We start from the raw sequence: 57,671 nt of genomic DNA on the forward strand, positions 1-57,671 counted from the left end.
CATCAAATAAAGCAGAAGGCCATCCTGACGGATGGCCTTTTTGCGTTGGTGCAAAAAAAATGCCGGATGCGACGCTGGCGCGTCTTATCCAGCCTACGCAGGCACGGTAGGGGGGCAGCTTATTCCCCCACATACGCCAGATTCAGCAACGGATACGGTTTCCCCAAATCCGTCCACCTCAGAACGCCCGGTAACCTTAAAGCCCATCTTCTTATAGAACCCTACCGCCTGTGCATTTTGTTCATTAACGTTGGTTGTCAGTTCCGGTGCCATTGAGAGCGCATGTTTCACCAGCATCCTACCCACGCCGCAGCCGCGCACATCAGGATCGATAAACAGCGCATCCATATGCTGCCCACTTAACAACATAAACTCAACCGGCTGATCCCGCTCATTAACCGCGACCCACAACGGTGCTTCCGGCAGAAAGGAACGCACCAGCTCTTCCAGCTCGGCCCGATACTCTACTGATAAAAAATCGTGGGTGGCATCGACAGAACGACACCAAATCGCAACGAGTTCCTCCCCTTCCTCATGCCGTGAGCGGCGAATACTAATAACCATTTTCTCTCCTTTTAGTCATTCTTATATTCTAACGTAGCCTTTTCCTTGAAACTTTCTCACCTTCAACATGCAGGCTCGACATTGGCAAATTTTCTGGTTATCTTCAGCTATCTGGATGTCTAAACGTATAAGCGTATGTAGTGAGGTAATCAGGTTATGCCGATTCGTGTGCCGGACGAGCTACCCGCCGTCAATTTCTTGCGTGAAGAAAACGTCTTTGTGATGACAACTTCTCGCGCGTCTGGTCAGGAAATTCGTCCGCTAAAGGTGCTTATCCTTAACCTGATGCCGAAGAAGATCGAAACTGAAAATCAGTTCTTACGCCTGCTTTCAAACTCGCCTTTACAGGTCGATATTCAGCTGTTGCGCATCGATTCCCGTGAATCGCGCAACACGCCCGCAGAGCATCTAAACAACTTCTACTGCAACTTTGAAGATATTCAGGAACAGAACTTTGACGGCCTGATAGTCACCGGTGCGCCGCTGGGTCTGGTGGAGTTTAATGATGTCGCTTACTGGCCGCAGATCAAACAGGTGCTGGAGTGGTCGAAAGATCACGTCACCTCGACGCTGTTTGTCTGCTGGGCGGTACAGGCCGCGCTCAATATCCTCTACGGCATTCCTAAGCAAACCCGCACCGACAAACTCTCTGGCGTTTATGAGCACCACATTCTCCACCCTCATGCGCTTCTGACGCGTGGCTTTGATGATTCATTCCTGGCACCGCATTCGCGCTACGCTGATTTTCCGGCAGCGTTGATTCGTGATTATACCGATCTGGAAATTCTGGCAGAGACGGAAGAAGGGGATGCATATCTGTTTGCCAGCAAAGATAAGCGCATTGCCTTTGTGACGGGCCATCCCGAATATGATGCGCAAACGCTGGCGCAGGAATATTTCCGCGATGTGGAAGCCGGACTAAACCCGGACGTACCGTATAATTATTTTCCGCACAACGATCCGCAAAACAAACCGCGTGCGAGCTGGCGCAGTCATGGCAATTTGCTGTTTACCAACTGGCTCAACTATTACGTCTACCAGATCACGCCATACGATCTACGCCGTATGAATCCTACGCTGGATTAATCTTCTGTGATAGTCGATCGTTAAGCGATTCAGCACCTTACCTCAGGCACCTTCGGGTGCCTTTTTTATTTCCGAAACGCACCTCAGCAGGTGAATAAATTTTATTTATATTGTTATCAATAAGTTATCAAGTATTTTTAATTAAAATGGAAATTGTTTTTGATTTTGATTTTTAAATGAGTAGTCTTAGTTGTGCTGAACGAAAAGCGCACAACGATCCTTCGTTCACAGTGGGGAAGTTTTCGGATCCATGACGAGGAGCTGCACGATGACTGAACAGGCAACAACAACCGATGAACTGGCTTTCACAAGGCCGTATGGCGAGCAGGAGAAGCAAATTCTTACTGCCGAAGCGGTAGAATTTCTGACTGAGCTGGTGACGCATTTTACGCCACAACGCAATAAACTTCTGGCAGCGCGCATTCAGCAGCAGCAAGATATTGATAACGGAACGTTGCCTGATTTTATTTCGGAAACAGCTTCCATTCGTGATGCTGACTGGAAAATTCGTGGGATTCCTGCGGACTTAGAAGATCGTCGCGTAGAGATTACCGGACCCGTAGAGTGCAAGATGGTGATCAACGCGCTCAACGCCAATGTGAAAGTCTTTATGGCCGATTTCGAAGATTCACTGGCACCAGACTGGAACAAAGTGATCGACGGGCAAATTAACCTGCGCGATGCGGTTAACGGCACCATCAGCTATAGCAATGAAGCAGGCAAAATTTATCAGCTCAAGCCCAATCCAGCGGTTTTGATTTGTCGGGTACGCGGTCTGCACTTGCCGGAAAAACACGTCACCTGGCGCGGCGAAGCAATTCCTGGCAGCCTGTTTGATTTTGCGCTCTATTTCTTCCACAACTATCAGGCACTGTTGGCAAAGGGCAGCGGTCCCTATTTCTATCTGCCGAAAACCCAGTCCTGGCAGGAAGCGGCCTGGTGGAGCGAAGTCTTCAGCTATGCAGAAGATCGCTTTAATCTGCCGCGCGGCACTATCAAGGCGACGTTGCTGATTGAAACGCTGCCTGCCGTGTTCCAGATGGATGAAATCCTTCACGCGCTGCGTGACCATATTGTTGGTCTGAACTGCGGTCGCTGGGATTACATCTTCAGTTATATCAAAACGTTGAAAAACTATCCCGATCGCGTCCTGCCAGACAGACAGGCAGTGACGATGGATAAACCCTTCCTGAATGCTTACTCACGCCTGTTGATTAAAACCTGCCATAAACGCGGTGCTTTTGCGATGGGCGGCATGGCGGCGTTTATTCCGAGCAAAGATGAAGAGCGCAATAACCAGGTGCTCGACAAAGTAAAAGCGGATAAATCTCTGGAAGCCAATAACGGTCATGATGGCACATGGATCGCTCACCCGGGCCTTGCTGATACGGCAATGGCAGTATTCAACGGCATTCTCGGCTCCCGCAAAAACCAGCTTGAGGTGATGCGCGAACAAGACGCGCCGATTACTGCCGATCAGCTGCTGGCACCTTGTGATGGGGAACGCACCGAAGACGGTATGCGCGCCAACATTCGCGTGGCTGTGCAGTACATCGAAGCGTGGATCTCCGGCAACGGCTGCGTGCCGATTTATGGCCTGATGGAAGATGCGGCGACGGCTGAAATTTCCCGTACCTCGATCTGGCAGTGGATCCATCATCAAAAAACGTTGAGCAATGGCAAACCGGTGACCAAAGCCTTGTTCCGCCAGATGCTGGGCGAAGAGATGAAAGTCATTGCCAACGAACTGGGCGAAGAACGTTTCTCCCAGGGGCGTTTTGACGATGCCGCACGCCTGATGGAACAGATCACCACTTCCGATGAGTTAATTGATTTCCTGACCCTGCCAGGCTACCGCCTGTTAGCGTAAACCACCACATAACTATGGAGCATCTGCACATGAAAACCCGTACACAACAAATTGAAGAATTACAGAAAGAGTGGACTCAACCGCGTTGGGAAGGCATTACTCGCCCGTACAGCGCGGAAGATGTGGTGAAATTACGCGGTTCAGTCAATCCTGAATGCACGCTGGCGCAGCTGGGTGCGGCGAAAATGTGGCGTCTGCTGCACGGTGAGTCGAAAAAAGGCTACATCAACAGCCTCGGTGCACTGACTGGCGGTCAGGCGCTGCAACAGGCGAAAGCGGGCATTGAAGCGGTCTACCTGTCTGGCTGGCAGGTTGCGGCGGACGCTAACCTGGCGGCCAGCATGTATCCGGATCAGTCGCTCTATCCGGCAAACTCGGTGCCAGCTGTGGTGGAGCGGATCAACAACACCTTCCGTCGTGCCGATCAGATCCAGTGGTCTGCAGGCATTGAGCCGGGCGATCCGCGCTATGTCGATTACTTCCTGCCGATTGTTGCTGATGCGGAAGCCGGTTTTGGCGGTGTCCTGAATGCCTTTGAACTGATGAAAGCGATGATTGAAGCCGGTGCAGCGGCAGTTCACTTCGAAGATCAGCTGGCGTCCGTGAAAAAATGCGGTCATATGGGCGGCAAAGTGCTGGTACCAACTCAGGAAGCGATCCAGAAACTGGTCGCTGCGCGTCTGGCTGCTGACGTGACGGGCGTTCCAACCCTGCTGGTTGCTCGTACCGATGCCGATGCGGCGGATCTGATCACCTCCGATTGCGACCCGTATGATAGCGAATTTATTACCGGCGAGCGCACCAACGAAGGTTTCTTCCGTACTCATGCAGGTATTGAACAAGCGATCAGCCGCGGCCTGGCGTATGCGCCGTATGCTGACCTGGTATGGTGTGAAACCTCCACGCCAGACCTGGAACTGGCGCGTCGCTTTGCACAAGCCATCCACGCGAAATATCCGGGCAAACTGCTGGCTTATAACTGCTCGCCGTCGTTCAACTGGCAGAAAAACCTCGACGACAAAACTATTGCCAGCTTCCAGCAGCAGCTGTCGGATATGGGTTACAAGTTCCAGTTCATCACCCTGGCAGGCATCCACAGCATGTGGTTCAACATGTTCGACCTGGCAAACGCCTATGCGCAGGGTGAGGGCATGAAGCATTACGTTGAGAAAGTGCAGCAGCCGGAATTCGCTGCCGCGAAAGATGGCTATACCTTCGTTTCTCACCAGCAGGAAGTGGGTACAGGTTATTTCGATAAAGTGACGACCATTATTCAGGGCGGCACGTCTTCAGTCACCGCGCTGACCGGCTCCACTGAAGAATCGCAGTTCTAAGCAACCTACAAATGTTGCTGACTGTAGGCCGGATAAGGCGTTCACGTCGCATCCGGCAATCAACGCCTGATGCGACGCTTGCGCGTCTTATCATGCCTACAAATGTTGCTGACTGTAGGCCGGATAAGGCGTTCACGCCGCATCCGGCAATGAGCGCCTGGTGCGACGCTTGCGCGTCTTATCATGCCTACAAATGTTGCAGACACGTAGGCCGGGTAAGGCGTTTACGCCGCATCCGGCAATGAGCGCCTGATGCGACGCTTGCGCGTCTTATCAGGCCTACAAATGTTGCAGACGCGTAGACCGGATAAGGCGTTCACGCCGCATCCGGCAATCAATGCCTGATGCGACGCTTGCGCGTCTTATCCGGCAATTCTCTGCTCCTGATGAGGGCGCTAAATGCCGCGTGGCCTGGAATTATTGATTGCACAAACCATTTTGCAAGGTTTCGACGCTCAGTATGGTCGATTCCTCGAAGTGACTTCCGGGGCGCAGCAGCGTTTCGAGCAAGCCGACTGGCACGCTGTCCAGCAGGCGATGAAAAACCGTATCCATCTTTATGATCATCACGTGGGTCTGGTGGTGGAACAGCTGCGCTGTATCACTAACGGCCAAAGCACGGACGCGGAATTTTTACTGCGCGTCAAAGAGCATTACACCCGGCTGTTGCCGGATTATCCGCGCTTCGAGATTGCGGAGAGCTTTTTTAACTCCGTGTACTGTCGGTTATTTGACCACCGCTCGCTTACTCCCGAGCGGCTTTTTATCTTTAGCTCCCAGCCGGAGCGCCGTTTTCGTACCATTCCACGCCCGCTGGCGAAAGACTTTTATCCCGATCACGGCTGGGAATCGCTACTAATGCGTGTTATCAGCGATCTGCCGCTGCGCCTGCGCTGGCAGAATAAAAGCCGTGATATCAACTATATCATTCGCCATCTGACCGAAACGGTGGGGACTGATAACCTCGCCGAAAGCCATTTACAGGTGGCGAACGAACTGTTTTACCGCAATAAAGCCGCCTGGCTGGTAGGCAAACTAATAACGCCTTCCGGCACATTGCCCTTTTTGCTGCCGATCCACCAGACGGACGATGGCGAGTTATTTATTGATACCTGCCTGACGACGACCGCCGAAGCGAGCATCGTCTTTGGCTTCGCGCGTTCCTATTTTATGGTTTACGCGCCGCTACCTGCCGCACTGGTCGAGTGGCTACGGGAAATTCTACCGGGCAAAACGACCGCAGAACTGTATATGGCTATCGGCTGCCAAAAGCACGCCAAAACCGAAAGCTATCGCGAATATCTCGTTTATCTACAGGGCTGTAATGAGCAATTTATTGAAGCGCCGGGCATTCGTGGAATGGTGATGCTGGTGTTCACGCTGCCGGGCTTTGATCGGGTATTCAAAGTGATTAAAGACAAGTTCGCGCCGCAGAAAGAGATGTCTGCGGCTCACGTCCGCGCCTGCTATCAGTTGGTTAAAGAGCACGATCGCGTGGGCCGAATGGCGGACACCCAGGAGTTTGAAAACTTTGTGCTGGCGAAGCGGCATATTTCCCCGGCATTAATGGAATTACTGCTCCAGGAGGCGCCGGAAAAAATCACCGATCTCGGCGAACAGATTGTGATTCGCCATCTCTACATCGAACGGCGAATGGTGCCGCTCAATATCTGGCTGGAACAAGTGGAAGGTCAGCAGCTGCGCGACGCCATTGAAGAGTACGGTAATGCCATTCGCCAGCTTGCCGCCGCCAATATTTTCCCTGGCGACATGCTGTTTAAAAACTTCGGTGTCACCCGTCACGGGCGCGTGGTGTTTTATGATTACGATGAAATTTGCTACATGACGGAAGTGAATTTCCGCGATATCCCACCGCCGCGCTACCCGGAAGACGAACTTGCTAGTGAGCCGTGGTACAGCGTTTCGCCGGGCGATGTTTTCCCAGAAGAATTCCGCCACTGGCTATGTGCCGACCCGCACATTGGGCCACTGTTTGAAGAAATGCACGCCGATCTGTTCCGCGCCGATTACTGGCGCGCGCTACAAAACCGCATACGAGAAGGGCATGTGGAAGATGTTTATGCGTATCGGCGCAGGCAGCGGTTTAGCGTTCGGTTTGTATAAATCAGAGGCGAAAATGTCAGCGCATTCCACCGTACGCCAGCGTCACTTCCTTCGCCGCTTTAATCACCATCGCGCCAAACTCGGTCACGCGGTCATCGGTAATACGTGAAATCGGCCCGGAAATCGAAATCGCGGCAAACGGTTCGCGGTGCTCGTCGAAAATACACGCCGCCAGGCAACGCAGCCCCAGCGCATGTTCTTCATCATCAAATGAATAACCCCGTTTGCGCGTCTGCGCGAGGTCTTCTTTTAAATGCACAGGAGAAACCAGCGTCGCGTGGGTATAGGCATGTAACCCTTTGCGATGCAGCAGTTTCGTCACCTGTTCTTCGCTCAATTGGGCTAAAAAGGCTTTACCCGCACCGGAAGCGTGCATCGGTAACTTACCGCCGATAGGGGCTGACATACGCATCAGATGCGTACACTGTACCTGGTCGATAATAATCGCTTCGTGATCGCTATGATCCAGCACCGCCATATTTACTGTTTCGCCAGACTCTTCCATCAGATTGCGCAGAATAGGATGGACAATGGCTAACAAATTACGGCTCTGGAGAAAGCTGCTGCCGACCATAAAAGCATGTGCGCCGATCGCCCAGTGACCCAGTTCGCCAACCTGACGGACAAAGCCCTGCTGTTGCATCGTGGTTAGCAGGCGGTGAGTAGTGGAGTTGGGTAATCCGGCTTGCTGAGCCAGTTCCGTTAGCGCCACACTGCCATTGGATTCGGCAATCCACTCCAGTAATTTCAGCCCACGCGTTAAAGACTGAACCTGTCCAGTCGCGGGTGCGGTGGCAACGGCGGGTTTTCTGCCGCGTTTTGCGGGAATGGGTGCGACCATGACAGTCTCCTTTTTCTGTATCGTGGAAATCATTTTCATTTTTATTGCGGTGTAATGCAATAGTTGCCACACTGATCCGATGAGTTAATGTTGAACAAATCTCATGTTGCGTGGTGGTCGCTTTTACCACTGATGCGTTTATGCCAGTATGGTCTGTTGAATTTTTTTACAGTCTGGGTTGAGCGTGTCGGGAGCGAGTGTGAGCAGCAAAGTTGAACAACTGCGTGCGCAGTTAAATGAACGTATTCTGGTGCTGGACGGCGGTATGGGCACCATGATCCAGAGTTATCGACTGAACGAGGCAGATTTTCGCGGTGAACGTTTTGCCGACTGGCCTTGCGATCTTAAAGGTAACAACGACCTGCTGGTTCTCAGCAAACCGGAAGTGATCTCCGCCATCCACAACGCTTACTTTGAAGCGGGCGCAGATATCATCGAAACCAACACCTTCAACTCCACGACGATTGCGATGGCGGATTACCAGATGGAATCCCTGTCGGCAGAAATCAACTTTGCGGCGGCGAAACTGGCGCGTGCCTGTGCTGATGAGTGGACCGCGCGCACGCCGGAGAAACCGCGCTACGTTGCTGGTGTTCTCGGCCCAACCAACCGCACGGCGTCTATATCTCCGGACGTAAACGATCCAGCATTCCGCAACATCACTTTTGACCAGCTGGTGGCGGCTTATCGCGAATCCACCAAAGCATTAGTCGAAGGTGGTGCGGATCTGATTCTGATTGAAACCGTTTTCGACACCCTCAACGCCAAAGCGGCGATTTTTGCGGTGAAAACGGAGTTCGAAGCGCTGGGCGTTGAACTGCCGATTATGATCTCCGGCACCATCACTGACGCCTCCGGGCGCACACTCTCCGGGCAGACCACCGAAGCATTTTACAACTCATTGCGCCACGCCGAAGCGCTGACTTTTGGCCTGAACTGTGCGCTGGGGCCAGATGAACTGCGCCAGTACGTGCAAGAGCTGTCACGGATTGCGGAATGCTACGTCACCGCTCACCCGAACGCTGGGCTGCCCAACGCCTTTGGTGAATACGATCTCGACGCCGACACGATGGCGAAGCACATCCGCGAATGGGCGGAAGCGGGATTCCTCAATATCGTCGGCGGTTGCTGCGGTACCACGCCACGGCATATTGCGGCGATGAGTCGCGCAGTAGAAGGATTAGCGCCGCGCAAACTGCCGGAGATTCCCGTAGCCTGCCGTTTGTCCGGTCTGGAGCCGCTGAACATTGGCGATGACAGCCTGTTTGTTAACGTCGGTGAGCGGACTAACGTCACCGGTTCTGCCAAATTCAAACGCCTGATTAAAGAAGATAAATACAGCGAGGCGCTGGATGTGGCGCGCCAGCAGGTGGAAAACGGCGCGCAGATTATCGATATCAACATGGATGAAGGGATGCTCGACGCCGAAGCGGCGATGGTGCGTTTCCTCAGCCTGATTGCGGGGGAACCGGATATCGCCCGCGTGCCGATTATGATCGACTCCTCAAAATGGGAGGTCATCGAAAAGGGGCTGAAGTGTATTCAGGGCAAAGGCATTGTTAACTCTATCTCAATGAAAGAGGGCGTCGACGCCTTTATCCATCATGCGAAACTGTTGCGTCGTTACGGTGCAGCGGTGGTGGTAATGGCCTTTGACGAACAGGGTCAGGCCGATACCCGCGCACGGAAAATCGAGATTTGCCGTCGGGCGTACAAAATCCTCACCGAGGAAGTCGGCTTCCCGCCGGAAGATATCATCTTTGACCCGAACATTTTCGCGGTCGCAACTGGCATTGAAGAGCACAACAACTACGCGCAGGACTTTATCGGCGCGTGTGAAGACATCAAACGCGAACTGCCGCACGCGCTGATTTCCGGCGGCGTATCTAACGTGTCGTTCTCGTTCCGTGGTAACGATCCGGTGCGCGAAGCCATTCACGCTGTGTTCCTCTACTACGCTATCCGCAACGGTATGGATATGGGGATCGTCAACGCCGGGCAACTGGCGATTTACGACGACCTGCCCGCCGAACTGCGCGACGCGGTGGAAGATGTGATCCTCAATCGTCGCGACGATGGCACCGAGCGTTTACTGGAACTTGCCGAGAAATATCGCGGCAGCAAAACCGACGATACCGCTAATGCCCAGCAGGCAGAGTGGCGCTCGTGGGAAGTGAATAAACGTCTGGAATACTCGCTGGTCAAAGGTATTACCGAATTTATTGAACAGGACACCGAAGAAGCCCGCCAGCAGGCGGAGCGCCCCATTCAGGTGATTGAAGGCCCGTTGATGGACGGCATGAACGTGGTCGGCGATCTGTTTGGCGAAGGGAAAATGTTCCTGCCACAGGTGGTTAAATCGGCGCGCGTCATGAAACAGGCGGTGGCGTATCTCGAACCGTTTATCGAAGCCAGCAAAGAGCAGGGCAAAACCAACGGCAAGATGGTGATCGCCACCGTGAAGGGCGACGTCCACGATATCGGTAAAAATATCGTTGGCGTGGTGCTGCAATGTAACAACTACGAAATCGTCGATCTCGGCGTGATGGTGCCTGCGGAAAAAATCCTCCGCACCGCCAAAGAAGTGAATGCCGATCTGATTGGCCTTTCAGGATTGATCACGCCGTCGCTTGACGAAATGGTCAACGTGGCGAAAGAGATGGAGCGTCAGGGCTTCACCATTCCGCTATTGATTGGTGGTGCGACCACCTCAAAAGCGCACACGGCGGTGAAAATCGAGCAAAACTACAGCGGCCCGACGGTGTATGTTCAGAACGCCTCGCGCACCGTTGGTGTGGTGGCGGCGCTGCTTTCTGACACTCAGCGTGATGATTTCGTTGCTCGTACCCGCAAGGAGTACGAAACCGTGCGTATTCAACACGGGCGCAAGAAACCGCGCACACCACCGGTCACGCTGGAAGCGGCGCGCGATAACGATTTCGCTTTTGACTGGCAGACTTACACGCCGCCGGTGGCGCACCGTCTCGGTGTGCAGGAAGTTGAAGCCAGCATCGAAACGCTGCGTAATTACATCGACTGGACGCCGTTCTTTATGACCTGGTCGCTGGCCGGGAAGTATCCGCGCATTCTGGAAGATGAAGTGGTAGGCGAAGAGGCGCAGCGGCTGTTTAAAGACGCCAACGACATGCTGGATAAATTAAGCGCCGAGAAAACGCTGAATCCGCGTGGCGTGGTGGGCCTGTTCCCGGCAAACCGTGTGGGCGATGACATTGAAATCTACCGTGACGAAACGCGTACACATGTGATCAACGTCAGCCACCATCTGCGTCAACAGACCGAAAAAACGGGCTTCGCTAACTACTGTCTCGCTGACTTCGTTGCGCCGAAGCTTTCTGGTAAAGCAGATTACATCGGCGCATTTGCCGTGACTGGTGGGTTGGAAGAAGACGCGCTGGCTGATGCGTTCGAAGTGCAGCACGATGATTACAACAAAATCATGGTGAAAGCGCTTGCTGACCGTTTAGCCGAAGCCTTTGCGGAGTATCTCCATGAACGTGTGCGTAAAGTCTACTGGGGCTATGCGCCGAACGAGAACCTCAGTAACGAAGAGCTGATCCGCGAAAACTACCAGGGCATCCGTCCGGCACCGGGCTATCCGGCCTGCCCGGAACATACGGAAAAAGCCACAATCTGGGAGCTGCTGGAAGTGGAAAAACATACCGGTATGAAACTCACGGAATCCTTCGCCATGTGGCCCGGTGCATCGGTTTCGGGTTGGTACTTCAGTCATCCAGACAGCAAGTATTACGCAGTGGCGCAAATTCAGCGCGATCAGGTTGAAGACTATGCCCGCCGTAAAGGAATGAGCGTTACCGAAGTTGAGCGCTGGCTGGCGCCGAATCTGGGGTATGATGCCGAGTAAGTGATAACACCGGGGTATTTGCCCCGGTTTTTAATGTCATAAATAATGGATTATTGAACATGATAAAAATTGATGAAATAGATTTTTTTGCTTTCGAAGGATGTTCAGAGTCCGAAGTTACTGAACTATTAGGAAAAAAACCAACAGGTTATAATGATTGGATAATTAATATAAAAACAGGTGTGGAGTGGGTATTTTATGATGGTCGTTATTGGTTAGATTTTCGTAAATCCAAAGAGGGGGTAAGGTGTATCTCATGCAGTATCTTGTATCAAGATAAAAGTAAAGGGCGTATCGATGTCTTATTTAGTGAAGGTATGGCTGACAGAGGTTTAAAAAATACGGGTGGAGTGTTAATCCAAAAACGCCCGCAATTATAATAATTCCTGGTAATATTTGTTTTCGTGAAAAGGATTTACTTTATGCAACGTCAATATAAAAAATACATTCTTCTCTTTTGGGGTGTCATGGATGTTATCGCGATAGCCACCTATCTGTTCTACTCGGTTGGTAATGGTCGTATCCCTTTTTATTCCGATATCGTTCATTCAATTTCCTTACTTAAAGCTATCGGTGTTGAAGGCGGTTTTTACGCTTATGCAGTCGCCACTGTTACGCTACAAATAGTATTATTGTTCTCTTTATTCTTTTCTGCGCAATCTTTTTTAAAACAAAAATTGTTTAGTTTCTCTTTTTTGGCAATTCAGGAATTTATGCGTTTTGCTACCGTAAGCTGTTCAATCTCCGTAATACCGTTGTTACTTAATTATTTTCATTCACAGGTTCTGGTCTTAAATATTTCGTTGTTTATCTTCTCAGAGGTCACAAAAGTGACAACGATTATCTGGTGTAAACGACAGGGGAAAGTGTGACAGAAATAGCAACAGATACAGGTGGATTTTTATATAAATGCCTTTTTAAATGCTTTCTTGTATAAATCTCTTATACTGAAAGTACATACAAGAGAAATGCCTGGATAAAAACAACGTGATTAGAAAAATCTTAACAGGAAAATGCATAACAAAAAGGAGAACCTGATTCCGTGCTAACTTTGCTTCACCTGCTTTCTGCCGTCGCCCTGCTGGTCTGGGGGACGCATATTGTTCGAACAGGCGTAATGCGCGTCTTCGGCGCGCGTCTGCGTACTGTCCTTAGCCGGAGCGTCGAAAAAAAGCCGCTCGCCTTTTGCGCGGGGATCGGCGTTACCGCACTGGTGCAGAGCAGTAATGCCACCACCATGCTGGTGACCTCGTTTGTCGCCCAGGATCTGGTTGCTCTCGCGCCCGCGCTGGTGATTGTGCTGGGGGCTGATGTCGGGACGGCGCTAATGGCGCGGGTCCTCACCTTCGATTTATCCTGGTTGTCACCGCTGCTCATTTTTATTGGCGTGATTTTTTTCCTCGGACGCAAACAGTCACGCGCCGGGCAACTGGGCCGCGTCGGTATTGGTCTTGGGCTGATTTTGCTGGCGCTGGAGTTGATTGTGCAGGCCGTAACGCCGATCACCCAGGCAAACGGCGTTCAGGTGATCTTTGCTTCGTTGACTGGCGATATTCTGCTGGATGCGCTGATTGGCGCGATGTTCGCCATTATCAGTTACTCCAGCCTTGCAGCTGTACTGCTGACCGCGACTCTGACCGCCGCAGGCATTATCTCCTTCCCGGTGGCGCTCTGTCTGGTAATCGGAGCCAACCTCGGTTCCGGCCTGCTGGCGATGCTCAACAACAGTGCCGCCAATGCCGCCGCTCGCCGTGTTGCGATGGGTAGTTTGTTGTTTAAGCTGGTGGGGAGCTTGATTATCCTGCCATTTGTCCATGTTCTGGCTGAATCAATGGATAAACTGCCTTTGCCAAAAGCGGAACTGGTTATCTATTTCCACGTCTTCTACAACCTCGTTCGTTGCCTGGTCATGCTGCCGTTTGTCGATCCAATGGCGCGATTTTGCAAAACGATTATTCGCGATGAACCTGAGTTGGATGCCCATCTGAAACCAAAACATCTGGACGTTAGTGCGCTGGATACTCCGACTCTTGCTCTGGCGAATGCCGCCCGTGAAACACTGCGCATCGGTGACGCGATGGAACAGATGATGGAAGGGCTGAATAAAGTGATGCACGGTGAACCGCGTGAAGAGAAGGAGTTGCGCAAGCTGGCGGATGATATCAACGTCCTCTACACCGCGATTAAACTTTATTTGGCGCGGATGCCAAAAGAAGAGCTGGCAGAAGAAGAGTCGCGCCGCTGGGCGGAGATTATCGAAATGGCTCTCAACCTGGAGCAGGCTTCCGATATCGTCGAGCGCATGGGCAGCGAAATCGCTGACAAATCACTGGCAGCACGGCGGGCATTTTCGCTTGATGGGTTGAAGGAACTGGATGCGCTCTATGAGCAATTGCTCAGTAATTTAAAGCTGGCAATGTCGGTGTTCTTCTCTGGCGATGTCACCAGCGCTCGTCGTTTGCGCCGTAGTAAGCATCGCTTTCGCATTCTTAATCGCCGTTATTCCCATGCTCACGTCGATCGCCTGCATCAGCAAAACGTGCAAAGCATTGAAACCAGTTCGCTGCATTTAGGCTTACTGGGCGATATGCAGCGTCTGAACTCGCTGTTTTGTTCGGTGGCTTACAGTGTGCTGGAACAGCCTGATGAAGATGAGGGACGGGACGAGTATTAATATTGTGAATCCTGTAGGCCTGATAAGACGCGTCAAGCGTCGCATCAGGCACTATGTACAAGATGCCGGATCATGCATCCGGCAATTCACTTAAAAACGGTGACCCGCTTCCAGCGGCACCGCTTCCTCACCAGCTTTAAATACATAAGTGGTATTCGGGCCGCCCAGCGTAGCGTGACCTTTACTTACTGTGATCCAGTTACCTTCCGGCAGGCCAATAATGGTCAGTTCTGGCGCGACGACCAGCAGTTCGCGAATACGCTGCTCGCGCGTTTCCCCTTTATGGCCTTCCGGCAGCGCGTTGGTGAAGTGTGGGTTGATTTGCAGCGGGAACAGATTCAGCGCATCGAAACCTTGCGGATCGACAATCGGCATATCGTTGGTGGTGCGGATAGTTGGGCAAGCAAGGTTAGCGCCTGCACTCCAGCCGATATACAGCGCGCCACGTTTTACTACGTCGGTAATGGGTGCCAAAAGCCCGCGTACGCGGCATTCTTTCAGCAACTGGAAAGTATTGCTGCCGCCGACAATTACGATCTCAGCATTTTCAATCGCGGCAACAGGATCGGCCACGCTATGAATACCGGTGACAGAAACGCCAAGTGGGGCAAGGACCGCAGCCGTTTTGGCCGTATAATCATCCCAGGTTTGCGTTACGCCAGCGAAAGGAATAAACACCGCTGAACGGCGACCTTGCAACTGTTCAGCAATCAACGGCAGTGCATGTTCCAGCCAGGCTTTACCCGGCAGCGTCGAGTTACTCAATAAAAGCAGTTCCATTACTTCTCCGGTTAGTAAGAAAACACGGAAGGAATGCTACCACTGCAAATTTAACCACTTACTGACGTGGCTCACGATGTCACACATTGTACCAGGCGTTCTGAAGACGGTTAGCAAACAAGGCGCTGAGGCTGATGACAAACGTAAGATTGCCTGATGCGCTACGCTTATCAGGCCTACAAGCTAATCGCAATATCTTGAATTTTCGCGATTTTGTAGGCCGAATAAGGTGTTTGCGCTGCATCCGGCATGAACAACGTGCACTTTGCCACCAATCAGAGCGCCCCTTAATGCGCTGATGTTTCTTATCCTTCTCGTGCAAATTGTGCCGCTTCAGTAATCAGCCGCGCATCAGGTCGCACACCGGTATACATCGCGAACTGCTCGACGGCCTGTAAAGCAATCACCTCTGCGCCGCTGATCGTCTGCTTATCAAGCCGTTGCGCCAGGCAAATGAGCGGCGTTTCCGGCGGTAATGCCACGACGTCAAAAACGACGCTTGCCGTAGAGATCATCGCTTCGCTGAAGGCCAGCTCATGGCTCTCTTTACCACCGCTCATGCCGACAGGGGTAACGTTAACCAGAATGTCGCAGTCGATTCCTTCTGGCTGCGGTTGCCACTGGAAGCCATACTGCTTCGCCAGCGCCGGGCCGCTCTCGTGGTTGCGGGCGGCGGTGATGACATCGGTAAACCCCGCGTCGCGAAAGGCGGCAATGACCGCTTTACCCATGCCGCCACTGCCGCGAATCATCACGCGTGCGGCGCTATTGAGCTGGTGGTGAATAATCAGGTTTTTCACCGCGATGTAGTCGGTGTTAAACCCGGTCAGCCTGCCGTCGTCATTCACGATGGTATTCACTGAATCAATGACTTTCGCTGACGGATCGATCGCATCGAGAAAGGGCATACAGCTTTCTTTAAACGGCATCGACACGGCACAGCCGCGAATACCTAATGCGCGAACGCCTTTCACCGCCGCCTCAATATCCTGGGTGGTGAACGCTTTGTAGATGAAATTCAGCCCCAGCTTTTCATACAGATAATTGTGAAAACGCGTGCCGAAGTTGCCGCGGCGACCGGCCAGCGACATGCACAGTTGAGTATCGCGATTAATCATGGCTAATTGCCTCTGCATGAGTGAGCAGATATTGCTCCGCCTCACCGGACCAGATCCCCTGATGACGCGCCAGAATCGCCGCCAGTGCTTGATCCTGAATCTGCGTGAGTGACGTCAGCGGCAGGTCTTTCCCGGTATACACCAGCTTTTTGCCGCCGCCGACGGCAGGCAATTCAAGCGTGGTTTCGCCCGCAGCATTCAGTCCAAGAATATGTGTTACCACTTTTGCGGCCTGCACTTTTTTCTCTTCGATCAGTTTGACCGCCGCACGCATGTCATCGGTATTGCCGCCCGACGTGCCAACGTAATGAGTAAAGGCATAATGCACATCGTAGAAATTAATTGGCGCGCTGAAGTGCTTATCCTGCGGTCCGGCGAAGAAATTCAGACAACCATCTGTCGCCAGCAAGGAAGAGGCGAGAGTCACCAGTCCTTCATTAGGCACAAAGACGAAAATATCATCGAAGCCGTGACCGCCACTCAGTGCCATTAACGTATCAAATGCTGCATCGGCGGCATTGAGATAATGAATCAGTGTTTGCGGTTCTGATGGATAGTGCTTGCGCGCATAACTCAATTTGTCGTTGTCGGTATCGGTAATGACGAGCAGCGACGGGTTAACTGGCCCATGCAGCGCATAATCAATCGCTAACAGTCCCATTGGTCCGGTGCCGCCGAGGATCAGTGTGCGTCCTTGCGGGCGAATCCCCATCGTGTGGTTATAACTACCTTCCTGAAGATGATAGTTGGCGTTGAACGCGCCAATCACGCAGGAAAGCGGTTCAACCAGCGAACCTTCAAAGTAGGTTTCGCCGTCGTATGCCAGCAGGCAATCCTGTTCCATAACCTCATTTGGGATAACCACATGTGTGGCTTCACCGCCCACCCACGGGAAAGAGTAACCGGGGCAGTCCGGGCGATCCGGCAATTGCAGGTTGGCCTGAATCACATAGCGCTGGCCCGGCTGAAATTTGTGCTGCCACTTTTTACCCACGGCCAGAATATCGCCGCAAAATTCATGGCCGATGATGATGGGATTGGTCGCCACATCGTCGGGTACTTTTTTATGGTTTTCACCCAGATTGGCCTCTTTCCAGGAAGAGAGGCACAGGCTGTCGGTGACCACCGTCGCGAGGATTTCATCCTCCTGCATTTCAGGAAGATCAAAGGTTTCCAGGCGTAAATCACGTTTACCATAAAGACGCAGAGCTGTTGTTTTCATAAACCACCTCGTGTTGAACGATGGCCCCGACGGTTGCGCCGGGGCGAAGAATCAGGACAGGAAGCCCAGCGCATTGCCGATAATCCCTAAACCAAACAGGGCGAAAATCAGCCATACCGGGTTAATTTTTTTGTTGAGCAGACGCACCATCAGTAGCGTCAGACCGAGCGCCAGCAAACCAGGACAAAGTTGGTCGAGAATGTTCTGCACGGTCATGGTGACGGTGGCGCCATCGGCGGCAGGCGTTTGTGAAACCACCAACGGCACGTTGATCGACGTCCATTTGGTGACCAGCACGCCCATCACAAACAGTCCGAGAATCGACGCGCCTTCGGTGAGTTTTTGCAGCACATTCCCGCCCATATCGCTGACGATATTCACCCCTTTGCGAAAGCCGAGTTGTAGGCCATACCACTTCATCGCCAGACGTACCGCGTTGAAAATAAAGAAGAACAGCAGCGGGCCGAGAATGTTGCCCGAAAGTGCCAGAGATGCGCCGAGCGCGGCGGTAATCGGGCGCAGCGTTCCCCAGACCAGTGGATCGCCAACCCCTGCCAATGGTCCCATCAGGCCAACTTTGATGCCGTTAATGGTGCCGTCATCAATTTCTGCACCGTTGGCCCGCGCTTCTTCCATGGCGGCGGTCACGCCGATGACCGGACCACATACGGCTGGCGTGGTATTGAAGAACACCAGGTGTCGCCTGAGCGCCGCAACCTGATCCTCTTTTAATGGGTAGAGTCGCTTGATGGCGGGGATCATGTCGTAACAAAAGCCCAGCCCATGAATGCGTTCAAAGTTGAAGGACGCCTGTTGCAGGTTGGAGCGCAGAAACATGCTCACCAGATCGCTGCGTGTAATTTTTCTCTGTTCCATGATGGCTCCGTTAATCATCAAGTTGGTCAAGGGCGGTGATAGTGGTGGTCTGGGGATGTGGTTCAGCTTTACGCCACTGTGGATTTAACTGGATGTAGAGCAGGGCCATGATTACGCCGACGCCACCGAAAGCCAGCAGACTGAGATCGAGGTAGCCACCTGCGAGGAAACCGAGGAAAAAGAAAGGCATCAAATATTTCACGCCCATCATGCGAAGCACCATGGCGTAACCGACCACCACGATAAAACCGCCAGCAATCTGCAGTCCACGGGTCACAAATTCGGGAATGGCGCTCAGCATATTGCTCACTATATCGGCGCTGACGAACAGCGAGACAATCAGTGCCGGAATCGCAACGCGCAGTGCCTGCACGCCAAGCGCGGAGACATGCAGAATATCGAGAGTGCGAAACCGCGCCTCTTCCGCTGCTTTATCCGCCGCGTGCTGGAACACAACGGTGATGGTGCGGGCAAACACCGTCAGCACCTGGCCTGCCGCAGCCACAGGCAACGCGATGGCGATACCGGTGGCGATGCTTTGCTGACCAACGATAACCAGAATGGCGGAGATTATGCTGGCGAGTGCAGAATCCGGAGATTGCGCCGCGCCGACGTTCATCCAGCCGAGAGCTATCAATTCCAGCGTACCACCGAGCATAATTCCGGTTTTTAAATCACCGAGAATTAAACCAATCACCGTACAGGCAATTAACGGGCGATGAGTCTGAAATTCATCCAGCACGCTGCCCATTCCGGCAATACAGGAAAAAAGAAATATGGCAATGATTTGTAGGGTACTTATTTCCATGATTTGTCACCTTTTAAGTGTCGTCATCCCTGCCTGTTAAAGCATATGTACACAGGCGCTATTATTTAATTTGCGACTAACTGTTCTTTTATTTTGTCGATAATATTGATTGAAGGATCTGACGCTACAACGCGTAAATCCAGCGTGACGCCAAGATTATTTAACTCATGAAATGCGTTAATATCATCGTCATCTAATGAAACTGCTTTGGTTAACTGTTTTTTACCGGGTCGCCAGGCCATGCCGCCAATATTCAGGGTGCCGATTTTTACTCCCTGGCGAACCATCGCTAAGGCATCCTGAGGTCGGGTAAAAAGATAAAATACGGTTTCGTCCTGATATTGTGGGTTGTGATACACCGCGACAGCTTTTTCAATATTGACCACGTTAACTTTCATTCCCGGCGGGGCGGCCTGACGCAATAATGTCCGGCGAACTTCATCGTTATACACCTCGTCATTGCAGATAATAATGCGCTGGGCGTTAGCCACTTTCGACCAGACGGTAGTGACCTGGCCGTGGATCAGGCGGTCATCAATGCGGGCGAGCGTAATGTTCATCAGAAATCCTCCTCTGCCGTTGCCAGTTGTTTCCAGACAACGCAGGTTTGCTTTGCGATTTGCGTCAGGTGTTCACACAGTTCATCAACGTTCATGCTGTCCTGGTTATCGACCAGTTCGAGCGCCAGTGGCAGGGAAAGGCCGCTTATCACCCGCAGGTGCGGATTGCGCATCGCAAGCGTCGCTGCTGCATTCCACGGGCTACCGCACTGTAAATCCACGGCGATTAGCCACTCGTCATGATTGTGAATGCTCACTAACTTTTCCAGCTTTGCCACAATGTCTCCGGCGTTCTCGCCGGGCACAAATTCAACTGCCTCGACCCTGGCGTCGCCGTACACCATCTGAACCGATTCCAGCATGGCGCAGGCTAATTTGCCGTGGGCGCAAAAAATGGCATTGACCATAAAGCCTCCTTAGCCGCGCGTTTTTCCGCCCGCAATGTTAGTGGTTACTCCGGTGATATAGCTGGCGCGTTCAGACAGCAGATAACTAACAAAATCAGCGACTTCTGCTAATTTTCCGGCGCGCCCAATAGGAATGGCGTTTTTGGTATAGCCTTCACGCAGCTGTTCGACGGTGATATTGCGCGTCCACGCCAGCGCCTCTTCATATTCCGGCGTGCGCAGCCCGGTTTTTTCCAGAATCCCCGGCGCGATACCGACCACACGGATACCGTGTTTACCCAATTCTTTCGACCAGCAGACGCGGGAAATTGACCCCGGCGTTATTGACCAGACCGTCGATGCGACCAAAACGCTGGATAATTTCCGCTACCGTATGATTTACCTCTTTGGCGCTGGAAATATCGGTCGGCCAGAACTGATAACCTTTATGACTTTCATATTGACCATCGCCACCGTGAATATCGACCATCTGAACATTCGCGCCTTGTGCTAATAATTCATCCACAATCGCCAGACCAATACCGGATGCGCCACCGGTGACAATAATGATTTTATCCTGCAAATTTAACCACGTTTGCATAACAGACTCCTGATTTTAGGTAATAGAGGCCCGCCGTAATTTTTTATTACGGTAAACATCGGGAAGATTTTTATTTCAGTAATAGTTCAGCTGTGCTGCTATTCGTTACCAGACAATTAATATATTTTCCACGCAGTGCACCAATAATTCCGCTGTATTTTTCTTCACTCATGGCAATGCCAATGGAATAACGTGCCTGCTTTAGTTTATTCATTTCGATAGAGAGTGTTTTCTCGCTCATATTCGTTTCGACCATTGCGCCGTGAATATCAAAAAAGCGTGAGCAAATATCACCGGCAACCTGACGGGCATTCAGGTCGTCACTCTCTTCGCCGCCATAAAATGCATGCCAGTTGGCGCCATCGCGAATAGCCGGTGAGCCAATCCCCACGAGGGCGACATCCAGATTATCCCAGTAGGCTGAGATGGTTTTAAAGTGCTGAGATTGCATGATCCCATTACGAATTAAGGGGTTATCCAGCAGAGCTGGAAAATCCGCGAGCTGCGATTCCCCTTTCAGCTTTGCCGCCGCGCTGTAGGTTAATGTGTTTACGTGATAGCGGCTTTCGAGTTTACCGGACGGGCCGCCAATAATCGGCACGCAAATTAACTGCCGCGATTGCCCCGCCTGCGGCAAGTTTTCAACCAGTGCGCTCACCGCGCGGCCCCAGGAAAAACCAACAATATCACCAGGTTCCAGCAAACGATCTAACAATTGCGCGCCGTGTAACCCCATTACCGCCAACTGAGTGTCTTCCTCTTCATCGCGCCCTGATACCACCACAGCTTCTTTCAGACCAAACTTTTGCTTCAGTTGCTGCTCCAGCCAGAGGTTTTCGTTGTAGTCATAGTTGATGGCGATGGTGACAATTCCCTGTTCGCGGCCCCGTTTAAGTAAGCGGCTGATGGTGGTCCGATAAATACCCAGTTCGCGGGCGATTTGCGCCTGCGTCATGTCCTGTTCGTAATAGAGTTGGGCAATCTTCACAATCAAACGGATATCGTCACTGTTTTCCATCGCCGCCTCCTGATTTTGCACATTTGTGCAAATATGCTTTTTAACCGCTTGATCTGATATAACTCCATCATGGTGACCTTTAAAAGCGATTTTTCACTCTTTGTTTGGGCTGAAATGGCGCTTTATCTTGCACATTTGTTTCTCTGCGTAGCAGTCATCAGCACAGGTGTGCAGAGATTCGTAATAGGTTGATTATCCTGGTTTTCGCCAGGCAAATTTGCATCAGGCTTCTGGTGACACTTTTGTGATAAAAGGCGCGGCAGATCACATTTAATTTCGACGTTGCCGCATAACCCTGTTTTTCCCCGCTAAGAGGTACGGTATATTCCGCGTTTTACAGGAGAATTTATGCTGCCCGACTCATCAGTCCGTTTAAATAAATACATCAGCGAAAGCGGAATTTGCTCACGCCGCGAAGCGGATCGCTATATCGAGCAAGGCAATGTGTTCCTTAATGGCAAGCGTGCCACCATTGGCGATCAGGTGAAACCCGGCGACGTTGTGAAAGTAAACGGTCAGTTGATTGAGCCTCGGGAAGCCGAAGATTTGGTACTTATCGCCCTGAACAAGCCCGTCGGTATTGTCAGCACCACCGAAGATGGCGAGCGCGATAACATTGTCGATTTCGTTAACCACAGCAAACGCGTGTTCCCGATTGGTCGCCTGGATAAAGACTCCCAGGGGCTGATTTTCCTCACCAATCACGGCGATCTGGTGAATAAGATCCTCCGTGCGGGTAACGACCATGAGAAAGAGTATCTGGTAACGGTGGATAAACCGATTACCGAGGAGTTTATTCGCGGCATGAGTGCGGGGGTGCCAATCCTCGGGACAGTGACCAAAAAGTGCAAAGTTAAAAAAGAAGCGCCGTTTGTCTTTCGCATTACGTTGGTGCAGGGGCTGAACCGTCAGATCCGTCGCATGTGCGAGCACTTTGGTTACGAAGTGAAAAAGCTGGAACGTACGCGCATTATGAACGTCAGCTTAAGCGGCATTCCGCTGGGAGAATGGCGCGATTTAACCGACGACGAGCTTATCGATCTCTTTAAGCTCATTGAAAATTCCTCTTCCGAGGCGAAGCCCAAAGCGAAGGCCAAACCGAAAACGGCAGGCATCAAACGCCCGGTGGTGAAGGTAGAAAAAACGGCGGAGAAAGGTGGCCGCCCGGCATCAAACGGCAAGCGTTTCGCCTCGCCGGGGCGGAAGAAAAAAGGTCGTTAATCAGCGTTTGCCGCGCGTCGACGTATTTGCCGACCAACTGAATGACGCTTCAGGATCCGGTTTATAAGCCTGCTTTTTCTTCAACTGGCGGGCTTTTTTCGCTTCAGCCTCACGCTCAACCATTAATTTATCGATGTACTCTTTCTTAATGCTGTTGGTTTCGGCGTTGGTCAGCACGCGACCATGTGCAATACGCGCGCGATCCAGCAGCGTCTTCAGTTCGCGCTGTTCACGCTCAGTCATCTCTTTTTGAGTAATACGGGGGAGTGCCATGATGGTGCCCTTTGTTAATCGGATAGTTCAGTGTACGGGAATTTATTTGCAAGCAGAACTGATAATATTCATTTGCCTTCTCTTTATTTTTATCTGCTTAGATAATTGGCGATAAATACAGATAAAAATTTAACGAAAATAAATGACCGCTAACTTATAAAATTTAATTAATTCTTTGTTATTCAATGCGTTAAAGTTGTGATTTTACTTCTGGCCTGTTTCTCGCAATAACGCTATCTCATTGATAACATCTCTGTTTTCAGTGGTCTTGTTCGGGGTAGTTAATATCAAAGGATGAGTCAAATGCCATTAAATGGAGTCAGTGCTGCGATGCGTGAACGGGTATCGCAGCAGTTAAAGGAAATTGAACGTCGCTATGGCGTGAAAGTGCTGTACGCCTGCGAATCGGGGAGTCGCGGCTGGGGATTTGCTTCGCCCGACAGCGATTACGATGTGCGGTTTTTGTATGTCCATCCGCTGGAATGGTATCTGCGGGTAGAGTCACCGCGCGATGTTATCGAACTGCCTATCGACGACGAGTTAGATGTTTCCGGTTGGGAATGGCGCAAAGCGCTGGGATTGCTGAAAGGTGCGAACCCGACGCTAATTGAATGGCTGGATTCACCGGTGGTCTATCAGCAAGATGAAGAGACGATAACGGCGCTTAAGGCAATGGTCCCAACGTGGTTTTCTCCGTTGCGTGCGCGCTGGCATTATTATTCGATGGCGCGGAAAAATTTTCGCGGTTATTTACAAGGCGACGAAGTGCGGCTGAAAAAATACTTTTATGTGCTGCGTCCGCTGCTGGCCGTGCGTTGGGTTGAAGCGGGAAAAGGCGTACCGCCAATGCGTTTTTCCGAATTGCTGGCGGGAAGTGAGTTGGATGCGGCCTTACGCGCAGAAATAGATGAATTACTGGAACGTAAACAGCGTGCGGGTGAAGCGGAATATGGCCCACGCCGTCCATTGCTACATGCGTTTATCCATGCGGAACTGGCGCGTGGGGAAATTCCGCCTGTGTTACCGGATAGTAGGGATGGTGATGCCAGGGAGCTGGATAGGTTGTTGATGGCGACAGTGATGGGAGAATAAATTCGGCCCGGCAAGTATCATCCGGGCCGCACTGTTTTTACTCAAACAAATTACTATGCAGTTTCTGCACCACCTGTTCCGCATCTTCGCCAGGCACCAGGAAGCACAGGTTATGACTGGAAGCGCCGTAGCAAATCATGCGAATGTTGAACGGTTCAAGTACGCCAAACACCTCTTTGCCAACACCACAGGCTTTTGACAGGTCGTTACCAATCAGAGCCACCAGCGCCAGGCCTTCTTCCACTTCTACCCGGCACAGAGCTGAAAGCTCCATCAGCAGCGATTGTGTCAGCAATGTATCGCCAGTTGACGTTGAACCGGTAGTGTCGAGGGTTAACGCCACGCTCACTTCTGACGTAGTAATTAAATCCACTGAAATATTATGCCGTGCGAGAATGCCGAAAACCTCCGCGAGGAAGCCGCGAGAATGCAGCATATTCAGGCTATGCAGGGTTAATAGCGTTTGTTTGCGACGCAGAGCCAGCGCACGAAACAACGGCGGATTCTCGGTTTTATTACACACCAAAGTACCGCCAGCACGCGGATCTTTGCTTGAACCGACAAACACCGGGATATCGCTGCGAACTGCAGGCAGTAAGGTTGCCGGATGAAGTACTTTGGCACCAAAGGTTGCCATTTCAGCTGCTTCTTCAAAGGCGATTTCATCAATTCGTTTGGCATCAGGCACGACGCGCGGGTCGGTAGTATAAATCCCCGGCACATCTGTCCAGATATCGACGCGAGCAGCGTTTAACGCTTCTGCCAATAGTGCTGCCGTGTAGTCACTACCGCCGCGACCAAGCGTTGTGGTGCGCCCTTTACTTTCACTGCCAATAAAGCCCTGGGTGATGACTAAACCTTCGCTGAGACGTGGGGTTAGTTGCAGCGCAGACAGTTCCGCCAGCGCAGCAATATCTGGCTCCGCGCGGCCAAAGCGATCGTTTGTGCGCATCACTTTACGCACATCAAACCACTGGGCCTGAACATTGCGCTCACGCAGTATCTCCACAAACAGCAGGGTAGACATCAGTTCGCCATGGCTGACCAGTTCATCAGTTAGCGCTGGAGAGGTTGCCAGTGCAGCAGCTTCGGCCAGAACGGTAATGTTCTCCAGCAAACGTTCAATCTCTTCACGGATGACGTTCGGGTAACGCAGGCGCTCCAGAATGGCGAACTGAATATTGCGAATGGCATCGAGTTTTTCGAAACGCTCAACCGGTTCCAGACCTTCAGCCAGTGCAACCAACAGATTGGTAATGCCCGCAGAAGCAGAAAGCACGACTAAACGCACATTCACATCAGAAAGCACAATGTCGGCGCTGCGGTTCATGGCGTCGAAATCAGCCACGCTAGTACCACCAAATTTGGAGACAACAATATCGGGCATAACAACCTCGTGTCAGGGAATGAAAGAAGCGACCTTGGCACAAAGGCAAAACAGAAACCGGTGCAGGCGCAGACCGTATTTATAAATAAAAGGTGTAGGGGAGTGTGTCAACGCCGGGATTATGCGGATTATTCATGCAGCGGGCGTGGTCAGAAATTGTGCTTATAACGTCTATACTTTTTATCCTCTTCAGTGGTTAGCTGAGCTAACGGCACTAAAACCATCACATTTTTCTGTGACTGGCGCTACAATCTTCCACAGTCACAATTCTCAATATCAGAAGAGTATTGCTAATGAAAAACATCAATCCAACGCAGACCGCGGCCTGGCAGGCACTACAGAAACACTTCGATGAAATGAAAGACGTTACGATCGCCGATCTTTTTGCTAAAGACGGCGATCGTTTTTCTAAGTTCTCCGCAACCTTCGACGATCAGATACTGGTGGATTACTCCAAAAACCGCATCACCGAAGAAACGCTGGCGAAATTACAAGATCTGGCGAAAGAGTGCGATCTGGCGGGCGCGATTAAGTCGATGTTCTCTGGCGAGAAGATCAACCGCACCGAAAACCGTGCCGTGCTGCACGTAGCGCTGCGTAACCGTAGCAATACGCCGATTCTGGTTGATGGCAAAGATGTTATGCCGGAAGTCAACGCGGTGCTGGAGAAGATGAAAACCTTCTCAGAAGCGATTATTTCTGGTGAGTGGAAAGGCTATACCGGCAAAGCCATCACCGACGTGGTGAACATTGGGATCGGCGGTTCTGACCTTGGTCCGTACATGGTGACTGAAGCGCTGCGCCCTTACAAAAACCACCTGAACATGCACTTTGTTTCTAACGTTGATGGGACTCACATCGCGGAAGTGCTGAAAAAAGTAAATCCGGAAACCACGCTGTTCCTGGTAGCATCTAAAACCTTTACCACTCAGGAAACCATGACCAACGCCCATAGCGCGCGTGACTGGTTCCTGAAAGCGGCAGGTGATGAAAAACACGTTGCGAAACACTTTGCGGCGCTCTCCACCAATGCCAAAGCCGTTGGCGAATTTGGTATTGATACCGCCAACATGTTCGAGTTCTGGGACTGGGTCGGCGGTCGTTACTCCCTGTGGTCAGCGATTGGCCTGTCGATTGTTCTCTCTATCGGCTTTGATAATTTCGTTGAACTGCTTTCTGGCGCACACGCGATGGACAAGCATTTCTCCACTACGCCTGCCGAGAAAAACCTGCCTGTACTGCTGGCGCTGATCGGCATCTGGTACAACAATTTCTTTGGCGCGGAAACTGAAGCGATTCTGCCGTACGACCAGTATATGCACCGTTTCGCGGCGTACTTCCAGCAGGGCAATATGGAATCCAACGGTAAGTATGTTGACCGTAACGGTAACGTAGTGGATTACCAGACTGGCCCGATTATCTGGGGTGAACCAGGCACTAACGGTCAGCATGCGTTCTACCAGCTGATCCACCAGGGAACCAAAATGGTACCGTGCGATTTCATCGCTCCGGCTATCACCCATAACCCACTCTCTGATCATCACCAGAAACTGCTGTCTAACTTCTTCGCTCAGACCGAGGCTCTGGCGTTTGGTAAATCCCGTGAAGTGGTTGAGCAGGAATATCGCGATCAGGGTAAAGATCCGGCAACGCTTGACTACGTGGTGCCGTTCAAAGTGTTCGAAGGTAACCGCCCGACCAACTCCATCCTGCTGCGCGAAATCACTCCGTTCAGCCTGGGTGCGTTGATTGCGCTGTATGAGCACAAAATCTTTACTCAGGGCGTGATCCTGAACATCTTCACCTTCGACCAGTGGGGCGTTGAGCTGGGTAAACAGCTGGCGAACCGTATTCTGCCAGAGCTGAAAGATGACAAAGAAATCAGCAGCCACGATAGCTCAACCAATGGTCTGATTAACCGCTATAAAGCGTGGCGCGGTTAATCATCGTGCCGGATAAGGCGTTCACGCCGCATCCGGCAACCAGTGCCTGATGCGACGCGGTCGCGTCTTATCAGGCCTACAGGTCTATGCCGATATGTACATCGTATTCGGCAATTAATACATAGCACGATTGATTAAATAACCTTAATAACAATGCCGATTATAAGTCGGCATTGTTTTATCAGATAAATCCCCTTGTCGGAGATTTAACGAAAATCATACCGTGAGGTTAATCCTAAAATAGATTTTTAGCCTGCAATAATTTCGGAAAATACGCAGATTAATTACTTTTTATTTTATTTTAACCTTATGTTTTTAATCTTATTTATATATAAGTTGAAACTTATATTTGATATTAATTCCAATTATCCTAAAACTCCTTCACTAATTCCCCGCGCCGTAATTCGCATGCTTTAGTTGTGTATACTCGATCCCGCCTGAAATGTTTTTGGGTAAATCTCCATTCATTCAATGAAGGGAACTTGTTATGAAAAAAGTTCTGTATGGCATTTTTGCCATATCTGCGCTTGCGGCGACTTCTGCGTGGGCTGCACCTGTACAGGTGGGCGAAGCGGCAGGGTCGGCAGCAACGTCGGTTTCAGCGGGTAGTTCCTCCGCGACCAGCGTCAGCACCGTAAGCTCGGCGGTGGGTGTCGCGCTCGCGGCAACCGGTGGCGGTGATGGTTCTAATACCGGGACCACCACAACCACGACCACCAGTACCCAGTAATAACGTATGTATCCCCAAAATAATTCAGTATGGCGGGGATTAACCATAACCACACTCCGGTGTGGTTATTCTGCCCCTCTGGAGAAGAGTCGTGAAGCGACCTGCACTCATTCTTATCTGCCTGTTATTACAGGCCTGTTCAGCCACGACTAAAGAGCTGGGCAATTCACTGTGGGACAGTCTGTTCGGCACGCCAGGCGTACAGCTGACGGACGATGATATTCAAAATATGCCCTACGCCAGCCAGTACATGCAGCTTAATGGCGGGCCGCAGTTATTTGTGGTGCTGGCCTTCGCTGAAGACGGACAACAAAAATGGGTCACTCAGGATCAGGCCACTCTCGTCACACAACATGGTCGTCTGGTGAAGACTTTGCTTGGCGGCGACAACCTGATTGAAGTGAATAACTTGGCTGCTGACCCGCTGATTAAACCCGCACAAATCATTGATGGTGCAACCTGGACGCGCACGATGGGCTGGACCGAGTACCAGCAGGTACGCTACGCCACCGCACGCTCAGTCTTCAAATGGGATGGCACCGATACCGTCAAAGTCGGCAGCGATGAAACCCCGGTTCGCGTGCTGGACGAAGAAGTCTCCACCGACCAGGCGCGCTGGCATAACCGCTACTGGATCGACAGCGAAGGGCAAATTCGCCAGTCGGAACAGTATCTCGGCGCGGATTATTTCCCGGTGAAAACCACGCTCATCAAGGCGGCAAAACAATGATTAAAAAAACTATTGTCGCGTTGCTTTTGAGTGTGGGGGCGTCATCGGTCTTCGCGGCGGGAACCGTCAAGGTATTCAGCAATGGCAGCAGTGAGGCCAAAACGCTGACGGGCGCAGAGAATTTAATCGATCTGGTAGGCCAACCTCGACTGGCAAACAGCTGGTGGCCCGGTGCGGTGATTAGCGAAGAGCTGGCAACGGCGGCAGCATTGCGTCAGCAGCAGGCGTTGCTGACACGGCTGGCTGAACAGGCCGCAAATTCCAGCGCCGACGATGCCGCTGCGATTAACGCCTTACGCCAGCAAATTCAGGCGTTGAAGGTGACGGGCAGACAAAAAATCAATCTTGATCCTGATATCGTGCGCGTTGCCGAACGCGGTAACCCGCCGTTGCAGGGCAACTACACACTCTGGGTCGGACCGCCGCCGTCAACGGTCACGTTGTTCGGGCTTATCAGCCGTCCTGGCAAGCAGCCATTCACTCCCGGTCGCGACGTGGCGAGCTATCTCTCTGACCAGAGCCTGCTCAGCGGTGCGGATCGCAGCTACGCGTGGGTGGTTTACCCGGACGGACGCACGCAAAAAGCGCCGGTGGCTTACTGGAACAGGCGTCACGTAGAGCCGATGCCTGGCAGCATTATTTATGTTGGCCTCGCGGACTCCGTCTGGAGTAAGACGCCTGATGCCCTTAACGCCGACATTCTTCAGACTCTGACGCAGCGGATACCCCAATAATGAAAAAAAGACATCTGCTTAGCTTACTGGCGCTGGGCATTAGCACGGCTTGCTACGGCGAAACATATCCTGCGCCCATTGGTCCGTCGCAATCGGATTTCGGTGGCGTCGGTTTATTACAAACGCCCACCGCGCGCATGGCGCGGGAAGGGGAGTTGAGCCTCAACTATCGCGATAACGATCAGTACCGTTATTACTCAGCTTCAGTGCAACTCTTCCCGTGGCTGGAAACAACGCTGCGCTACACCGACGTGCGCACCCGGCAGTACAGCAGCGTCGAAGCGTTCTCTGGCGATCAAACGTATAAAGATAAAGCCTTCGATCTCAAACTGCGTTTGTGGGAAGAGAGTTATTGGCTGCCACAGGTTGCGGTTGGTGCGCGGGATATCGGTGGCACGGGGCTGTTTGATGCGGAATATCTTGTTGCCAGCAAAGCCTGGGGGCCGTTCGATTTTACGCTCGGCCTGGGCTGGGGATATCTGGGCACCAGCGGTAATGTGAAAAATCCGCTCTGTTCAGCCAGTGATAAATATTGCTATCGCGATAACAGCTACAAACAGGCGGGATCTATCGACGGTAGCCAGATGTTCCACGGTCCTGCCTCACTGTTTGGCGGCGTGGAATACCAGACGCCCTGGCAACCGCTGCGCCTGAAACTGGAGTATGAAGGCAATAATTATCAGCAGGATTTTGCCGGGAAGCTGGAGCAAAAAAGTAAGTTTAACGTCGGTGCGATTTATCGCGTTACCGATTGGGCCGACGTTAACCTTAGCTATGAACGTGGTAACACCTTTATGTTTGGCGTCACGCTGCGCACCAACTTTAACGATCTACGTCCTTCGTACAACGATAACGCCCGCCCGCAATATCAACCGCAGCCACAGGATGCCATTTTGCAGCATTCGGTGGTGGCGAATCAGTTAACGCTGTTGAAATACAACGCCGGACTTGCCGATCCGCAGATCCAGGCGAAAGGCGATACGCTGTATGTCACCGGCGAGCAAGTGAAATATCGTGATTCGCGCGAAGGGATCATCCGCGCCAATCGGATCGTGATGAACGATCTGCCGGATGGGATCAAAACGATCCGTATCACGGAAAACCGCCTTAACATGCCGCAGGTGACGACGGAAACCGATGTCGCCAGCCTGAAAAATCATCTCGCCGGAGAGCCGTTGGGCCACGAAACGACGCTGGCGCAAAAACGCGTCGAGCCAGTGGTTCCGAAGTCCACCGAGCAGGGCTGGTATATCGACAAATCACGCTTTGATTTCCATATTGATCCGGTGTTGAACCAGTCGGTCGGTGGCCCGGAAAACTTTTACATGTATCAGCTGGGCGTGATGGGAACGGCAGATTTGTGGCTGACGGATCATCTGCTGACCACCGGCAGCCTGTTTGCTAACCTGGCTAACAACTACGACAAGTTTAACTACACCAATCCACCGCAGGACTCGCACTTACCGCGCGTTCGTACCCATGTGCGCGAGTATGTGCAGAATGATGTCTATGTGAATAACCTGCAAGCCAACTACTTCCAGCATCTGGGCAACGGCTTCTACGGTCAGGTCTACGGAGGTTATCTCGAAACCATGTTTGGCGGTGCGGGGGCAGAAGTGTTGTATCGCCCGCTGGACAGCAACTGGGCGTTTGGTCTGGATGCCAACTACGTTAAACAGCGCGACTGGCGTAGCGCAAAAGATATGATGAAATTCACCGACTACAGCGTGAAAACCGGGCATCTGACCGCGTACTGGACGCCATCTTTCGCCCAGGACGTGTTGGTGAAAGCGAGCGTCGGGCAGTATCTGGCAGGGGATAAAGGCGGCACGCTGGAAATAGCCAAACGCTTTGATAGCGGCGTGGTGGTGGGTGGCTATGCCACGATCACTAATGTTTCGAAAGAGGAGTACGGTGAAGGGGACTTCACCAAAGGCGTGTATGTCTCTGTACCGCTGGATCTCTTCTCGTCTGGCCCGACACGCAGCCGTGCGGCAATTGGCTGGACGCCGTTGACGCGTGACGGTGGTCAGCAACTTGGGCGTAAGTTCCAGTTGTATGACATGACTAGCGACCGTAGCGTCAATTTCCGCTAAGTCATGGGAAAGGTGCCAGTTTTCGCACTCACTGGCACCTTCATTCTTAATGGCCTGTTGAGCCATCAGGAACGCAGTTCACCCCCGGTTTGCGATCTGGTGTGTAAAGGCGAAAACATTCTGTCTTCCTGTCCGTCGATATCGGTTGCAGGTCTGGTTGCCTGAGCGACTGGGCCATCATTGGGCTGGAGACATTGCTTTGCGGTAGGTCGGCTTTATCAGCAGTGCCGAGCGGACCAGCATAAGCAGGAAGAACAGAGACTGATAACAACAAAGCAGCAAAATAAGGCTTCATTTTTACCACCTTTATCAGGTTACGTTTCATTTGTTCCAGAGGAACATTGTCGATTTTTCGCGCTTTGTTGGTGGCTGGGAATCACCTGAATGGGTGATTTTTGCATTACCGGCTTTGGTGCGATTTGCCTTGCCGGATGCGCCGCCAGGCGCGGCTTATCCGGCCTACGGGTAGGCGCATCCGGCGTTGGTGGAGGCGCGCCCCAAATCCAGGTTGAACAAAACATACACAAAAAATATAGATCTCCGTCACATTTTTGCGTTATACAGGAAGCTCGCCACTGTGAAGGAGGTACTGCTATGACGTCACTCTCTCGTCCGCGCGTGGAGTTTATCTCCACCATTTTGCAGACCGTTCTCAATCTTGGCCTGCTGTGTCTCGGCCTGATTTTGGTTGTCTTCCTCGGCAAAGAAACGGTGCATCTGGCTGATGTGCTGTTCGCGCCAGAACAAACCAGTAAATATGAGCTGGTAGAGGGGCTGGTGGTTTACTTTCTCTATTTCGAATTTATCGCACTGATTGTGAAGTACTTTCAGTCCGGTTTTCACTTCCCGCTACGTTACTTTGTCTATATTGGGATCACCGCCATTGTGCGCTTGATCATCGTCGATCATAAATCGCCACTGGATGTGTTGATCTACTCGGCTGCGATCCTGTTACTGGTGATCACCCTGTGGCTGTGTAATTCGAAACGGCTGAAGCGGGAGTAAAAAAGAGGCGCTCCGAAGAGCGCCGAATAACAGTCACAAGTTAGGATAACGTAAGTTGAGGGTCTAGCGGCATAACATTGGCAGAACAACATCTTTAACCTTTCACACCACCTGCCGTCAGGCCGTTAACCAACCAGCGTTGAGCCAGCAAGAAGACGATGGTGATTGGTAATGCAGACATCACGGCAGCGGCGGCAAAGTCACCCCACAGGTAGTTTTGCGGGTTAAGGTATTGCTGCATCCCCACGGCCAGGGTGTAACTGTTCACGTCACGCAGTAACAACGACGCGACCGGAACTTCGGTAATGGCAGCGATAAACGACAGGATGAACACCACCGCCAGAATCGGTACAGATAATGGCAACAGGACAAGGCGGAAAGCCTGCCACGGTGTCGCACCATCCAGCGCCGCCGCTTCTTCCAGCGAGCTATCGATGGTTTCGAAATAACCTTTAATCGTCCAGACGTGCAGCGCAATCCCGCCCAGGTAAGCAAAGATAACGCCGCCGTGGGTATTCAGACCGATAAACGGAATGTACTCGCCCAAACGGTCAAACAACGCATACAACGCCACCAGTGAGAGTACTGCCGGGAACATCTGGAAAATCAGCATCCCTTTCAGCAGCGTCGCTTTGCCAGGGAAGCGCATACGGGCGAAGGCATAAGCGCAGGTGGTGGAGAGCGCCACAATACCAATCGCGGAAATACCGGCGACCTTTACCGAGTTCCACAGCCACAGCAGTACCGGGAATGGTGGTGGCGTAATGCGGCCATCCGCCTGTTCAACGCTAAAACCTAACGCCAGTTTCCAGTGATCCCACGAGATTTGCTCCGGGATCAGGCTACCGGTCGCGAAGTTCCCCTGGCGCAGCGAGATGGCGACGACCATCAGCAGCGGGAACATAATCGCCGCGATAAAAAGTAGGAGTAGCAGGTGAGTAATAAACAAACGTGCTTTTTGCGATTTCGGTTGGACCATTGCCATTTTTGTTATCTCCCTTAATCAAACTTCATTCGCGTGGCTTTCAGGTTCACTATCGCCAGCGCACCCACCAGCAGGAAGATCAGTGTGGCAATTGCTGCCGCCAGACCGAAGTCCTGACCCCCGCCGCCTTCAAAGGCGATACGGTAGGTGTAGTTAACGAGCAGATCGGTATAACCGGCTGGCGTGGTGGTGCCAAGACGATCCGGGCCACCGTTGGTCAACAGTTGAATCAGCACGAAGTTGTTAAAGTTAAAGGCAAAGCTGGCGATCATCAGCGGCGTCAGCGGTTTAATCAGCAGCGGCAGCGTAATCTTAAAGAAGTTCTGGAATGGACCTGCGCCATCCATTGCTGAGGCTTCATACAAATCGTCCGGAATCGCTTTCAGCAAGCCCATGCAGAGGATCATCATGTACGGATAACCCAGCCAGGTGTTGACGATAATCAGCATCGTGCGGGCGGTGGTCGGATCGCTGAACCAGGCGGGCTTCACGCCAAACAGCGCGCTCAACATCATGTTGATTTCACCGAAACTCTGGTTAAACAACCCTTTGAAAATCAAGATTGAAATGAACGATGGCACCGCGTAGGGCAGAATAAGCAGGACGCGATAGACCGCTTTGCCGCGCAACGCTTCCCACTGCACCAGACACGCCAGAACCATGCCGACCGCCACCGTTAAAAAGACAGTGATAAGTGAGAACACTACGGTCCAGACGAAAATGGCGAGGAACGGTTTCTGAATGCCTTCGTCAGTAAAGACGCGGGTAAAGTTTTTCCAGCCGGTGGTCACGGTATAGCCTGGACTGAGTTTATCGTCACCCCAGTTGCCGTCAGCAGTGATGGACTGGTAAAAACCAATCTGGTCGTTTGGACGATATTTTATGCCACTCTGGTTATTGGTCAGCGTACCGTCATCGCCTAATGTGTACAGCGGCTGAGTGCCGGAGAACTGGCGCAGGGAGCTCATCATCACTTTGTTGCCATCCGGCAAAATGGCGGTAATGTTGCTCAGGGCTTGACGATTCTGGGTAATCACGCGCAGATTCGCGCGCTCGCCTTCAGGCTGCGTGGCCGTTTCTTTCAGTTGCAGTTTTTGCTCGCCGCCAAATTTGAAAGCGTCTGAGAAATAATTTTTGCCGGTTTCGCCGTCGGTGAGCGCCAGTTGCCACTCATCACCCGCGGGATAAAGACCAAAGTTATAGGTTTTCCCTGCCTGCCAGGCGCGGTCCAACAGAACTTCCTGAGCGCGTTCAAAGGTAAGCTGGTTGGTGCTGCTGTAGTTGGTGAAGGCGATGGCGATGGTGCAGACCAGAGGGAAGAGGACGAATAGCCCCATCCCGGCCATTCCCGGGTAGACATAGCGCCAGGCGTAGGCTTTACGATTGGCGAAAATATAGAGCCCCGCTGAGCTCAAAATCAGCGTGGTAATGGCGAACAGGTATTCCCCTTGTGCGTACATTAAAACAACAAGGTAACCCACCAGCAGGCCGAGCAGACCTAACACTGACCATTTCAGCGCGTCGCTTTGCCACCAATGTTTCTTTTTAATGACATCCATGGGGTTCTTCCTCATTCCAGGACAGATAAGGCGTTTACGCCGCATCCGGCAACAACTGCCTGATGCGACGCAGGTGCGTCTTATCAGGCCTACATACGTTTCGGCTTCGTAGGCCGGATAAGGCGTTTACGCCGCATCCGGCAACAACTGCCTGATGCGACGCTGGTGCGTCTTATCAGGCCTACATACGTTTCGTTTTCGTAGGCCGGATAAGGCGTAAACGTCGCATCCGGCAACAACTGCCTGATGCGACGCAGGTGCGTCTTATCAGGCCTACATACGTTTCGGTTTCGTAGGCCGGATAAGGCGTTCACGCCGCATCCGGCAACAACTGCCTGATGCGACGCTGGTGCGTCTTATCAGGCCTACATACGTTTCGGCTTCGTAGGCCGGATAAGGCGTTTACGCCGCATCCGGCAACAACTGCCTGATGCGACGCTGACGCGTCTTATCAGGCCTACATACGTTTCGGCTTCGTAGGCCGGATAAGGCGTTCACGCCGCATCCGGCATTTCTCTGCATTACTTGGTAATACGACCCTGTGCATCTTTCAGCGCGGCATCAACGGTCTGACGACCACTGGCTGCGTTGATTACTGCGGTACGCACGGCATACCAGAAGGCGGACATCTGCGGGATGTTCGGCATGATTTCACCGTTCTTGGCGTTATCCATAGTGGCGGCGATGCGTTGATCTTTCGCCAGCTGATCCTGGTAAGACTTCAGCGCCACGGCACCCAGCGGTTTGTCTTTATTCACCGCTTCCAGACCTTCGTCGGTCAGCAGGTAGTTTTCGAGGAACTCTTTCGCCAGCTCTTTGTTCGGACTGGCCGCGTTAATGCCTGCGCTCAGCACGCCAACGAACGGTTTGGAAGGTTGTCCCTTGAAGGTTGGCAGCATCGTCACACCGTAGTTCACTTTGCTGGTGTCGATGTTAGACCATGCCCACGGACCATTAATGGTCATCGCAGTTTCACCTTTGTTAAAGGCTGCCTCTGCAATGGAGTAGTCAGTATCCGCATTCATGTGTTTGTTTTTAATCAGATCAACCAGGAAGGTCAGACCCGCTTTCGCGCCAGCGTTATCCACGCCAACGTCTTTCACGTTGTATTTGTCGTTTTCATACTTGAACGCATAACCACCGTCGGCAGCAATCAGCGGCCAGGTAAAGTACGGTTCTTGCAGGTTGAACATCAGCGCGCTCTTACCTTTCGCTTTCAGTTCTTTATCCAGCGCCGGGATCTCTTCCCAGGTTTTTGGCGGGTTCGGCAGCAGATCTTTGTTATAAATCAGCGATAACGCTTCAACTGCAACCGGGTAAGCAATGAGTTTGCCGTTAAAACGCACGGCATCCCAGGTGAATGGATAAATCTTGTCCTGGAGCGCTTTGTCCGGAGAGATTTCAGCTAACAGACCAGACTGGGCATAGCCGCCAAAGCGGTCGTGCGCCCAGAAGATGATGTCCGGACCATCGCCAGTTGCCGCAACCTGGGGGAATTTCTCTTCCAGCTTATCCGGATGCTCAACGGTGACTTTAATTCCGGTATCTTTCTCGAATTTCTTACCGACTTCAGCAAGACCGTTGTAGCCTTTATCGCCGTTGATCCAGATTACCAGCTTACCTTCTTCGATTTTGGCGAGAGCCGAGGCGGAAAACATCATCGTCGTTAAAACAGATAATGCGAGGATGCGTGCACCTGTTTTTATTTTCATAATCTCTGGTCCTTGTTGGTGAAGTGCTTGTGAAAACGCCTAAACGGACTCTAGTTTCTTTATACGGCAACCTCTTTCCATCCTCCTTGCCCCTACGCCCCACCTTCGTTTTGTGTGATCCATGTCGCAGAAACGGCAGTATTGCGGGGAGGCGCACACAAAATCGCCATGTTTTTTGCAAGCAACATCACGAATTTCCTTACTTTCCTTCGGATTAGTACGCAGACACCACCTTCTCATCCTCCCGCCTCCTCCCCCATAAAAAAGCCTGGGGGTGGAGGATTTAAGCTATCTGTCGATCAAGCATAGTCACCGCATCATGAATGTTGCTGTCGATGACAGGTTGTAACGAAGGGAGAAGGGCATGGCGAGCGTACAGCTGCAAAATGTAACGAAGGCCTGGGGGGATGTGGTGGTATCGAAAGATATCAACCTCGAGATCCACGAAGGTGAGTTCGTGGTGTTTGTCGGGCCATCTGGCTGCGGTAAATCAACGTTACTGCGCATGATTGCCGGTCTTGAGACGATCACCAGCGGCGACCTGTTCATCGGTGAGAAACGAATGAACGATACCCCGCCAGCAGAACGCGGCGTCGGCATGGTGTTCCAGTCCTATGCGCTCTATCCCCATCTGTCAGTGGCAGAAAACATGTCCTTTGGCCTGAAACTGGCGGGCGCGAAGAAAGAGGTGATCAACCAGCGCGTTAACCAGGTGGCGGAAGTACTGCAACTGGCGCACTTGCTTGATCGCAAACCGAAGGCACTCTCCGGCGGGCAGCGTCAGCGAGTGGCGATTGGTCGAACGCTGGTGGCAGAGCCAAGCGTGTTTTTACTTGATGAACCGCTATCCAACCTTGACGCTGCGCTGCGTGTGCAGATGCGTATCGAAATCTCCCGCCTGCATAAACGTCTGGGCCGCACGATGATTTACGTCACCCACGATCAGGTCGAGGCGATGACGCTGGCCGATAAAATCGTGGTGCTGGATGCCGGGCGCGTGGCGCAGGTCGGGAAACCCCTCGAACTGTATCACTATCCGGCGGACCGCTTTGTCGCTGGTTTTATTGGTTCGCCGAAAATGAACTTCTTGCCGGTAAAAGTGACCGCCGTTGCAATCGATCAAGTTCAGGTTGAGCTGCCGATGCCAAACCTCCAGCAAGTCTGGCTTCCGGTTGAAAGCCACAACGTTCAGGTCGGAGCCAACATGTCACTGGGCATTCGCCCGGAACATCTACTGCCAAGTGATATCGCCGACGTCATCCTTGAAGGTGAAGTTCAGGTCGTCGAGCAACTCGGCAACGAAACCCAAATTCATATCCAGATCCCTTCCATTCGTCAAAACCTGGTGTACCGCCAGTCTGACGTGGTGTTGGTAGAAGAAGGTGCCACATTCGCTATCGGCCTGCCGCCAGAGCGTTGCCATCTGTTCCGTGAGGATGGCACTGCATGTCGTCGACTGCATCAGGAGCCGGGCGTTTAAGCACCCTACAAAAGACACAAAACCTGTGACAGGTGATGTGAAAAAAGAAAAGCAATGACTCAGGAGATAGAATGATGATTACTCTGCGCAAACTTCCTCTGGCGGTTGCCGTCGCAGCGGGCGTAATGTCTGCTCAGGCAATGGCTGTGGATTTCCACGGTTACGCTCGTTCCGGTATCGGCTGGACAGGGAGTGGCGGTGAACAACAGTGTTTCCAGACCACTGGTGCTCAAAGTAAATACCGTCTTGGCAACGAATGTGAAACTTATGCTGAATTAAAATTGGGTCAGGAAGTGTGGAAAGAGGGCGATAAGAGCTTCTATTTCGACACTAACGTGGCCTATTCCGTCGCGCAACAGAATGACTGGGAAGCCACCGATCCGGCCTTCCGTGAAGCGAACGTGCAGGGTAAAAACCTGATTGAATGGCTGCCAGGTTCCACCATCTGGGCGGGTAAGCGTTTCTATCAACGTCATGACGTTCATATGATCGACTTCTACTACTGGGATATTTCTGGTCCTGGTGCCGGTCTGGAAAACATCGATGTTGGCTTCGGTAAGCTCTCTCTGGCAGCAACCCGCTCTTCTGAAGCTGGTGGTTCTTCTTCTTTCGCCAGCAACAATATCTATGACTACACCAACGAAACCGCGAACGATGTCTTCGACGTGCGTTTAGCGCAGATGGAAATCAACCCAGGCGGAACCTTAGAACTGGGTGTCGACTACGGTCGCGCTAACCTGCGTGATAACTATCGTCTGGTTGATGGCGCATCGAAAGACGGTTGGTTATTCACTGCTGAACATACTCAGAGCATCCTGAAGGGCTTCAACAAGTTTGTTGTTCAGTACGCAACTGATTCGATGACCTCGCAGGGTAAAGGTCTGTCGCAGGGCTCTGGCGTCGCGTTTGATAACGAACACTTTGCCTACAACATCAACAACAACGGTCACATGCTGCGTATTCTTGATCATGGTGCGATCTCGATGGGCGACAACTGGGACATGATGTACGTGGGGATGTATCAGGACATCAACTGGGATAACGATAACGGCACCAAGTGGTGGACCGTCGGTATTCGCCCGATGTACAAGTGGACGCCAATCATGAGCACCTTGATGGAGATCGGCTACGACAACGTCGAATCCCAGCGCACTGGCGATAAGAACAATCAGTACAAAATTACCCTCGCACAACAATGGCAGGCTGGCGACAGCATCTGGTCACGTCCGGCTATTCGTGTCTTCGCGACCTACGCCAAGTGGGATGAGAAATGGGGCTATGACTACAACGGTAGTTCCTCTTCCAACCCGAACTACGGTAAAGCCGTTCCGGCGAGCTTCGAAGGCGGTAGCTTCGGTCGCGGTGATAGCGACGAGTGGACCTTCGGCGCCCAGATGGAAATCTGGTGGTAATAACATAGCGTAGGCCGGATAAGGTGCTTGCACCGCATCCGGCATAAAAACACGTTGTCATTATCTATAAGGGGCGCAAGCCCCTCTGATTATCGGTTTAGCGCGCTATTGCCTGGCTACCGCTGAACTCCAGATTTTGAGGTGAAAACAATGAAAATGAATAAAAGTCTCATCGCCCTCTGTTTATCAGCAGGGTTGCTGGCGAGCGCGCCTGGAATTAGCCTCGCCGACGTCAACTACGTACCGCAAAACACCAGTGACGCGCCTGCCATTCCATCTGCTGCGCTGCAACAATTAACCTGGACACCCGTCGATCAATCCAAAACTCAGACTACCCAGTTAGCGACTGGCGGCCAACAACTGAACGTTCCCGGCATCAGTGGTCCGGTTGCGGCATACAGCGTTCCGGCAAACATTGGCGAACTGACCCTTACGCTGACCAGCGAAGTGAACAAACAAACCAGTGTATTTGCGCCAAATGTGCTGATTCTTGATCAGAGCATGACCCCATCAGCCTTCTTCCCCAGCAGTTATTTCACCTACCAGGAACCAGGCGTCATGAGCGCCGATCGTCTGGAAGGAGTGATGCGCCTGACGCCAGCGTTGGGGCAGCAAAAACTGTATGTTCTGGTCTTTACCACGGAAAAAGATCTCCAGCAGACGACGCAACTGCTCGACCCGGCTAAAGCCTATGCCAAAGGTGTCGGTAACTCGGTGCCAGATATTCCAGATCCGGTTGCCCTTCATACCACTGATGGTCTGCTGAAACTGAAAGTGAAAACCAACTCCAGCTCCAGTGTGCTGGTGGGACCGCTATTTGGTTCATCCGCTCCAGCTCCGGTTACGGTAGGCAACACGGCGGCACCAGCCGTGGCTGCATCCGCTCCGGCGCCAGCGAAGAAAAGCGAACCGATGCTCAACGACACGGAAAGTTATTTTAATACCGCGATCAAAAACGCTGTCGCGAAAGGTGATGTTGATAAGGCGTTAAAACTGCTTGATGAAGCTGAACGTCTGGGATCGACATCTGCCCGTTCCACCTTTATCAGCAGTGTAAAAGGCAAGGGATAATTAGGTCCCACAGTGCTGATTTTGCAACAACTGGTGCGTCTTCGGGCGCACCTTTTTTTCTCCCCCCAGTGATTGTTGCGTTTTTGTTGCGTATTAGATCACTTAATATGCTTTACATCTCCCGTTATCGCTTTTCTGCGATACAATGCCTTTACGTTATGTAACGGAGAGTTCGGCATGTCACACCCCGCGTTAACGCAACTGCGTGCGCTGCGCTATTTTGCAGAGATCCCTGCGCTGGAACCGCAACTGCTCGACTGGTTGTTGCTGGAAGATTCCATGACTAAACGTTTTGAACAGCAGGGAAAAACGGTGAGCGTGACGATGATCCGCGAAGGGTTTGTCGAGCAGAATGAAATCCCCGAAGAATTACCGCTGCTGCCGAAAGAGCCCCGTTACTGGTTACGAGAAATATTGTTATGTGCTGATGGTGAACCCTGGCTCGCCGGACGTACCGTCGTTCCAGTGTCAACGTTAAGTGGCCCCGAGCTGGCGTTACAAAAATTAGGTAAAACGCCGTTAGGCCGCTATCTGTTCACATCATCGACATTAACCCGGGACTTTATTGAGATAGGCCGTGATGCCGGATTGTGGGGGCGACGTTCTCGCCTGCGATTAAGCGGTAAGCCACTGCTGCTGACCGAGCTATTTTTACCGGCGTCACCGTTGTACTAAGAGGAAAAAAATATGGAGTGGAGTCTGACGCAAAATAAGCTGCTGGCGTTTCACCGCTTAATGCGTACGGATAAGCCAATTGGCGCGTTACTGCTGCTCTGGCCAACGTTGTGGGCGCTGTGGGTGGCGACCCCAGGTGTTCCCCAACTCTGGATCCTGGCGGTGTTTGTCGCAGGCGTCTGGCTGATGCGCGCCGCCGGTTGCGTGGTGAATGACTATGCTGACCGTAAGTTTGACGGCCATGTTAAGCGCACGGCAAACCGACCACTTCCCAGCGGTGCGGTTACGGAGAAAGAGGCGCGAACGCTATTTGTGGTGCTGGTGCTGCTTTCGTTCTTACTGGTATTGACACTGAACACGATGACCATTCTGTTGTCGATTGCCGGACTGGCGCTGGCGTGGGTTTACCCGTTTATGAAGCGGTATACCCATTTACCGCAAGTGGTGCTGGGGGCGGCGTTTGGTTGGTCGATTCCAATGGCTTTTGCCGCGGTGAGTGAATCGGTGCCGTTAAGCTGCTGGCTGATGTTCCTTGCCAATATTCTGTGGGCGGTGGCTTACGACACGCAATATGCGATGGTCGACCGTGACGATGACGTGAAGATTGGCATTAAGTCCACCGCTATCTTGTTCGGTCAATACGATAAGTTGATTATCGGTATTTTGCAGATTGGCGTGCTGGTGCTGATGGCGATTATCGGCGAGTTAAATGGCTTAGGCTGGGGATATTATTGGTCAATTCTGGTCGCGGGCGCGCTGTTTGTATATCAACAAAAACTGATTGCTAACCGCGAGCGCGAAGCCTGCTTTAAAGCATTTATGAATAATAACTATGTTGGCCTGGTGCTGTTTTTAGGGCTGGCAATGAGTTACTGGCATTTCTGATGATGTAAAAAAGCCGGAGGTTCATCCGGCCTTTTTGTCCGGGAAAAATTGCCTGATGCGCTTCGCTTATCAGGCCTACCCGGTGAATCGCAATTTATTGAATTTGCAGGTCATTGTAGGCCGGATAAGGCGTTTGCGCCGCATCCGGCAACTCTCACCGATTACCCTTCGCCCTGCGTCGCACTCTCAATCGTCAAACGCACGTCTGATGTAATCAACTCCGCCAACAACTGATAGACCTTCATCGTCTCTGCCGGTTCGGCGTCGCCGCTGTCGCTGATATACCCTTCATCACGCAGCGTCAGTACCAGGGAACTGAATACCGCCTTGTCGAAGAACTCCGGTGCGTTGATGCCGTGAAGCACGGAGAGACGTTGCGCCACGGTGCGGCTCTCTTTCTCCAGCGTACCGCGGTTGATCGACGGGTTGGCGCTCAGCAGCCAGAAAGTGATGGCATAACGTTGCAGCGTTTCGCGCGCGCCTGCGGCCAGCAACTGAAGCGTGCGGGAATGCGCTGGGTTGATATGCAATTCATCATCTTGCAGCGTAATTAGCCCCTGACGTTGCATTTCATTCGCCAGCGCATCAATCACGCCCGGTAATTCGTCGCGATCCCAGCGCAGGAACAGCTCCGCTTTCAGCATTGGGTAAAGCACATTGACGTGCTCCATCAATACGTCGCGGGAGATGTGGCGATGCTGGGTGACAATTGCCGCCATCAGCGAAGGCAGCACCAACATATGCGCAATGTTGTTGCGATAGTAGGTCATCAGCACCGCTTGCTCGCGCGGCAGAATGATGATGTCGCCGATAGTGTCTTTCTCAACTTCAAACTTGTTCATCTGCAGCGCGTGATCGATAAGCTCGCTGGCGCTGGCTGAAGGAACGGTAGAGTCCGTGGAGTAAGGCACGTTGCGCATCAAATCCAGATAGCAGTTGAGTTGCTCGGTTAACTGCTCGCGGGTGAGTGAGCGCTGACGTGACGCCAGAAGCGCAGTACAGCACAGGTTCATGGCGTTTGCCGCGCCTGCGTTGTTAATGCGTACCATCAGATCGGCAGCAATATTATTGACCGTCGGCGTTAACCAGGCCGGACGCACCGCTTCGATTGGGTCGATAGATTCACGCCAGTCTGGCACGTGCTGGTTAAGGTAGGTCATCAACGGCATTGGTTCACCGAAGTTGACATAGCCCTGACCGAGATTACGCAGCTTGCTTAAACCGCGCAGCATCTGCAGCAGGCTCTCTTTCTCTTTCGTCGCGCCGCGCAGTTCTTTGGCGTAAGTACCCACTTCCATGACGTGCTCATAACCGATGTAGATCGGAATCAGCGTAATCGGACGCGTGCCGCCACGCAGCATCGCCTGAATGGTCATCGACAACGTACCGGTTTTCGGGTCCAGCAAACGGCCTGTACGCGAACGACCGCCTTCCACAAAGTACTCGACGGAATAACCACGGCTGAACAGTTCGCCGAGATACTCACGGAAAACCGTAGAATAGAGCTTATTGCCTTTAAACGTGCGGCGAATAAAGAACGCACCCAGACGGCGGAAAATCGGCCCGGCAGGCCAGAAATTCAGGTTGATCCCGGCGGCGATATGCGGCGGCACCAGCCCCTGGTGATACAGCACGTAAGAAAGCAGCAGGTAGTCCATGTGACTGCGGTGGCAAGGCACATACACCAGCTCATGACCGTCGTGGGCCAACTGGCGAACGCGCTCGGCGTTATGGACGTTGATGCCCTGATAAAGTCGGTTCCAGGTGAAGCCCAGAATACGGTCAGTCAGGCGGATCATCTCGTAAGAGAAGTTCGCCGCAATCTCTTCCATCAGCGCAATCGCGTTCTGCTGCGCTTTTTCATGGGAGATTTTTTTGCTGCGCGCTTCATCTTCTACCGCTTTGGCAATGGCGCGGGAGGCGAGCAGCTTGTTAAACAGATCCTGACGAGCAGGCAGGCGCGGCCCCACAGCAGCCAGACGCTGGCGGGCAAAGTGCATACGCGCCACGCGTGCCAGTTTCTGAGCGATAGTTTTATCCGTGCCGTGTTCATCCGCCATACGGCGCAGCGAAACTGACGGAGAGAAGCGAACAAAACTGTCGCGACCGAGCCAGAGCACGGCGAAAAATTTCTGTACGCCGTTGAGCATGCGCAGTGGCGGGTTAACTTCACCTTTTTCACGCCCTGGCGCACGACCAAACATCACCGATACTGGCACCATTTGCACATCCAGATTTGGGTTGCTACGGTGCAGATCGAGATAGTCGTGGAAAAGCTTAATAGACTCTTCTTTCGGTGTGTAATAGGTGAAAACACGCGGCCCGCCATGAATAAACACATAGCGCGGCAGTAGCGTGCCGTCTATTTCCAGCGGCTCTAATGGGTCAGGCAGGTCGTGCGCCAGGCACTGGGCGCGCAACGTCAGCAAATCCGCTTTTGAGTTGTACGGTAAAACGTACATAATTGGACGAGAGGTATCCAGTCCCAGTTCCGGGGCAGGATCTGCCGGAATAGACTTGCTTTTTACCAGGATGCTTAATGGTAAATTCAGTAATTTGTAGTAAATTCGTGGCCAGCCGGACATAAACGATGTAAAGCCTCTGGTTAATAATGCAAATGCGCGGGAAGGATAGCAGAAAGTCATGGGAAATTCTGTGGTATCCGCTCATGTTTCGCGCGACGTTACGCTAACCGTAATCTTCGGATTCAACGGTACACTGATATTGACGCTCATAATGTAAAAAGGTTCTTTCGATGGCCAATAATACCACTGGATTCACCCGAATTATCAAAGCTGCTGGCTATTCCTGGAAAGGTTTACGTGCCGCATGGATCAACGAAGCGGCATTCCGTCAGGAAGGTGTCGCGGTATTGTTGGCAGTGGTTATTGCCTGTTGGCTGGATGTGGATGCAATAACCCGAGTATTGCTTATTAGTTCTGTCATGCTGGTGATGATTGTGGAAATCCTCAACAGTGCTATCGAAGCAGTGGTTGACCGTATTGGCTCTGAATACCATGAGCTTTCCGGGCGGGCGAAAGATATGGGCTCTGCCGCGGTGCTGATCGCCATTATCGTCGCCGTGATTACCTGGTGCATTCTGTTATGGTCGCATTTTGGATAACCCTTCCAGAATTCGATAAATCTCTGGTTTATTGTGTAGTTTATGGTTCCAAAATCACCTTTTGCTGTATATACTCACAGCATAACTGTATATACACCCAGGGGGCGGAATGAAAGCGTTAACGGCCAGGCAACAAGAGGTGTTTGATCTCATCCGTGATCACATCAGCCAGACAGGTATGCCGCCGACGCGTGCGGAAATCGCGCAGCGTTTGGGGTTCCGTTCCCCAAATGCGGCAGAAGAACATCTGAAGGCGCTGGCACGCAAAGGCGTTATTGAAATTGTTTCCGGTGCATCGCGCGGGATTCGTCTGTTGCAGGAAGAGGAAGAAGGGTTACCGTTGGTGGGCCGTGTGGCTGCCGGTGAACCGCTTCTGGCGCAGCAGCATATTGAAGGTCATTATCAGGTCGATCCTTCCCTGTTCAAACCGAATGCCGATTTCCTGCTGCGCGTCAGTGGGATGTCGATGAAAGATATCGGCATTATGGACGGCGACTTGCTGGCAGTGCATAAAACCCAGGATGTGCGTAATGGTCAGGTCGTTGTCGCGCGTATAGATGACGAAGTTACCGTTAAGCGTCTGAAAAAACAGGGTAATAAAGTCGAACTTCTGCCAGAAAATAGCGAGTTTAAACCCATTGTCGTTGACCTTCGTCAGCAGAGCTTCAGCATTGAAGGGCTGGCGGTTGGTGTTATTCGCAACGGCGACTGGCTGTAATCTATCTCTGATACCGCGATGCCGCCTGGCATCGCGGTTTGTTTTTCATCTCTCTTCATCAGGCTTGTCTGCATGGCATTCCTCACTTCATCTGATAAAGCACTCTGGCATCTCGCCTTACCCATGATTTTCTCCAATATCACCGTTCCCTTGCTGGGACTGGTTGATACGGCGGTCATTGGTCATCTTGATAGTCCGGTTTATTTGGGCGGCGTGGCGGTTGGCGCAACGGCGACCAGTTTTCTCTTTATGCTGTTGCTGTTTTTGCGTATGAGCACTACCGGGCTTACTGCGCAGGCTTATGGTGCCAAAAATCCTCAGGCATTAGCCCGTGCGCTGGTGCAACCGTTGCTGTTGGCACTGGGGGCCGGAGCGTTGATTGCGTTACTGCGTACGCCGATTATCGAGCTGGCGCTGCATATTGTTGGTGGTAGCGAAGCGGTTCTGGAACAGGCGCGGCGCTTTCTTGCAATCCGCTGGTTAAGCGCACCGGCGTCGCTGGCGAATCTGGTGCTGCTCGGCTGGTTGCTCGGCGTGCAATATGCCCGCGCGCCAGTGATTTTGTTAGTGGTTGGCAATATCCTCAACATTGTGCTGGATGTCTGGCTGGTGATGGGGCTGCATATGAACGTGCAGGGCGCGGCGCTGGCGACGGTTATTGCGGAATATGCAACATTGCTGATTGGTCTGCTAATGGTGCGTAAAATCCTCAAACTACGTGGCATCTCCGGCGAAATGCTGAAAACTGCCTGGCGAGGAAACTTCCGTCGCTTGCTGGCGCTTAACCGCGATATCATGCTGCGCTCGCTGTTGTTGCAACTCTGTTTCGGCGCGATCACCGTGCTTGGCGCGCGACTGGGGAGCGATATTATCGCCGTCAACGCAGTCCTGATGACGTTACTCACCTTTACAGCCTATGCGCTGGATGGTTTTGCCTACGCGGTTGAAGCCCACTCCGGTCAGGCGTATGGTGCGCGCGACGGTAGCCAGTTACTGGATGTCTGGCGCGCAGCGTGCCGCCAGTCGGGGATCGTGGCATTGTTGTTTTCGGTGGTTTATTTGCTGGCGGGTGAACATATCATCGCGTTGCTAACGTCGTTAACGCAGATCCAGAATCTGGCCGATCGCTACCTAATCTGGCAGGTTATTTTACCGCTGGTAGGAGTCTGGTGTTATCTGCTGGATGGTATGTTTATTGGCGCAACGCGCGCTGCCGAAATGCGCAATAGTATGGCAGTCGCAGCAGCAGGGTTCGCTTTGACGCTACTGACGTTGCCGTGGTTGGGTAACCATGGTTTATGGCTGGCGTTAACCGTCTTTCTGGCGCTGCGCGGGCTTTCACTGGCGGTTATCTGGCGTCGTCACTGGCGTAATGGAACCTGGTTTTCAGCAACATGACGGTTAAAAGTTCTGAATAAATATTCCTAAGCCAAATTCCTGACTACACTTAATCCCACGTTCAGAAGAAAAGTGAGCGTACACTCATTCACCACCTAACGATGAGGATTTGAATATGAATAAAGACGAAGTCGGCGGTAACTGGAAACAGTTCAAAGGTAAAGTGAAAGAGCAATGGGGCAAACTGACCGATGATGACATGACGGTCATTGAAGGTAAGCGTGACCAGTTAGTGGGTAAAATCCAGGAACGTTACGGTTACCAGAAAGATCAGGCAGAAAAAGAGGTTGATAGCTGGGAAAAACGCCATGATTACCGCTGGTAATTAATCCCTCCTGCCCGACGTGTACAAGGATGTACGCCCTCTTAACGCGGTTTCTTTTTAACCTGCACAGAGTGATCATGCTGGCACTGTTCAGGATGACGACACGCTTCAACTTCCACACATGCCGCACAGAGACCATGTGCTTCAATCACATTATGCCGCAGGGCAAAACCCATTTTTGCCGCCAGCGTATGCATAATGTCTTCCACGCCTTCTGCACACTCTTCTTTCACTGCGCCGCAGCGATCGCAAATAAACATGGCTGAAGTATGGGTGGGCTGATCGAACAGATGGCAGAGCACATAGCTGTTGGTGGATTCCACCTTATGCACAAAACCTTGTTCAAGCAGAAAATCGAGTGCGCGATAAACCGTCGGCGGCTTGGCTTGCGGCTCGGCTTCGCGCAGCAAATCAAGTAGATCGTAGGCGCTGATAGCCCCTTCTTGCAGGCTCATAAGGCGCAGCACTTCGAGACGTTGCGGAGTCAGGCGCACATTACGCTGCGCGCAGAGTTTTTCAGCCTGCGCCAATAACTCCTGCGTTGTGGTCTTTTCCATTGTGCACCTCGAAAGTGGGGTTAAGAATGTCCTTACTTTACCATAATTCTCACTTAAACGCCGACAACCGGGCATCGAAGCTGCCACATTGCCTGATCGCATATTCGTTATGCTATAGTAGCGCCCCCAATTCACCAGATGCTTAAAAAATCGCCATGTCAGCAGAATCACAAACCGCTTATCCCGCATACCGTTTCTCTATTGCTCCTATGCTCGACTGGACGGACAGACACTGCCGTTATTTCCTGCGTCTGCTCTCCCGTAATACGCTGCTCTATACCGAAATGGTGACCACAGGGGCGATTATTCACGGTAAAGGTGATTACCTGGCATACAGTGAAGAAGAGCATCCGGTGGCGTTGCAGTTGGGCGGTAGCGATCCGGCGGCGCTGGCGCAGTGTGCGAAGCTGGCAGAAGCGCGCGGATATGATGAGATCAACCTGAATGTCGGCTGCCCGTCAGACCGGGTACAGAACGGCATGTTTGGCGCGTGCCTGATGGGGAATGCGCAACTGGTGGCTGACTGCGTAAAAGCGATGCGCGACGTAGTGTCGATTCCAGTGACGGTGAAAACGCGTATTGGCATCGACGACCAGGACAGCTATGAATTTCTCTGTGATTTTATCGACACTGTTTCCGGCAAAGGCGAATGCGAGATGTTTATTATCCATGCGCGCAAAGCCTGGCTTTCTGGTTTAAGTCCGAAAGAAAACCGTGAGATCCCGCCGCTCGATTACCCGCGTGTCTATCAACTGAAGCGTGATTTCCCGCATCTGGCTATGTCGATTAATGGCGGCATCAAGTCACTGGAAGAGGCTAAAGCACACCTGCAACATATGGATGGCGTGATGGTCGGGCGTGAAGCGTATCAAAACCCAGGCATTCTGGCGGCGGTGGATCGTGAGATTTTTGGTTCCTCGGATTCCGATGCCGACCCGGTGGCAGTGGTGCGCGCCATGTACCCGTACATTGAGCGTGAACTCAGCCAGGGAACTTATCTGGGCCATATCACCCGGCATATGCTGGGGCTGTTCCAGGGGATTCCCGGCGCGCGTCAGTGGCGGCGGTATTTAAGTGAAAATGCCCATAAAGCGGGCGCTGACATTAACGTGTTGGAACATGCGCTCAAACTGGTGGCTGATAAGCGTTAATTTTTCACCACAAAGTAGTCAAATTCACCACGCCCTGCGCTTCGACGCGGGGCGTTTTGTTGATAAATCAATATGTTATTTCTGGCATGATTCTTGTAAAGCCAGCAAGAGATTTCATTTTTGGGAGAACATCATGCTGGAACTACTTTTTGTGATTGGCTTTTTTGTCATGTTGATGGTCACTGGCGTTTCATTGCTGGGCATTATCGCTGCGCTGGTTGTGGCGACGGCCATTATGTTCCTCGGTGGGATGCTGGCATTGATGATTAAGCTGCTGCCGTGGCTGCTGTTGGCGATTGCGGTAGTGTGGGTGATCAAGGCGATTAAAGCACCAAAAGTGCCGAAATATCAGCGTTATGACCGCTGGCGTTACTAAGGGATTGTGCGGATGATCACAACCTCAGGTTTTATCCTTAGAACAAAATAGGAATTGATAATCAAATCTGTCACTATTGCGCGTCAAACAAATTCATCGAGCTGTACCCTACATACAGCCGAACTATAAAAGAAAGGGCTTCCCAGGTGGAAGCCCAATTTCTTTATGGAATCAGTAAGCTGGAACCCAGCGTCGCCCGGCTTTCCAGAATCTCATGCGCACGCCGCGCATCCTTCAGCGGGTATTTCTGATGTTCTGCGACATCCACTTTAATTACACCGCTGGCAATCAAAGAAAACAGTTCATTACTGGCTTCGGTTAACTCATCCCGCGTAGTGATATAGCCTTGCAGGGAAGGGCGTGTCACATACAGCGAGCCTTTCTGATTGAGAATGCCTAAGTTCACACCCGTCACTGCGCCTGATGAGTTGCCAAAACTGACCATTAAACCGCGACGTTGCAGGCAATCCAGCGACCGTTCCCAGGTGTCTCTGCCCACGGAATCGTATACCACGCGCACTTTCTTGCCGTCGGTGATCTCTTTTAATCGTTCGACCAGATTTTCGTCGCGATAGTTAATCACCTGCCATGCACCCGCTTTTAATGCACTTTGCGCTTTTTGCGCGGAGCCCACAGTGCCAATAAGTTTTGCCCCTAGGGCTTTTGCCCACTGACAGGCAATTAAGCCAACGCCGCCAGCAGCCGCATGGAACAGGAACTGTTCGTCAGGTTTGATTTCATACGTTTTGCGTAGCAGATAATAAACCGTTAAGCCTTTCAGGAATGATGCAGCGGCTTGCTCAAAAGAGATCGCCGCGGGCAGAATTGCGGCTTTATCGGCATTGACGTTATGCACAGAGCTGTAAGCCCCTAACGTTGACTGCGCATAAACCACGCGATCGCCCGCTTTAATATGCTTCACGCCGCTGCCGACTTTGCTCACTATGCCAGCCGCTTCTGTGCCTAATCCGCTGGGTAGCGATGGCGGCGGATAAAGGCCGCTGCGGATATACGTGTCGATAAAATTAATGCCAATGGCTTTATTTTCGACCTGGATTTCATTCTCTGCCGGATCGACAGGAGTAAACTCCACGGCTTGCAGAACTTCCGGGCCACCGTGCTTGTGAAATTCGATGCGTGTTGCCATTTAAACTCCTTTACTGAGCGACATATCTGTTTTAAGCCTAACAGTAGTCGCCGGGCCGCGCGGGGATTTTTTCCGGGCTGTGGTCACAACCCGGAATATCTCTGGTCAGTATTGAAACAGCGTCGCCGCAATCCAGTTTTGCCACTGGCGCTCAAAGTTGGTTAGCGTTAATACGCCCCGCTCACGGCACAAGCGAATCCAGGCATGGCAATCATTAGCTTCCAGACAAACACAAATCATGTATTGCCGGGCATCCTGATTTTCTGGTCGAAAACGCCAGGTCAGGAGCGGCCCACCTGGTGTTTGCGGTGCGATACCGGCTTCGCCATCATAGACAGCCCTGGCACCACGACTCCCGCCACCGTTTTCGATATAGCATTGTAAAGAGCGCAGTACAGCCAGCGCCAGTTGCGCACTTTGCCGCCACTGGAAAGATTGGGCGAGGCTGTTTTCATCGCTTTGAATGCCTTCCCGGCGAATATCTTCACAAAGTGTTGCTATGGTTTGCGTGGCAGTGTTGATCCCCTGTGTATGACACAAAATTGCGGCATGGTGGCTCATGGTATTTTGTATCGTTTCTCGCACGTCGTCGCGCAGCAGCCCCTGATTCAGGTACTGCTGCGCCTCATTAATCGTACTGAGCATTTGTTGCCTCTCGAGAGGGAGGTCCTGACTTTTCTGATGAGCAATATGCAATGCACAGCGGCGAGCGAAAACTTGCCCGGCATTGAGCGCCGACCCACCAGGACGCGTCACACCATGTGTTCCGGCATTTTCTCCGGCAGCATAACAACCAGTTAGCGATGTACGCCCCCAAATATCAACATCAATTCCGCCATTAAGATGTTGATTATTTAGCGTAAATTTTAGCGGTGAGGCTGTGAGATCATAACCATGCATCTGATACAAGCGAATAGCCAGAGGATTCATCTGTGTTAATCGCGCCAGCGGTTGCGCCAGCAAGGCGTGATTTTGTTGCAGATAGTCGATGACATCATCATCCAGCTCTCGCAGGTTGAATGGCGTTCCGTCCGCTGCGGGTTCGGGTTCCCGCAGAAAATCGAGAAAAACATCGCGCCCTTTTTGTGTCTCCTCATACACCGCGACATCCAGTAGGCTGGAGCCATATTCCAGCATTCGTTCCGCGTGAAACGGCCACTGGTAACCTTTGCGAAATATCGCGGAGGCCAGCATACGAGTCGTAGGGTAATAAGCTGCCAGAAAATTATACTGACGTCCGGAGTGGTCCTGCGAGTAGATGCGCGGCATCGCTTGCATGTAAGTACCGGAAAGATTCCACGGAAACTGGCTGCGCGGTGTACCGATACCAAACTGACTCTCCGTAAGATTCACCAGCCTTATACCTGCTTCCAACGCCATGCCCAACGCACTAAAACAGTTCACCGGATAGACACTGTCACGATAAAGTTCACCTGGCCCACCCGTGGCTAAAACCAGATGTTGGCAGCGAATCACTACCATTCGCCAGGGATTATCCCGACAGGCTTTATCGATAGCGATCACCCCTACGACTCGTCTGTTTTCTCCTTCACCGCGGGTCAGGATACGAATCGCCGTTGTGTGATCGCGCAGAGGAATATTAAGGCGCATTGCCTCCAGAGCCAGAACTTTAACCATCAGGCGAGAAGTTCGTGGGCCGCAACTGGTGGCGCGACCGAACTCATCGTGATCGGTTTGATAACGCAACGTTGCGCCAAAGAGATCTTCTGGCAGATCCAGACCCAGATATTTCAGTACTTCACAGGTGTTCACTGAGCCGACGGCTTCAACATAGGCAGTGTCATGATCCATCGAACCGCCCGCCGCCAGAGTGTCACTTAATGCCAGAAAATGGTCACCATTTGCACGGGTATTGGCGGTGTGGAGAGTTTGTTTATCAGAACTAGAACAGGCGGAAGTGCCCCAGAAAACTTTGCTGGAGGCTACCATTACATCGATATTTTGCCGTTTCAGCTCGACGGCAGCTCGCCATCCGGCAGCACCACTGCCTAGCACCAGCGTGTTGCAGCGGTACTCAGGTAAAATGGCGCCGTTAAGGTCGATACTACCGCTGGCTTGAGCCAGCGGTGAGTAATGGGGCATTTTGATATCAGTGAGCGCCGTTAGCGTTTCGTCAATCATTGCGTCCCACCTATTTCATCAGACTTTCGATTAAGCCGCTCATTGCCATATAGCCCATGATTAGCGTAAATGCGCTTATGGCAACAAACATGACGTTTTCCCAGCGTGAGCAACGATATTCGCCCATTAACGAAGGCTTGTTCGCCAGCCAGAACATACATAAAACAGTCAGCGGCAGAATAATGGCGTTAAAGGCCTGGCTGGCAATCATCACCAATACCGGGCGTGCGTGGAACAGCGGCACAACCAGACAAAGCAGAGACATAACCGTCATCAGGATACGGTAACCTGGGCTAACTTCGTTGCTGGTATCACGCCAGTCAGCCAGCAGCCAGGGCGTTAACAGTAAATTCGGGAACTGACTGGAAAGCCCGGCAGCAACAATACCAATAACAAATAGTCCCACGGCAGCCGAGCCAGCAATAGGTTCGAGAATAATGACCATTTGCGAGGCGTTATTTAAACCTGTGCCAGTTTGATACAACGTACCCGCAGCCGCAGCCATCACCGCCGCACTGATGATGAACATCATTCCTGCACTGACAATGGCATCACGATTTTGATGAGGCAGATTGTCCACACCCCAACCATTACTTTTTACCAGAGTCGTGCGCATAAGAAACATTGCTGGCGCTACGGTGGTACCCACCATGCCAGAAATTATCAGAAATGGCGTACTGTTATCGCCAGCGACAGGATCGGGAACTGACGGAATAAATCCGGCCAGCAGATCTGCGACCGGCGGCATCATAATGAAAAAATTAATCACAAACGCCAGCCCCATAATGCCAACCAGCGCGGAGAGGATTTTGTCGAACCCGGCGTTGCTGTTGGTCCAGAGCATCACGTTAATCATGATGACCATCGCGATAGCCCAGGCGAGTGCTGAGATACCGCCACTAAACCAGGTCGTGGACCATGTTGCCATTACATCCGCCAGAATGCCCATTACCCCCATAATGGAACCACTGACGGCAACGGTTAACCCGATCAGAAACAACATAGCAACGCCAGGATGGATATGGCGACGAAATGCAGTCAACGCGCGTTCACCAGTGACGGAAGCATAACGACCATAAATACGGATTAAAAACCAGGTAACAATGCAAGAAAGCGCCACGGCCCACATCAGCGAGACGCCATAGTTTGCACCCGCTTTCGCCATAGTGGTGATACTGCCTGTCCCAATGCTGTAGCCAATAAGAAAGATGCCGGGTGCAAAGGCTGCGAGTTTTGTCATTATTCGCCGAAATAAAGAAGGCGTTTGGGGAACAGAGGTTGTCATATTCATTATCTTTCTTTCCTTGTAAGAGGCTTTCAGCGTGCCTGAAATTGTGGTTGACGCTTCTCGGCGAATGCCTGACTTCCTTCACGAGCATCTTCAGTAGTGGCGGAAAAAGCGCCAGCAAGCGCTTCAAGCGTCGAGGCAACGGCAATACCTTCTCCGGCATCGATAACTTGCTTGGCGATCTGCACAGCAACCGGAGCACGTTGGGCGATACGTTGTGCCAGTTGCAGCCCGGCGTCGTGTAACGTTTCCCTGGCGACAACACGATTCACCAGCCCGCAGGACAGCGCACGCTGTGCATCTAGTGGTTCGCCGGTAAATACCAGTTCTTTCACCAGTGAACGCCCAAGTAGTGCCGTCAGCCGCTGCGTTCCTGACCAGCCAGGCACTGTCGCCAGTCCGGTTTCTGGTAGCGCCATCCGAGCCTCGGCGCTACAAATACGGATATCGGCGGTAGCAGCCAGTTCCAGACCACCGCCATAAGACAGTCCGTGCACCAGGGCGATTACGGGTTGTGGCAGTTGTGCCAGAGCGTCAAATGCCTGATGACCGCGGCGGATCCAGTTGCGCCACATATCGAGTGCAGAAAGAGAGGTCCAGCGATGAATATCCGCACCGACACAAAACGCTTTTTCACTGGCGCTGGTCAGCAGAACCACGCGGATCTCCGAATCCGTTTCCAGCGTGTGGCAATGTGTCAGCAGCTGTTCAAGCATCTCCGGGGTTAATGCGTTGAGTTTCGCCGGACGATTAATCACCAGAGTGGCAATGAAACCGTTGCGCTGGAGGTCAATAGTGCCGTTATTCATGGTGACGTCCTTGTTGAAAATAGTGGGGATTCATTAGCTTGAGATCGTCTGCCAGACGGAGTGGGGCATCGCTTTGGGCGAGAATGTCGCGTTCAGGATCAATACCAGGGGCAATTTCTGTGACCAGTAGCCCGTCTGGTGTTAATTCCAGAACGCAGCGTTCAGTGATGTACTGCACTTGTTGCCCGAGTCTTATTGCGCGTTTGCCGGAGAACGTCACGTGGGCGACGTCCTGTACCAGTTTTTTGGCTTTGCCTTCTTTAATGATACGCAGCTGACCCTCTTCCAGTTGCAGTTGGGCACCGGCATTGAAAAAGCCAGAGAAAATAATGCGCTTCGCATGTGAAGTGATATCAATAAACCCACCGCATCCGGCAGTGACATGTGGACGGGCAGGCAGATGCGAGACGTTTACTGAACCATCTGCGCCGATTTGTAAAAATGACATCAGAGTGAGATCAAAACCCCCGCCCTGGAAATAGGTAAACTGCTGGGGAGAGGGCAAAAATGCTTCTGCATTAGAGGCGCAGCCGAACTGAAATTCCAGCAGTGGAACTCCGCCAATTGCGCCCTGTTCCAGCAGCCAGGTGACATCACCGTGGCGACCTTGTTCCAGTAAAATACGCGGTACATTGGCAGAAATACCAAAGCCAATATTTACCGCATCTCCACTTTGTAGTTCTTGCGCGACTCGCTGGGCAATAACCCGCGCCGGGCCATGTTCCATATAACGAAAGGCGGATAGCGGACGACTGATTTCGCCGGAAATGGCTGGTTCATATTGTGTTTGCGTGGTTTGTGTTTGTTCCGGTGCAATTACGATGTAATCCACCAGTACACCGGGAATACGCACCTCTTTTGGTTTCAGACTTCCGGCGGCAACCTGCCGTTTTACTTGCGCAATTACGATGCCACCGTTATTGCGAACAGCTGTAGCCTGCTCCAGCGGCCCAAGATAAGCCCCTTCATGTTCATAAGTCAGGTTGCCGCGTTCATCAGCAGTGGTAGCGCGAATGATTGCCACCTGCGGCACGATACTGGGGAAAAACAGCCAGTCGTCGTTGGCAAATCGAACGCGTTCAACCAGAGATTGTTGCGCCGCTTTTTCATTCATTGCGCCGCCCTGCAACAGGGGATCTACATAGGTATCCATGCCTGTTTGTGTCAGCACGCCAGGACGATGAGCCGCCGCTTCCCGGTGCATATCAAATAAGATCCCGGAAGGCAGATTCCAGGCGGGGATCGTGTTGTCATTGATCATTTGCCAGATTAACGGAGGCGTCATTGATGATGGCCCGGAGGGGTAGGAGCCAGCGATCACTTTTGCCAGTAAACCCGATTGCGCCAGATGATCGATGCCTTTTACGCCATACATATCACCTGCGGCGATAGGGTGGATGCTGGTGATGTTTTGCGGATGTCCGGCATGTTGAAAGCGTTCACCTATTGCTGCCAGCACGGCATCAGGACACCCCATTCCACTGGAGGAGGAGACGGTGACAACTGCGCCATCAGCAATCAAATCTGCAGCTTCCGATGCAGTGATCGTGCGTACAGAGCACATAATAATTTCCTTATTTCGATATAAAAATAATTAAAAATATCAATGTAAAACAACATAATAGTGATTATAAATTAATTGGAACGATCTAATTTATGCGTAATTTGTACGATTGGCGTGCAAAAAATACAACAAGGGAAGTATGAATCTGTGATCGAAACGACGATCTCCTGCGATCCATGGCGTTAACGGATCGCATGAGTAAAAGGAGATTATGATAAAGTAAATGCCTTGATCTTATGGGGGTTTGGAGTAGTCATGGCGAAGTCGGATACAGGAAGAAAGCGGGTAACATTAACCGATGTTGCACGTGCGGCTGGCGTTTCGAAATCGACCGTGT

At 52.0% G+C, this 57,671-nt stretch carries 51 protein-coding genes and 2 pseudogenes (1 of these 53 running past the window's edge); 29 read left to right on the forward strand and 24 right to left on the reverse strand.

The window, feature by feature from the left end; genetic code table 11:
* Positions 1-119 precede the first annotated feature (119 nt).
* Positions 120-564, reverse strand: a pseudogene (locus D9736_RS12600) (acetyltransferase).
* A 156-nt stretch (positions 565-720) separates the two neighbouring features.
* Here D9736_RS12600 and metA point away from each other — a divergent pair.
* The 4 genes from metA (at position 721) to aceK (ending at position 6,978) form a co-directional block, all read left to right on the forward strand.
* A complete protein-coding gene (metA, locus tag D9736_RS12605) occupies positions 721-1,650 on the forward strand; it encodes a homoserine O-succinyltransferase (RefSeq protein WP_130205743.1) in 930 nt (309 codons plus the stop codon).
* A gap of 268 nt (positions 1,651-1,918) precedes the next feature.
* A complete protein-coding gene (gene aceB, locus D9736_RS12610) occupies positions 1,919-3,520 on the forward strand; it encodes a malate synthase A (RefSeq protein WP_130258437.1) in 1,602 nt (533 codons plus the stop codon).
* A gap of 29 nt (positions 3,521-3,549) precedes the next feature.
* Entirely contained in the window at positions 3,550-4,854 is a 1,305-nt protein-coding gene (gene aceA / locus D9736_RS12615) for an isocitrate lyase (RefSeq protein WP_000857849.1), read from the forward strand.
* Positions 4,855-5,253: 399 nt separating this feature from the next.
* Entirely contained in the window at positions 5,254-6,978 is a 1,725-nt protein-coding gene (aceK, locus tag D9736_RS12620) for a bifunctional isocitrate dehydrogenase kinase/phosphatase (RefSeq protein WP_130258438.1), read from the forward strand.
* 16 nt (positions 6,979-6,994) lie between these two features.
* Here aceK and iclR read toward each other — a convergent pair whose 3' ends face one another.
* The gene (gene iclR, locus D9736_RS12625) at positions 6,995-7,819 is read right to left on the reverse strand and encodes a glyoxylate bypass operon transcriptional repressor IclR (protein ID WP_000226399.1); all 825 of its coding nucleotides are present in this window, start codon (positions 7,817-7,819) and stop codon (positions 6,995-6,997) included.
* Positions 7,820-8,018: 199 nt separating this feature from the next.
* Here iclR and metH point away from each other — a divergent pair, with 199 nt between their 5' ends.
* The 4 genes from metH to D9736_RS12645 all read left to right on the forward strand — a co-directional run bounded on the left by metH (position 8,019) and on the right by D9736_RS12645 (position 14,376).
* Complete coding sequence (metH, locus tag D9736_RS12630; RefSeq protein WP_130258439.1) at positions 8,019-11,702, forward strand: methionine synthase; 3,684 nt, start codon at positions 8,019-8,021, stop codon at positions 11,700-11,702.
* A 59-nt stretch (positions 11,703-11,761) separates the two neighbouring features.
* A complete protein-coding gene (locus D9736_RS12635) occupies positions 11,762-12,082 on the forward strand; it encodes a hypothetical protein (protein WP_130258440.1) in 321 nt (106 codons plus the stop codon).
* A 42-nt stretch (positions 12,083-12,124) separates the two neighbouring features.
* Positions 12,125-12,574 carry a hypothetical protein gene (locus tag D9736_RS12640; RefSeq protein ID WP_130258441.1) on the forward strand — a complete coding sequence of 150 codons (450 nt, stop codon included), beginning with the start codon at positions 12,125-12,127 and terminating at the stop codon, positions 12,572-12,574.
* A gap of 170 nt (positions 12,575-12,744) precedes the next feature.
* On the forward strand, positions 12,745-14,376 hold the full coding sequence (locus tag D9736_RS12645) for a Na/Pi cotransporter family protein (RefSeq protein WP_130218618.1): 1,632 nt from the start codon (positions 12,745-12,747) through the stop codon (positions 14,374-14,376).
* 90 nt (positions 14,377-14,466) lie between these two features.
* On the opposite strand, the gene pepE is transcribed toward D9736_RS12645, so the two are convergent.
* From pepE to D9736_RS12690, 9 genes and pseudogenes are all read right to left on the reverse strand, one after another.
* Positions 14,467-15,156 (reverse strand): dipeptidase PepE, encoded by a 690-nt coding sequence (gene pepE / locus D9736_RS12650; RefSeq protein ID WP_130258442.1) that lies wholly within the window; start codon positions 15,154-15,156, stop codon positions 14,467-14,469.
* A 305-nt stretch (positions 15,157-15,461) separates the two neighbouring features.
* Positions 15,462-16,274 carry a shikimate 5-dehydrogenase gene (locus D9736_RS12655; protein WP_130258443.1) on the reverse strand — a complete coding sequence of 271 codons (813 nt, stop codon included), beginning with the start codon at positions 16,272-16,274 and terminating at the stop codon, positions 15,462-15,464.
* Positions 16,267-17,496 carry an L-sorbose 1-phosphate reductase gene (gene sorE, locus D9736_RS12660; protein ID WP_130258444.1) on the reverse strand — a complete coding sequence of 410 codons (1,230 nt, stop codon included), beginning with the start codon at positions 17,494-17,496 and terminating at the stop codon, positions 16,267-16,269. Before sorE ends, D9736_RS12655 begins: the two co-directional genes overlap by 8 nt.
* Positions 17,497-17,547: 51 nt before the next feature.
* Positions 17,548-18,372 carry a PTS system mannose/fructose/sorbose family transporter subunit IID gene (locus D9736_RS12665; protein ID WP_130258445.1) on the reverse strand — a complete coding sequence of 275 codons (825 nt, stop codon included), beginning with the start codon at positions 18,370-18,372 and terminating at the stop codon, positions 17,548-17,550.
* A gap of 10 nt (positions 18,373-18,382) precedes the next feature.
* Complete coding sequence (locus D9736_RS12670) at positions 18,383-19,180, reverse strand: PTS mannose/fructose/sorbose transporter subunit IIC (RefSeq protein WP_130258446.1); 798 nt, start codon at positions 19,178-19,180, stop codon at positions 18,383-18,385.
* A gap of 65 nt (positions 19,181-19,245) precedes the next feature.
* Complete coding sequence (locus tag D9736_RS12675; protein WP_130205757.1) at positions 19,246-19,740, reverse strand: PTS system mannose/fructose/N-acetylgalactosamine-transporter subunit IIB; 495 nt, start codon at positions 19,738-19,740, stop codon at positions 19,246-19,248.
* Positions 19,740-20,147 carry a mannose/fructose/sorbose PTS transporter subunit IIA gene (locus tag D9736_RS12680; protein ID WP_000245625.1) on the reverse strand — a complete coding sequence of 136 codons (408 nt, stop codon included), beginning with the start codon at positions 20,145-20,147 and terminating at the stop codon, positions 19,740-19,742. Before D9736_RS12680 ends, D9736_RS12675 begins: the two co-directional genes overlap by 1 nt.
* A gap of 9 nt (positions 20,148-20,156) precedes the next feature.
* Positions 20,157-20,727: pseudogene (locus D9736_RS12685) on the reverse strand (SDR family oxidoreductase).
* A 70-nt stretch (positions 20,728-20,797) separates the two neighbouring features.
* Positions 20,798-21,745, reverse strand: coding sequence for a sugar-binding transcriptional regulator (locus D9736_RS12690; RefSeq protein ID WP_130258447.1), 948 nt, complete (start codon positions 21,743-21,745; stop codon positions 20,798-20,800).
* 348 nt (positions 21,746-22,093) lie between these two features.
* On the opposite strand from D9736_RS12690, the gene rluF reads away from it, so the two are divergent.
* The gene (gene rluF, locus D9736_RS12695) at positions 22,094-22,966 is read left to right on the forward strand and encodes a 23S rRNA pseudouridine(2604) synthase RluF (RefSeq protein ID WP_130218604.1); all 873 of its coding nucleotides are present in this window, start codon (positions 22,094-22,096) and stop codon (positions 22,964-22,966) included.
* Here rluF and D9736_RS12700 read toward each other — a convergent pair whose 3' ends face one another.
* Positions 22,967-23,239, reverse strand: a complete 273-nt coding sequence (locus D9736_RS12700; RefSeq protein WP_001207629.1) for a DUF3811 domain-containing protein — start codon at positions 23,237-23,239, stop codon at positions 22,967-22,969. It abuts the gene before it with no gap.
* Positions 23,240-23,542: 303 nt separating this feature from the next.
* Here D9736_RS12700 and D9736_RS12705 point away from each other — a divergent pair, with 303 nt between their 5' ends.
* Entirely contained in the window at positions 23,543-24,331 is a 789-nt protein-coding gene (locus D9736_RS12705; protein ID WP_130258448.1) for a nucleotidyltransferase domain-containing protein, read from the forward strand.
* Between the two features lie 37 nt (positions 24,332-24,368).
* Here D9736_RS12705 and lysC read toward each other — a convergent pair whose 3' ends face one another.
* Positions 24,369-25,718 (reverse strand): lysine-sensitive aspartokinase 3, encoded by a 1,350-nt coding sequence (gene lysC / locus D9736_RS12710; protein ID WP_130224367.1) that lies wholly within the window; start codon positions 25,716-25,718, stop codon positions 24,369-24,371.
* Between the two features lie 293 nt (positions 25,719-26,011).
* Here lysC and pgi point away from each other — a divergent pair, with 293 nt between their 5' ends.
* From pgi to D9736_RS12735, 5 genes are all read left to right on the forward strand, one after another.
* Positions 26,012-27,661: a glucose-6-phosphate isomerase gene (pgi, locus tag D9736_RS12715; RefSeq protein ID WP_130258449.1), complete on the forward strand. Its 1,650-nt coding sequence runs from the start codon at positions 26,012-26,014 to the stop codon at positions 27,659-27,661.
* A 487-nt stretch (positions 27,662-28,148) separates the two neighbouring features.
* Positions 28,149-28,391, forward strand: coding sequence for an exopolysaccharide production protein YjbE (yjbE, locus tag D9736_RS12720; protein WP_000757333.1), 243 nt, complete (start codon positions 28,149-28,151; stop codon positions 28,389-28,391).
* A 91-nt stretch (positions 28,392-28,482) separates the two neighbouring features.
* Positions 28,483-29,121 (forward strand): YjbF family lipoprotein, encoded by a 639-nt coding sequence (locus D9736_RS12725; protein WP_001362085.1) that lies wholly within the window; start codon positions 28,483-28,485, stop codon positions 29,119-29,121.
* Complete coding sequence (locus D9736_RS12730) at positions 29,118-29,855, forward strand: capsule biosynthesis GfcC family protein (RefSeq protein ID WP_130258450.1); 738 nt, start codon at positions 29,118-29,120, stop codon at positions 29,853-29,855. The genes D9736_RS12725 and D9736_RS12730 overlap by 4 nt, the downstream gene beginning before the upstream one ends.
* On the forward strand, positions 29,855-31,951 hold the full coding sequence (locus tag D9736_RS12735; RefSeq protein ID WP_001550422.1) for a YjbH domain-containing protein: 2,097 nt from the start codon (positions 29,855-29,857) through the stop codon (positions 31,949-31,951). Before D9736_RS12730 ends, D9736_RS12735 begins: the two co-directional genes overlap by 1 nt.
* Before the next feature lie 46 nt (positions 31,952-31,997).
* Here the strand turns inward: D9736_RS12735 and D9736_RS12740 are convergent, their stop codons facing one another.
* Positions 31,998-32,276, reverse strand: coding sequence for a hypothetical protein (locus tag D9736_RS12740; protein WP_024212568.1), 279 nt, complete (start codon positions 32,274-32,276; stop codon positions 31,998-32,000).
* Here D9736_RS12740 and D9736_RS23370 point away from each other — a divergent pair, their 5' ends adjacent.
* Both D9736_RS23370 and psiE read left to right on the forward strand, forming a co-directional pair.
* Positions 32,277-32,420, forward strand: a complete 144-nt coding sequence (locus D9736_RS23370; RefSeq protein WP_165383158.1) for a hypothetical protein — start codon at positions 32,277-32,279, stop codon at positions 32,418-32,420. It begins immediately after the preceding gene.
* 125 nt (positions 32,421-32,545) lie between these two features.
* On the forward strand, positions 32,546-32,956 hold the full coding sequence (gene psiE / locus D9736_RS12745; RefSeq protein WP_000202902.1) for a phosphate-starvation-inducible protein PsiE: 411 nt from the start codon (positions 32,546-32,548) through the stop codon (positions 32,954-32,956).
* Positions 32,957-33,050: 94 nt separating this feature from the next.
* Here the strand turns inward: psiE and malG are convergent, their stop codons facing one another.
* From malG to malE, 3 genes are all read right to left on the reverse strand, one after another.
* Entirely contained in the window at positions 33,051-33,941 is an 891-nt protein-coding gene (gene malG, locus D9736_RS12750) for a maltose ABC transporter permease MalG (RefSeq protein ID WP_001252058.1), read from the reverse strand.
* Between the two features lie 14 nt (positions 33,942-33,955).
* Positions 33,956-35,500, reverse strand: coding sequence for a maltose ABC transporter permease MalF (gene malF / locus D9736_RS12755; RefSeq protein ID WP_130258451.1), 1,545 nt, complete (start codon positions 35,498-35,500; stop codon positions 33,956-33,958).
* A gap of 521 nt (positions 35,501-36,021) precedes the next feature.
* Positions 36,022-37,212, reverse strand: a complete 1,191-nt coding sequence (gene malE, locus D9736_RS12760) for a maltose/maltodextrin ABC transporter substrate-binding protein MalE (RefSeq protein ID WP_130205779.1) — start codon at positions 37,210-37,212, stop codon at positions 36,022-36,024.
* Positions 37,213-37,576: 364 nt separating this feature from the next.
* On the opposite strand from malE, the gene malK reads away from it, so the two are divergent.
* The 5 genes from malK (at position 37,577) to ubiA (ending at position 42,735) form a co-directional block, all read left to right on the forward strand.
* Entirely contained in the window at positions 37,577-38,692 is a 1,116-nt protein-coding gene (gene malK, locus D9736_RS12765; RefSeq protein WP_130205781.1) for a maltose/maltodextrin ABC transporter ATP-binding protein MalK, read from the forward strand.
* Positions 38,693-38,763: 71 nt separating this feature from the next.
* Complete coding sequence (gene lamB / locus D9736_RS12770; RefSeq protein ID WP_130205783.1) at positions 38,764-40,104, forward strand: maltoporin LamB; 1,341 nt, start codon at positions 38,764-38,766, stop codon at positions 40,102-40,104.
* A 150-nt stretch (positions 40,105-40,254) separates the two neighbouring features.
* A complete protein-coding gene (gene malM / locus D9736_RS12775) occupies positions 40,255-41,175 on the forward strand; it encodes a maltose operon protein MalM (RefSeq protein WP_130258452.1) in 921 nt (306 codons plus the stop codon).
* A gap of 177 nt (positions 41,176-41,352) precedes the next feature.
* A complete protein-coding gene (gene ubiC / locus D9736_RS12780; protein WP_064525550.1) occupies positions 41,353-41,850 on the forward strand; it encodes a chorismate lyase in 498 nt (165 codons plus the stop codon).
* Between the two features lie 12 nt (positions 41,851-41,862).
* Positions 41,863-42,735 carry a 4-hydroxybenzoate octaprenyltransferase gene (gene ubiA / locus D9736_RS12785; RefSeq protein ID WP_130258453.1) on the forward strand — a complete coding sequence of 291 codons (873 nt, stop codon included), beginning with the start codon at positions 41,863-41,865 and terminating at the stop codon, positions 42,733-42,735.
* A 161-nt stretch (positions 42,736-42,896) separates the two neighbouring features.
* Here ubiA and plsB read toward each other — a convergent pair whose 3' ends face one another.
* A complete protein-coding gene (gene plsB / locus D9736_RS12790; protein ID WP_130258497.1) occupies positions 42,897-45,320 on the reverse strand; it encodes a glycerol-3-phosphate 1-O-acyltransferase PlsB in 2,424 nt (807 codons plus the stop codon).
* 170 nt (positions 45,321-45,490) lie between these two features.
* On the opposite strand from plsB, the gene dgkA reads away from it, so the two are divergent.
* From dgkA to D9736_RS12810, 4 genes are all read left to right on the forward strand, one after another.
* Positions 45,491-45,859, forward strand: a complete 369-nt coding sequence (gene dgkA / locus D9736_RS12795) for a diacylglycerol kinase (protein WP_000002907.1) — start codon at positions 45,491-45,493, stop codon at positions 45,857-45,859.
* 109 nt (positions 45,860-45,968) lie between these two features.
* The gene (gene lexA / locus D9736_RS12800; protein ID WP_064525560.1) at positions 45,969-46,577 is read left to right on the forward strand and encodes a transcriptional repressor LexA; all 609 of its coding nucleotides are present in this window, start codon (positions 45,969-45,971) and stop codon (positions 46,575-46,577) included.
* A 72-nt stretch (positions 46,578-46,649) separates the two neighbouring features.
* Entirely contained in the window at positions 46,650-47,975 is a 1,326-nt protein-coding gene (dinF, locus tag D9736_RS12805; protein WP_130218583.1) for an MATE family efflux transporter DinF, read from the forward strand.
* Between the two features lie 115 nt (positions 47,976-48,090).
* Positions 48,091-48,300, forward strand: coding sequence for a CsbD family protein (locus D9736_RS12810; protein ID WP_001030602.1), 210 nt, complete (start codon positions 48,091-48,093; stop codon positions 48,298-48,300).
* A gap of 41 nt (positions 48,301-48,341) precedes the next feature.
* Here D9736_RS12810 and zur read toward each other — a convergent pair whose 3' ends face one another.
* Positions 48,342-48,857, reverse strand: coding sequence for a zinc uptake transcriptional repressor Zur (zur, locus tag D9736_RS12815; RefSeq protein WP_130205794.1), 516 nt, complete (start codon positions 48,855-48,857; stop codon positions 48,342-48,344).
* A 155-nt stretch (positions 48,858-49,012) separates the two neighbouring features.
* On the opposite strand from zur, the gene dusA reads away from it, so the two are divergent.
* Together dusA and pspG are read left to right on the forward strand one after the other, a co-directional pair.
* On the forward strand, positions 49,013-50,008 hold the full coding sequence (gene dusA / locus D9736_RS12820; protein ID WP_130258454.1) for a tRNA dihydrouridine(20/20a) synthase DusA: 996 nt from the start codon (positions 49,013-49,015) through the stop codon (positions 50,006-50,008).
* 133 nt (positions 50,009-50,141) lie between these two features.
* Positions 50,142-50,384 carry an envelope stress response protein PspG gene (pspG, locus tag D9736_RS12825; RefSeq protein WP_000891404.1) on the forward strand — a complete coding sequence of 81 codons (243 nt, stop codon included), beginning with the start codon at positions 50,142-50,144 and terminating at the stop codon, positions 50,382-50,384.
* Positions 50,385-50,547: 163 nt separating this feature from the next.
* Here the strand turns inward: pspG and D9736_RS12830 are convergent, their stop codons facing one another.
* The 5 genes from D9736_RS12830 to D9736_RS12850 form a co-directional block, all read right to left on the reverse strand.
* Positions 50,548-51,531, reverse strand: a complete 984-nt coding sequence (locus D9736_RS12830) for a quinone oxidoreductase (protein WP_130258455.1) — start codon at positions 51,529-51,531, stop codon at positions 50,548-50,550.
* A gap of 105 nt (positions 51,532-51,636) precedes the next feature.
* Positions 51,637-53,673, reverse strand: coding sequence for an FAD-binding protein (locus D9736_RS12835; protein WP_130258456.1), 2,037 nt, complete (start codon positions 53,671-53,673; stop codon positions 51,637-51,639).
* A gap of 10 nt (positions 53,674-53,683) precedes the next feature.
* Positions 53,684-54,913: an Nramp family divalent metal transporter gene (locus D9736_RS12840; RefSeq protein ID WP_165383160.1), complete on the reverse strand. Its 1,230-nt coding sequence runs from the start codon at positions 54,911-54,913 to the stop codon at positions 53,684-53,686.
* A 77-nt stretch (positions 54,914-54,990) separates the two neighbouring features.
* Positions 54,991-55,770, reverse strand: a complete 780-nt coding sequence (locus D9736_RS12845; RefSeq protein WP_130258457.1) for an enoyl-CoA hydratase/isomerase family protein — start codon at positions 55,768-55,770, stop codon at positions 54,991-54,993.
* A complete protein-coding gene (locus tag D9736_RS12850; protein WP_130258458.1) occupies positions 55,763-57,334 on the reverse strand; it encodes a malonate decarboxylase subunit alpha in 1,572 nt (523 codons plus the stop codon). The genes D9736_RS12845 and D9736_RS12850 overlap by 8 nt, the downstream gene beginning before the upstream one ends.
* A gap of 255 nt (positions 57,335-57,589) precedes the next feature.
* On the opposite strand from D9736_RS12850, the gene D9736_RS12855 reads away from it, so the two are divergent.
* Positions 57,590-57,671, forward strand: partial view of a LacI family DNA-binding transcriptional regulator gene (locus D9736_RS12855; protein ID WP_130205808.1) — the beginning only. The gene runs 953 nt beyond the window's last position; the window shows 82 of its 1,035 coding nt (coding positions 1-82); it begins with the start codon at positions 57,590-57,592; its stop codon lies beyond the right edge, outside the window.

Origin of the sequence: Escherichia sp. E10V10, from assembly GCF_004211985.1 — a bacterium.
Classification (GTDB): Bacteria; Pseudomonadota; Gammaproteobacteria; order Enterobacterales; family Enterobacteriaceae; genus Escherichia.

Coding starts and splice junctions, on each gene's coding strand:
- malG (WP_001252058.1), bottom strand. CDS start 33,941: ATGGCAATGGTCCAACCGAAATCGCAAAAAGCACGTTTGTTTATTACT.
- D9736_RS12835 (WP_130258456.1), bottom strand. CDS start 53,673: ATGATTGACGAAACGCTAACGGCGCTCACTGATATCAAAATGCCCCAT.
- malM (WP_130258452.1), top strand. CDS start 40,255: ATGAAAATGAATAAAAGTCTCATCGCCCTCTGTTTATCAGCAGGGTTG.
- D9736_RS12810 (WP_001030602.1), top strand. CDS start 48,091: ATGAATAAAGACGAAGTCGGCGGTAACTGGAAACAGTTCAAAGGTAAA.
- pspG (WP_000891404.1), top strand. CDS start 50,142: ATGCTGGAACTACTTTTTGTGATTGGCTTTTTTGTCATGTTGATGGTC.
- lysC (WP_130224367.1), bottom strand. CDS start 25,718: ATGCCCGATATTGTTGTCTCCAAATTTGGTGGTACTAGCGTGGCTGAT.
- metA (WP_130205743.1), top strand. CDS start 721: ATGCCGATTCGTGTGCCGGACGAGCTACCCGCCGTCAATTTCTTGCGT.
- D9736_RS12665 (WP_130258445.1), bottom strand. CDS start 18,372: ATGGAACAGAGAAAAATTACACGCAGCGATCTGGTGAGCATGTTTCTG.
- ubiC (WP_064525550.1), top strand. CDS start 41,353: ATGTCACACCCCGCGTTAACGCAACTGCGTGCGCTGCGCTATTTTGCA.
- D9736_RS12700 (WP_001207629.1), bottom strand. CDS start 23,239: ATGGCACTCCCCCGTATTACTCAAAAAGAGATGACTGAGCGTGAACAG.
- plsB (WP_130258497.1), bottom strand. CDS start 45,320: ATGTCCGGCTGGCCACGAATTTACTACAAATTACTGAATTTACCATTA.
- pgi (WP_130258449.1), top strand. CDS start 26,012: ATGAAAAACATCAATCCAACGCAGACCGCGGCCTGGCAGGCACTACAG.
- D9736_RS12680 (WP_000245625.1), bottom strand. CDS start 20,147: ATGGTCAATGCCATTTTTTGCGCCCACGGCAAATTAGCCTGCGCCATG.
- D9736_RS12705 (WP_130258448.1), top strand. CDS start 23,543: ATGCCATTAAATGGAGTCAGTGCTGCGATGCGTGAACGGGTATCGCAG.
- aceB (WP_130258437.1), top strand. CDS start 1,919: ATGACTGAACAGGCAACAACAACCGATGAACTGGCTTTCACAAGGCCG.
- aceK (WP_130258438.1), top strand. CDS start 5,254: ATGCCGCGTGGCCTGGAATTATTGATTGCACAAACCATTTTGCAAGGT.
- D9736_RS12675 (WP_130205757.1), bottom strand. CDS start 19,740: ATGAACATTACGCTCGCCCGCATTGATGACCGCCTGATCCACGGCCAG.
- malF (WP_130258451.1), bottom strand. CDS start 35,500: ATGGATGTCATTAAAAAGAAACATTGGTGGCAAAGCGACGCGCTGAAA.
- D9736_RS12640 (WP_130258441.1), top strand. CDS start 12,125: ATGCAACGTCAATATAAAAAATACATTCTTCTCTTTTGGGGTGTCATG.
- D9736_RS12670 (WP_130258446.1), bottom strand. CDS start 19,180: ATGGAAATAAGTACCCTACAAATCATTGCCATATTTCTTTTTTCCTGT.
- dusA (WP_130258454.1), top strand. CDS start 49,013: ATGTCAGCAGAATCACAAACCGCTTATCCCGCATACCGTTTCTCTATT.
- dgkA (WP_000002907.1), top strand. CDS start 45,491: ATGGCCAATAATACCACTGGATTCACCCGAATTATCAAAGCTGCTGGC.
- psiE (WP_000202902.1), top strand. CDS start 32,546: ATGACGTCACTCTCTCGTCCGCGCGTGGAGTTTATCTCCACCATTTTG.
- dinF (WP_130218583.1), top strand. CDS start 46,650: ATGGCATTCCTCACTTCATCTGATAAAGCACTCTGGCATCTCGCCTTA.
- malE (WP_130205779.1), bottom strand. CDS start 37,212: ATGAAAATAAAAACAGGTGCACGCATCCTCGCATTATCTGTTTTAACG.
- D9736_RS12845 (WP_130258457.1), bottom strand. CDS start 55,770: ATGAATAACGGCACTATTGACCTCCAGCGCAACGGTTTCATTGCCACT.
- rluF (WP_130218604.1), top strand. CDS start 22,094: ATGCTGCCCGACTCATCAGTCCGTTTAAATAAATACATCAGCGAAAGC.
- D9736_RS12740 (WP_024212568.1), bottom strand. CDS start 32,276: ATGAAACGTAACCTGATAAAGGTGGTAAAAATGAAGCCTTATTTTGCT.
- D9736_RS12840 (WP_165383160.1), bottom strand. CDS start 54,913: ATGACAAAACTCGCAGCCTTTGCACCCGGCATCTTTCTTATTGGCTAC.
- lexA (WP_064525560.1), top strand. CDS start 45,969: ATGAAAGCGTTAACGGCCAGGCAACAAGAGGTGTTTGATCTCATCCGT.
- sorE (WP_130258444.1), bottom strand. CDS start 17,496: ATGAAAACAACAGCTCTGCGTCTTTATGGTAAACGTGATTTACGCCTG.
- aceA (WP_000857849.1), top strand. CDS start 3,550: ATGAAAACCCGTACACAACAAATTGAAGAATTACAGAAAGAGTGGACT.
- iclR (WP_000226399.1), bottom strand. CDS start 7,819: ATGGTCGCACCCATTCCCGCAAAACGCGGCAGAAAACCCGCCGTTGCC.
- ubiA (WP_130258453.1), top strand. CDS start 41,863: ATGGAGTGGAGTCTGACGCAAAATAAGCTGCTGGCGTTTCACCGCTTA.
- D9736_RS12850 (WP_130258458.1), bottom strand. CDS start 57,334: ATGTGCTCTGTACGCACGATCACTGCATCGGAAGCTGCAGATTTGATT.
- D9736_RS12735 (WP_001550422.1), top strand. CDS start 29,855: ATGAAAAAAAGACATCTGCTTAGCTTACTGGCGCTGGGCATTAGCACG.
- D9736_RS12730 (WP_130258450.1), top strand. CDS start 29,118: ATGATTAAAAAAACTATTGTCGCGTTGCTTTTGAGTGTGGGGGCGTCA.
- pepE (WP_130258442.1), bottom strand. CDS start 15,156: ATGGAACTGCTTTTATTGAGTAACTCGACGCTGCCGGGTAAAGCCTGG.
- zur (WP_130205794.1), bottom strand. CDS start 48,857: ATGGAAAAGACCACAACGCAGGAGTTATTGGCGCAGGCTGAAAAACTC.
- malK (WP_130205781.1), top strand. CDS start 37,577: ATGGCGAGCGTACAGCTGCAAAATGTAACGAAGGCCTGGGGGGATGTG.
- D9736_RS12690 (WP_130258447.1), bottom strand. CDS start 21,745: ATGGAAAACAGTGACGATATCCGTTTGATTGTGAAGATTGCCCAACTC.
- lamB (WP_130205783.1), top strand. CDS start 38,764: ATGATGATTACTCTGCGCAAACTTCCTCTGGCGGTTGCCGTCGCAGCG.
- D9736_RS12830 (WP_130258455.1), bottom strand. CDS start 51,531: ATGGCAACACGCATCGAATTTCACAAGCACGGTGGCCCGGAAGTTCTG.
- D9736_RS12635 (WP_130258440.1), top strand. CDS start 11,762: ATGATAAAAATTGATGAAATAGATTTTTTTGCTTTCGAAGGATGTTCA.
- D9736_RS12655 (WP_130258443.1), bottom strand. CDS start 16,274: ATGATTAATCGCGATACTCAACTGTGCATGTCGCTGGCCGGTCGCCGC.
- yjbE (WP_000757333.1), top strand. CDS start 28,149: ATGAAAAAAGTTCTGTATGGCATTTTTGCCATATCTGCGCTTGCGGCG.